Below are 57,671 nucleotides of genomic sequence, written 5' to 3'. Positions count from 1 at the left end.
GCTTTGTATGCGCCAACGCGCGTGCATTACGAGCGTATCGAACCGATCGCTGAGCTGTTCTCCGACCTCGATGGCAGCATTGATGCGCGTGAAGATGACTTCGAGAAGAAAAACGAAGATCCGAAATTCACCGGTTTCCACCGTCTGGAAAAAATCCTGTTCGCCGATAACACCACCAAAGGTGCTGAAGAGTTTGCCACTAAGCTGAATCAGGATGTGCTGGATCTGCAAACCCGCATCAGCGAACTGGCGTTCCCACCGGCGAAAGTGGTCGGCGGCGCGGCCGGTCTGATTGAAGAAGTGGCCTCCAGCAAAATCTCCGGTGAAGAAGACCGTTACAGCCGTACCGATCTCTCTGACTTCCAGGCCAACATCGATGGCGCGCAGAAAATTGTTGATCTGCTGCGTCCGTTGCTGCAGAAAAACAATCCGCAGCTGCTGGCGAAAGTGGATGCCAACTTCAAAAAAGTGGACGGTATTCTCAGCAAATATCGCACCAAAGACGGCTTTGAGTCGTACGAAAAACTGACCGCCGCTGACCGTAATGCGCTGAAAGGCCCGATTACTACGTTGGCGGAAGATCTCTCCCTGCTGCGTGGAACCTTGGGTCTCGACTGATCATGAGTGATAAAAATGACGCGGCGCAGCCGTCGCGTCGTCGATTATTGCAGGGATTAGGCATGTTGGGCGGCGCGGCCGCCCTCGGCGGCGGTTGTCCGTTCCACACGGCCGCCGCCGATAGCTTCTCTCCCGGCACGGTTGCACCCAACTCGCGCCAGCAGGCGCAACCTTTTTACGGCGATCATCAGGCCGGTATCGTTACGCCGCAGCAGGCATCGATGATGCTGGTGGCGTTTGACGTGCTGGCCAGCGATAAAGCCGAGCTTGAACGTCTGTTTCGCTTGCTGACCGAGCGCTTCGCGTTTCTCACGCAAGGTGGACCAGCGCCTGCAGTCACCAATCCGCAGCTGCCGCCAATGGATTCAGGGATTCTCGGTGCCGATATCGCGCCTGATAATCTCACCATGACCTTGTCGGTGGGCACCTCGCTGTTTGATGAGCGCTTCGGCCTAAGTAAGCACAAGCCGGCGCAGCTGCAAACCATGACACGTTTTCCCAATGATTCGCTGGATGCTGAACAGTGCCACGGCGACCTGCTGCTACAGATCTGCGCCAACACACAGGACACGGTGATTCACGCGCTGCGTGACATCATCAAACGTACGCCGGATCTGCTGGCGGTGCGCTGGCGTCGTGACGGCTTTATTGCCGACCATGCGGCGCGCAGCAACGGTAAAGAAACGCCGATCAACCTGCTGGGGTTCAAAGATGGCACCGCCAATCCTGATACCCACAATCCAGCATTGATGAACCAGCTGTTGTGGGTCACCGACGAGCAGCAGGAACCGGCGTGGACGCGCGGCGGCAGCTATCAGGCGGTGCGTATCATCCGTTTTCATGTCGAAATGTGGGACCGCACGCCGCTCGGCGAGCAGCAAACCATCTTTGGCCGTGAGAAGTTATCAGGCGCGCCGCTTGGCATGAAAAACGAGCATGACGTACCGGATTACAGCAAAGATCCCGATGGTGATTTAATTGCGCTGGATGCGCATATTCGTCTCGCCAACCCACGTACGCCGGAAACCGACAGCAGCTTGATGTTGCGGCGCGGTTACAGCTATTCCAGCGGTATTACCGGATCGGGTCAGCTGGATATGGGGTTATTGTTTGTTTGTTACCAGCATGATTTAGCCAAAGGCTTTATTACCGTGCAGCAGCGCCTTAATGGTGAAGCGCTGGAAGAATATATTCGCCCGATTGGTGGCGGATACTTTTTCGCGCTGCCGGGTGTGGCGGATAAAAACCATTATCTCGGGCAATCTTTACTGCAGGCCTGATTAATAAATGTGCAGCGCCTGCGTTGGCTAGCGTTACGCAGGCGCGTTTGTTAAGCATTCCTTAAACTTTACGCTGGACGTAGTCACTTCCGAATGTTCCTAAAAAGTTCTACCACCCGCCAATAAACCATCCATTTGATAAATATACAAAATTTAATTTAAGGTAAAAGGCCTCAGGCTTCGCTTATCTTTTTTTCTTTATCGGGACGTAAAATTAATGTTGCAAACCACCGCAAATATGATGCACTTTATTCATAAGCGTTGTCAGTTGTGTGGCTAAGCCACTGGAGTTCGCGCATGATTCGTCTCTCTGTGGGACAGTTAAATAGTTTCAACACACGCAGTACACTGCGGGGGATTTCTTCCCTGCTAAACAACCTCTCAACTTTTCAAACATCGTTCTCGTTCAATCTCATTTTCTTTACCGGTGCGCGCCTGCGTCTCGGCGCTGATGCGTACCATTCTCACTGGCTCGACACGGCTTACAAGGAAGCCAACTAAACCTCTAAAGCGTTCAAGTCATCGCCGCGGGTGATCCGCCGCGATAAATGAAACCAACTGTAAGGTGCCACTATGGGAAGACAGAAAGCAGTGATCAAAGCACGTCGTGAAGCAAGACGCGTTATTCGTAGCGACTCTCGCAGTCACCGTCAGCGTGAAGAAGAATCGGTCACTTCGCTGGTGCAAATGGGTGGGTTGGATTCGATTGGTATGGCGCGTGATGCACGTGACCGCGGGCCGATTGAAGCCAGAAATGAAGCTCAGGCACACTATCTCCATGCCATAGAAACGAAACAGCTTATTTTCGCCACCGGTGAAGCCGGCTGCGGAAAAACCTGGATTAGCGCAGCCAAAGCGGCTGAGGCCCTGATCAATAAGGATATCGAAAGGATTATCGTGACGCGCCCGGTTCTGCAGGCGGATGAAGATCTCGGTTTCCTCCCCGGAGACATTTCCGAGAAATTCGCGCCTTATTTCCGACCGGTATATGACGTTCTGGTTAAACGTCTCGGCGCTTCCTTTATGCAATACTGCCTGCGGCCCGAAATTGCCAAGGTAGAGATCGCGCCCTTCGCCTACATGCGTGGACGTACCTTTGAAAATGCTGTGGTGATCCTTGATGAGGCACAAAACGTCACCGCCGCACAGATGAAGATGTTCCTGACTCGCCTGGGGGAAAACGTGACGGTTATCGTCAACGGCGATATCACCCAGTGCGACCTGCCATCCCATGCTAAATCTGGTCTCGCCGATGCGTTAGCGCGCTTCGAAGAGGATGAGATGATTGGCGTGGTGCGTTTCGGCAAAGAGGATTGCGTCCGTTCAGCGCTGTGCCAACGCACGCTGCACGCTTACAGTTAACCGTTTGATTGAGAATGTAGCCTAAGCAAAACCCGGCGTGAGCCGGGTTTTTTATGTGCGGGATGATGGCATACAATTAGGCGGTTTTTTCTCAATATCGCTTGCCCCAACCCCCGAATTTTCACGTTACGCCAACGATTAATATCGCTTTATTATTTATCTTTGAAAAAGTGTCGCCTGCAAAAGTATCTCAACAATCCAAAAAATAATTTTGGGAATAATCCTGGATGCTTTTTCAGTGCTCATCAATGCCTTAACTCAAATCTTAAGAAATTTCCTATATAAATCAGATCACAAAGATCGTCTCGCTTTATTGCCTTCTAAAATTTCCAGTTATATATTCGCGCGGTAACACACAGGGAAAGTGTGCCTACGCGTGCTTTCCGCGCCATTTTTACAAGGAGTAAACATGAGCAACTCTTACCAGAACGAAATCCCCAAAGCCCGTATCAATTTAAAACTCGACCTGCACACAGGTGGAGCGGCAAAGAAGACCGAGCTTCCTCTCAAACTGCTGGTGACCGGCGATTTCAGTAACGGTGCGGAAGACCGCCCGCTGTCTGAACGCGAAAAAATCAACGTCAACAAAAACAACTTCAACAGCGTGATGGCCGATATCGCGCCTGCGGTGTCGTTTGCTGTGCCAAACACACTCGCTGGCGACGGCAGCGAAGAGAACGTGGCACTGAACTTCCGCGACATGAAGGACTTCGAGCCGGAGCAGGTTGCCCGCCAAATCCCTCAGCTGCGCGCCATGCTGGCGATGCGCAACCTGCTGCGCGACCTCAAATCTAACCTGCTGGATAACGTCACCTTCCGCAAAGAGCTGGAAGCCATCCTGAAAGACCCGGCACTTAGCGACGAACTGCGTAGCGAGCTGTCTGCGTTAGCCACCGATCAAGCCTGATCATCCCCGTAACGGACTATAGAGAGAGAATGCTGATGTCAGTTCAGAATGAAACCCATGCCAATGGTGCAACCACCGTGCTGGATCGCCCGGCAGCGGCCGGCGTCTACGCGTCGCTGTTTGAAAAAATCAACCTCAATCCGGTATCAGAGCTGAGTGACCTCAACGTCTGGCAGGACAATCAGGCGATGTCTGATGCCACCGCCGACGAGCGCGTGACGGCGGCGATGCAGGTGTTCCTGACGCGTCTGAAAATTAGCGGCGCGAAAGTGGAAAAGCTGGACAAAAACCTGCTGGATCACCATATCGCTGAGCTGGACCGCCAGATCAGCCGCCAGCTCGACGCGGTGATGCATCACGACGAGTTCCAGAAAGTGGAATCGGCGTGGCGCGGCCTGAAGTCGCTGGTGGATAAAACCGACTTCCGCCAGAACGTGAAAATCGAAGTGCTGGACGTGTCGAAGGATGACCTGCGTCAGGACTTTGAAGATGCACCGGAAATCATCCAGAGCGGGCTCTATCTGCAAACCTACGTTGCTGAATACGACACGCCGGGCGGCGAGCCGATTGGCGCAGTGATTTCAGCTTACGAGTTTGATGCCTCGGCGCAGGACGTGGCGCTGCTGCGTAACCTGTCGAAAGTGGCGGCCTCTGCGCACATGCCGTTTATCGGTTCGGTCGGCCCGCAGTTTTTCCTCAAGGATTCCATGGAAGAAGTGGCGGCAATCAAAGACATCGGCAACTACTTTGACCGCGCTGAATACATCAAATGGAAGTCGTTCCGTGACACCGATGATTCACGCTATATCGGCCTGACCATGCCGCGTGTGCTCGGTCGCTTGCCGTACGGCCCGGACACCGTGCCAGTGCGCAGCTTCAACTACATCGAAGAAGTGAAAGGCCCGGATCACGATAAATACCTGTGGACCAACGCTTCGTTCGCCTTCGCCGCCAACATGGTGCAGAGCTTCATCAGCAACGGCTGGTGCGTGCAGATTCGTGGCCCGCAGGCTGGCGGTGCGGTGCAGGATCTGCCGATCCACCTGTACGATTTGGGCACCGGCAACCAAGTGAAAATCCCGTCTGAAGTGATGATCCCGGAAACCCGCGAGTTCGAGTTCGCCAACCTCGGCTTCATCCCGCTTTCGTACTACAAGAACCGCGATTACGCCTGCTTCTTCTCGGCTAACTCGACGCAGAAACCGGCAATCTACGACACCGCCGATGCCACCGCTAACAGCCGCATCAACGCGCGTCTGCCGTACATCTTCCTGCTGTCGCGTATCGCGCACTACCTGAAGCTTATTCAGCGCGAAAACATCGGCACCACCAAAGATCGCCGCCTGCTGGAGCTGGAACTGAACACTTGGGTGCGCACGCTGGTGACCGAGATGACCGATCCGGGTGACGAGCTGCAGTCTTCACATCCGCTGCGCGATGCGAAGGTGCTGGTTGAAGATATCGAGGACAACCCGGGCTTCTTCCGCGTCAAGCTGTTCGCCATCCCGCACTTCCAGGTGGAAGGCATGGACGTGAACCTGTCGCTGGTTTCTCAGATGCCGAAAGCTAAAGCGTAAGGCGGAACTCAGGGATGAAAACAGAACAACCACTCTGGGGCCGGGGCACCATGATCTCGCCCCAGCACTTTCAGCAGCAGTCCGCCTGGCAGGCGTGGCAAAGCGAGTGCATCGCGCGCATGGGGCTTAATCAACCGTGGGGCATGTTGCAGGCGGAATTTGAGCCGGAAGCGTTAAAGCGCGGACGTTTGCAACCGCGTCATCTCCATCTGCGCTTCAGTGACGGCACGCTGGTGGATACAAACAACGCCGATCCGCTGCCACCGACGCTGACGCTTGAGGCGGAGCAGAAGGAAGTGACGGTTGTTCTGGCGCTGCCGCAGCTCTATGCCAGCGGCGGCAACTGCCTGCAGGAGAGTGACGTGGCGGAGCGCCCAGTGCGATTCCGCCAGCGCTGGCACGATATCCGCAACCTGTTCGGGGACGACACACGGCAGATTGCGGTATTGCAACCTGAGCTGACGCTGCGTTATGCACATCAGGACAACAGCGACTGGCTGACCTGTCCGGTGGCGCGTCTGCAGCAGGATGCGCAGGGCGGCTGGACGCTGGACAGCACGTTCCTGCCGCCGCTGCTGACCCTGCAATCCAGCCCGTGGCTGATGACCGCGCTGGAAATGCTGGTCACACAATTACGTGCACGTCTGGTGCGGTTAATGTCCATGCGCCGCGAAAGTAACCAGCGCATGGCCGATTTTGCCGTTGCCGACGTATCGCTGTTCTGGCTGCTCAACGCACTCAACAGCGCCGAGCCGCTGCTGGCCGATTTTCAGCGTCATCCGCAAAGCCCGCCGGAACGGCTGTATCCCGAACTGGCGCGACTCGCCGGTAGCCTGTTGACGTTCTCGCTCGAACATCAGGTCAGCGCTATCCCGGTGTATCGCCATGAAAATTTGAATGAGGTGTTCCCACCGCTGTTCAGCCTGCTCGGCACGCTGCTGGAAGCCAGCCTGCCGTCGCGTATGGTGGCAATCGACATGACGCACGACAGCCGTCTGCGTCAGTGGCAGGCGCGCCTCAACGATCCACGCCTGCGCGAGGAAGCCGATTTCTATCTCTCGGTGCGCTCGCCGCTGCCGGTGGCGCAGCTGCAAGAGCAGTTCCCGCGCCAGTGCAAAGTCGGCAGCCCCGATGACGTCATGGCGCTGGTGAACAGCTCGCAACTGGGCATTCCGCTTAAGCCGCTGAGCCACGTGCCAGCCGCTATTCCATTGCGCCTGGAGAACCAGTATTTCTCGCTGGATCTGTCCCATCCGGCGGCACGCGCCATGCTCGAGAGCGGCAGCTGCATATTTTACGTACCCGGCACGCTGGGTGACCCGGAGCTGGAACTGTTTGCGGTGCTGAGATCATGAGTACTGAAGCAAAAAATATCGATATTGATGCGCTGCTGCAGAACACTTGGCTGCAGGTAATCAGCCTGCGCCACGGCCCGCAATTTGCCGATGGCGAAGGGCTGGCGCTGTGGCAGCGCTGCGTCAGTGACGCCGAACGCGTGCAACTGGCGCTGCGTGGCGCGGGCGTCAGCCGCGAGAGCCGCCATGACATTCTGCTGGCGCAGTGCGCGCTGCTGGATGAGGCGGTTAAAGGGCGCGGCGTGCAGGATGATGCCTGCGTGCAGTGGTATCACATGCCGCTGCAGGGCCATTTTTTACAGACCATGGATGCGGGCGAAACGTTGTGCGACCGCATGCAGCAGGTGCTGGCGCAGCCGGAAGCCGATGGCATGGTGTTGACCTGTTTTCACCGCGTGATGATGCTGGGCTTTCTCGGCGGATATACCGCTATTGATGCACCCGCGCGCCAGCAGCTGGTGAGCGCGCTAACTAAGCGCGTACCACCTTTCACGCGTGCGGCGGATGCGCCGTTGTTATCGCTGGCAAGTGGTGGGCTGCGAGCGGGTTGGTTAAGCAGCTGGCCTGCACGTCTTGGCCTGACCGCGCTGCTGCTGGCCGCGCTGTGGTGGGGGCTGAATCATTGGCTCGATCACCTCATCACCACGCTGCTGCCCGGAGTCAAAGGATGACTTCGCTGCTACCGCGCCTGCTGGTGCTCTGGATCTGGCTGCTTGCGGCGGTGTTGTGCACGCAGTTTCTGACCTTTACGCGCAGCAGCGATTTCCTCGTGTTGCTGGCGATACTGCTGCTTGCTGGCACGATAACGTTCAGAGTGCTGCGCCGCCGCAAGCATGTGACGAGTCAGGAATGGACTGATTTGCCCGATGTAGCTTATCGGCAGCCGGTGGTGCTTTGCTGCAATGCAAGTGGTCTGTTGGACGTGGAACCGGTACGCGTGTTGCCGCACGGCTGCTTTATTCACGTTGCCGATAGCAGCGAACTGCAGCACAACGTGCGTGAGTTGTTGCTGCAACGTCCCGACTGGGGCCGCCAGATTTCAATCTGCCTCAATATCAATCCACAGCAACAGCAGGACAGCGCAGCGCTGGAAAATGCGCTGTTCGCTCTGCGCTGGCAAATTGCGTTACTGCGCCGTGAAACCCGTCAGTCGCTGGCGCTGCTGCTTAACATCGGCGTTGCCGGCGAGATGACACAGTGCGCTGAACCGTTTTGGCAGGTTCAGCTGGCGGGAAATAGCCCACAAATCTGGCAGAATGACACCTCGCCGCGTGGCACCAGTGAATGGCTGCAGTCGGGTGGCAGCGTAGCGATGCAGCAGCAGGTCCTGCTCAATTCGCTGGATGCGTGGGCGCGTCAGCATGTGCTGCGCGTGCTGACGGAGGCGCACAGTGATGTCGGCGCCGTGATACCCGCCGCATATGTGTTGCAGCTGCAACCCGTTACGCCAGTTGCGGGCTATGACTCTCTGTGGTGCGCCTGGTTATGGCAGCACACCACCATCCGCAGCGCCGGTGCTGCAGCAAATACGCCTGTCATCCTTCCCGACTTTATTCTTCCGCAGCTTCCAGCGGGCCGTGGCCTGACGCCGGGCATCCGCGCGTTGCGCACGGCGATCACGGCCTTCGCCGTTGCCGCAGTCATCGCACTCTGTGCGGTGGCCTGGAACAACCAGTCGCTAATCCATCGCATCGTATTCGACCTCGAACACTACAACCGCATTGCCATGACCGACTACGCGCCGAAGCTCGCTGCTGTGCAGGTGCTGCGCGAGGACGCGAGCCAGCTTGATAACTATGCGCGTCAGGGCGCGCCGCTGCGCCTGAGTCTGGGGCTTTATCAGGGCGGGCATCTGCATCTGCCGGTGCTGCACGCCATTAGTAGCTGGATACCGGAGCCGAAACCCAAACCTGCGCCGAAGCCGAAACCGCAGCCGACGCTGGTGCGGCTGGACGCGATGTCGCTGTTTGATTCAGGCAAATCCGATCTGAACACCGGCTCGACCAAAGTGCTGGTGAACGCGCTGGTCAACATAAAAGCGCGTGCGGGCTGGCTGATTGTGGTCGCGGGTTATACCGACGATACCGGCAATCCGGCGCTGAACCAGCGCCTGTCGCTGAAGCGGGCAGAATCCGTGCGCGACTGGATGCGTGACACCGGCGACGTAGACGAAAGCTGCTTCGCGGTGCAGGGCTTCGGTCAGAGTCGCCCGATGGCGAGCAACGACACCGCCGAAGGCCGCGCGGCCAACCGGCGGGTAGAAATCAGTCTGGTGCCGCAGGCCGACGCCTGCCAGGCAGCGGACGCAATCCCTCCGTCATCACAGGATGGTGACGGCAATCATGAAGAAAAGGAGTAACAACATGGCAATTCCGGTTTATCTGTGGCTGAAGGACGACGGCGGTGCGGACATCAAGGGATCGGTGGACGTGCAGGACCGCGAAGGCAGCATCGAAATCGTTGCACAGGAACACAACCTGTACATCCCGACCGACAACAACACCGGCAAGCTGACCGGCACGCGCATTCACACGCCGTTCCTGTTCACCAAGGAAATCGACTCGTCCAGCCCGTACCTCTACAAGGCGGTCACCACCGGCCAGACGCTGAAGTCGGCGGAGTTCAAATGGTACCGCATCAGCGACGCCGGCCAGGAAGTGGAGTACTTCAACACCAAGCTGGAAAACGTGAAGGTGGTGAAGGTCAATCCGGTGATGCACGACGTTAAGGACCCGTCGAAAGAGAAGCACAACCATCTGGAGCAGATTGAGCTGCGCTACGAAAAAATCACCTGGACCTACAAAGACGGCAACATCATTCATTCCGATTCGTGGAATGAGAGAGCGACAGCATAGCGGCTGTAGGGGCGGTCCCAGCGTCCGCCCGCATTCGTAGGGTCGCCATTCATGGCGACCTTAATACCCACCACGCCAGATGCCTGGTGATTTCATCTTCGATGGGTGAAACCACAAGTCATTTCCACATCAGACCTGCTGACCTTATGCGCTTCGGTACACGGCGACGGGCGGTAGCGTGCCCCCAATCAGGAGATTTTGCTATGGACAGTCAGTCAGCCGCGCTTCTGCGCCGCCTCAACCCGTTCTGCGCACAGGCGCTGGAAGCCGCCGCGTCGCTGTGCCAGACCCGTGCCCACGCTGAAATCCAGCCGGAGCACTGGCTGCTCAAGCTGCTGGAGCAGGGCGAGGGCGACATCACCGTCATCGCGCGCCGCTACGAGTGGGACATGGATGCCATCTGGCAGGATTTGCTGGCGTTTCTCGACCGTCAGCCGCGCGCGGTGCGCGGGCGTCCGCAGCTTTCGTCCTCATTAGAAGCGCTACTGAAGCAGTCGTGGCTGATGGCCTCCGCATCTGATAACAACCCGCAAATCCGCAGCATCCATCTGCTGATGGCGCTGTCCGAGCAGCCAAAGCTTGCACAGTGCGAAGGCCTGTGGCCGCTGCTCAGCCTGCGCATGAGCCAGCTTGAGCGCCTGCAGCCGATGCTGGACGCACAGTCCGACGAGCGTGCGGAAGCGGAGCAACCGGAGATGCCGGTCAGCACTATCGAACAGACCGCCCCTGGCGAAACCAGAACTTCCTCCACCGAAGCGCTTGCCCGTTTCACCCGCGACGTCACCGCCGACGCGCGCAGCGGCAAAATCGACCCGGTCTTTGGCCGCGACAACGAAATCCGCCAGATGGTCGATATCCTGTCGCGTCGCCGCAAGAACAACCCGATTCTGGTCGGCGAGCCGGGCGTGGGCAAAACCGCGCTGGTGGAAGGGCTGGCGCTGCTCATCGCTGAAGGCAACGTGCCGGACAGCCTGAAGCCGGTCAATGTGCACACGCTGGACCTCGGCATGCTGCAGGCGGGGGCGGGCGTGAAGGGCGAGTTCGAGCAGCGCCTGAAAAACATCATCACCGAAGTGCAGGCCGCGCCCAATCCGGTGCTGCTGTTTATCGACGAAGCGCACACCATCATCGGCGCGGGCAACGTAGCGGGCGGCGCGGACGCGGCTAATCTGCTGAAACCGGCGTTGGCGCGCGGCGAGCTGCGTACCATCGCGGCCACCACGTGGAGCGAATACAAACAGTATTTTGAGAAGGACGCCGCGCTGGAGCGCCGCTTCCAGATGGTCAAAGTGGACGAGCCGGACGACGACGCCGCGTGCCTGATGCTGCGCGGCCTAAAGTCGCGCTACGCCGACCATCATGGCGTACACATCACCGACGCGGCGGTGCGCGCCGCCGTCACGCTGTCGCGCCGCTATCTCACCGGCCGCCAGCTGCCGGACAAGGCGGTTGACCTGCTCGACACCGCCGCCGCGCGCGTGCGCATGAGCCAGGACACGGTGCCGGAAGCGATTACCCGCCTGCGCGCAAAGCTAGACGCGCTGAACATTGAGCAGCGCGCCATCCTCGATGACGAAGCGCTCGGCGGCGCCATCCCGCAGGAACGTCTGGCAGAAATCGCCGGTGTGATTGAGGTAACCGATGAAGAGCTGGAGGCGCTGGAGCAGCGCTACGGCATCGTGCAGTCGCTGATGCAGCAGCTGCTGGAAGGCCGCAAAGATGCCAGCCAGCGTAGCGCTATCGCACAGCTCCAGACCGACCTAGACGCGCTGCAACCCGGCGAGCCGCTGCTCACCGCCGACGTCGACACGCGCATCGTGGCGGGCGTGATTGCCGACTGGACCGGCGTACCGCTGTCATCGCTGATGAAAGACGAGCAGGCCGAACTGCTGACGCTGGAAACCCAGCTCGCCACCCGCGTGGTCGGGCAGGATGCAGCGCTCAATGCCATCGCCCAGCGCCTGCGCGCCTCGAAAACTGGACTGACTTCGGAAAACGGTCCGCAGGGCGTGTTCCTGCTGGTCGGCACCAGCGGCACCGGCAAAACCGAAACCGCGCTGGCGCTGGCTGATTTGCTGTACGGCGGCGAGAAGTCGTTAATCACCATCAACCTCAGCGAATACCAGGAAGCGCACACCGTTTCCCAGCTCAAAGGCTCACCGCCGGGTTACGTCGGCTACGGCCAGGGCGGCATCCTCACCGAAGCGGTGCGCAAGCGACCGTACAGCGTGGTGCTGCTCGACGAGGTGGAAAAGGCGCACCGCGACGTCATCAATTTGTTCTATCAGGTGTTCGACCGTGGATTTATGCGCGACGGCGAAGGGCGCGAAATTGACTTCCGCAACACCGTGATTCTGATGACCTCCAACCTCGGCAGCGACGCACTGATGCAGCTGCTGGACGAAACCCCGGACGCCGCCGAATCCGACCTTCAGGAATGTCTGCGCCCGATCCTGCGCAACCACTTCCAGCCCGCGTTGCTGGCGCGCTTCCAGACGGTGATTTACCGCCCGCTGGCGCGCGACGCCATGCGCATCATCGTGGAAATGAAGCTCAGCCAGGTCAGCAAACGTCTTCAGCGTCATTACGGCATCCGCACCACTATCGGCGAAGGCCTGTACGGCATGCTCACAGACGCCTGCCTGCTGCCGGACACCGGCGCGCGCAACGTCGACAGCCTGCTCAACCAGCAGATTTTGCCGGTGCTGAGTCAGATGATTTTGCAGCACCGCGCCAGCGGCACCTTAGGCAACAGCCTGACGCTGGACACCAATGACGAAGGCGAAGTGAGCTTTATCTTCTGAACATGTGACGTTCTTTTTTAATAACAAGGAGTGTGTATGAAAACCCAGAATATCCCCGTTTCACCCGCTTTTATCGCAATTTCATGGATTGCCATGCTCGGTGGCACGCTGGTTTATCTGGCGGGCCTATGGCGCGCGGAGATGGAGCTGAATGAAAAAGGCTACTACTTCGCGGTGCTGATCCTCGGACTGTTCGCGGCGGTTTCGCTGCAGAAAACCGTGCGCGACCGGCTGGAAGGTATTCCGACTACGCACCTTTATCACATGGTTTGCCTGCTGGCCTTCACTATTGCCGTGGTGTTGCTGGTTGCTGGGCTGTGGAATGCAACGCTGATGCCGAGCGAAAAAGGCTTTTACGGCGTGTCGTTTTTCATGGCGTTATTCGGTGCTGTAGCGGTACAGAAAAACACCCGTGACGGTATGCACAGCGTGACTGAAAACGCTACTGAGGAAAGCCAGGAACCTCAGTCCTGACACTCACCAATACTCACGCGGCCGCCTTAGGTGCGGGAGAAAGGTAAAGTCAGAACAGCGAATTAAAAGGATTTAATCATGACAGATACGGCTATGACTCTGTTCAGCCACAGCCATCACCGGCTGAAGGTCGCCGACAGCGCCTCCCCGCTGGACGTGCTCAGCTTCGAAGGCACAGAGGCGCTGAGCGCGCCCTTTAGCTGGAAAATCATCTTCACCAGCATTGACAAGCACATCAGCCGCGAAGCCATGCTGATGAAAACCGCCTCGCTGACGCTGCAGCCATCACCGCAGAGCCTCGCCGACCTGCTGCGCAAGGCTAAACCGCTGCGCGTGGTGCAGGGCGTGGTCACCGGCTTTGATATGCTCGGCGTGTCGGCCGACGAAGCGCGCTACGCCATCACGCTGCAGCCGCGGCTGGCGCTGCTGGCGCGCACCCGGCAGAACGCCATCTGGCAGGATGCGTCGGTGCCGCAGATTGTCGAATCCATTTTGCGCGACCGTCACGGCATGCGCGGTCAGGACTTCGTGTTCAGCCTCAGCCGCGACTATCCGAAGCGCGAGCAGGTGATGCAGTTTGACGAAGACGACCTGCGTTTCGTCTCGCGCCTGCTGGCGGAAGTGGGCATCTGGTTCCGCTTCACCACCGACACGCGCCTCAACATCGACGTGGTGGAATTTTACGACGGCCCGCAGGGGTACCAGACCGGCCTGACGCTGCCCGCCGTGCCGCCGTCCGGCCTGCACGATAACGGCGTGGAGTCGGTGTGGGCGATGGAAAGCCGCTTCCGGGTGGTGGAGAAAACCGTCAGCACCCGCGACTACAACTACCGCGACGCCACCGCCGACATGAACGCGCAGGCCGACGTCACCGGCGGCGACGACACCACCTACGGTGAAGCCTACCACTGGGCGGATAACTACCTGCAGGCGGGCGAGGCGTACAGCGCGACTCCCGCCACCGAAAGCGGCGCGTTCTACGCCCGGCTGCGCCACGAGCGCTACCTCAACGGCCAGACGCAGCTCAGCGCCAAATCCAGCTGCGCCTCGCTGATGCCCGGCGTGGTGGTGCGCGCCAGCGGCAGCAACGCGGCGGAGGTGTTCCGCAGCGGCGTGGTCATCACCTCGCTGGTCTGCCGCGCGGCGCGCGACAGCAGCATGGAAACCGCGTTCCACGGCATTCCGGCGGAAGGCCGCTACGGCTATCGCCCGGAACCGGCACCGCGTCCGGTGATGGCGGGCACCTTACCGGCGCGCGTCACCAGCACCACCACCAACGACACCTACGGCCACATTGACCGCGACGGACACTATCGCGTCAGCATGCTGTTTGACCGCGCGGGCTGGGAAAGCGGGCATGAAAGCCTGTGGGTGCGCCAGTCGCGCCCGTTTGCCGGCGACACCTACGGTCTGCATTTACCTCTGCTGGCGGGCACCGAGGTGGCGATTGGTTTCGAGCACGGCAACCCGGATCGTCCGTACATTGCCGGCGTGCTGCACGATTCGTCCCGCGCCGACCACGTCACCATTCGCAACTACAAGCGCAACGTGCTGCGCACGCCCGTGAACAACAAGCTGCGCCTCGACGACACGCGCGGCCAGGAGCACATCAAGCTCAGCACCGAATACGGCGGCAAGAGCCAGCTGAATCTCGGTCATCTGGTTGACGGTGAACGCCAGCCACGCGGCGAAGGCTTCGAGCTACGCACCGACAGCTGGGGCGCCATCCGCGCCAGCAAAGGGCTGTTTATCAGCGCGGACGGGCAGGCGGCGGCACAGGGTAAGCAGAAAGACATGCAGGCGGCGCTGGGCAACCTGAACCAGGCGCGCGAGCAGATGGCGGAGATATCCGGCGACGCGCAAAAGGCCACGGCAAACCCGGCAGACCTGCGCGCGCAGATAGCATTACTGGAGCAGCAGGTGCAGGCGCTGAAAAAGTCGGTGCTGCTGCTGAGCGCGCCGGACGGCATGGCGCTGACCAGCGGCGGGCATCTGCAGCTCTCCGCGGCTCAGAATCTGGTGGCGACGGCGGGCAAAAATGCCGACGTCAGCGTGATGAAAAACCTGTTCATCGGGGTAGGCAACGCGCTGAGCGTGTTCGTGCGCAGGCTGGGCATCAAGCTGATTGCCAATCAGGGACCGGTGCAACTGCAGGCACAAAACGATTTGATGGAGCTAATGGCGAGAAAAGAAATCAGCATCGTCAGCACCGAAGATGAAATCAAAATCATCGCGAAAAAGAAGATCACGCTGAACGGCGGCGGGAGTTATATCTCATTGGACAGTAATGCTATTGAGTCCGCGACTATTGGGGATTTTAGAACCCAAGCTGGTCATTATGATCGCCTTAAAAGCGCAGAGCATAAAATCAATATGATGTCATTATCAGGTGTTATTGATGATAAAAGTCATAATTTACGTTATTTATGCATTGATGATAATGGCATGCCATTAAGCAATAGAAAATACAATGCATATTTAGCTGATGGAACCTTATTGCATGGCATCACTGACGATAAGGGTTTTACTGCATTGTTTACTTCGGGTCAGCAGCAAGACATTGTGCTACATGTCAATAATGGGTTAGCTAATGCCTAAATACAAAATATATACAAAGATAGAATCTAATGTCCCAGCTTCGAATTTATTTTATGACTTAACAGTTTATCGAATGAAAAATGGAAAGGAAAGGTATGAGCTATTATCAGTCGATAAAGAGCCATTGGGAGACAATTATCTAACGCAACAACACGAAACCAATGATACTGATGATGATTTATCCGTTATTTATCTTATGGATATAATGTTATATCGTTTGCATGGTGGAGAATTACATCAGGCTCTCGCTGCTCCTTCAACTAAAATGTTCACGTTAGGTGAGATGGTTTCAGGTAAAACTTACTCTAATAATAAACGAGAGAATGTTTGCTACTTTGAGACACAGGCAAAAACTAAGTCTGTAAAAAACGGAGAAGGCGAAAATGTCTTTAGCGTTAATATAACTTGTCTTGAAAGAGCGTTTATAGCTCAAGAGTATTCTGTTGGAGACCCTGAAGATCCTTTTGAAAAAGGAAAGATAAAGAATAAAATTTCATCAAGAATTAATCATTCTAGTTATCCTAATCAAGGAGCCACTAGTCTGTGTGGGCCGGCTTCATTTTTTTATTGTTTGCAAATGGATAGGCCTGATATTTACCAAAAAGCCGCTAATGATTTATGGGCGTTCGGGAAAACTAAAATTAATAATTTAGTGATAGAGCCAGGTAAAGGATGTAGGCACCCCAAAGGGAAGTTTTATTTTAATGGCCGGGAAAGAGTATCAGGATTAGACTGGATCACTTTAGCTAGCTTGCGAGATTCTGAAAACTCTATTATGAGTTATGATGAAATTGATGATCAAGTTGCAGGAATAACCATGTGGGGAAAGCTTTCTGAGTGGTTTGAGAAAGCTGGTTATGTAAAAGTATTTAGCAATGTTGGATTGTCTAATAGTAATGTGCAGGATCTTGCGAAGCTAAATGAATATGCCAATGACGGATTTAAAGTGGTAACTCTGATTTCTGCTGGAATGCTATTTGATTTCGGCCCAGATGATACATCCTCTAAAAATCACTGGATAGTTTGGGATGGAGCAATAAAAAACGAAAAAGGCCAATATGTGTCAGAGAGTTCCAAAATGGATGAGATCGTTAATTTGAAGTTATTTTCATGGGGCGAGGTTAAAAATCAAATTAAATTAGATAAAAGCCTTGGTTACGTATGTAGTCATATTTTCGGAGGGATGGTTTTTAAGCCATTAAAATAAATGAGAATTATGATTTTATGTTTTTTACTATTAACTTCTGGTTGCAGCGCTCCTAATCCTGATGTTTTTCCTGATGTTGCGGTTCTCCCCAGTGGCGCAGTGGGTAAAGAGTATAGGAGTCAAATTAAGATAAATGGAGGTCCTGTTAATAAATCTAGTGTATCAGTGATTATTGTCCCAGAAGGTTCAGGGCTAATGTGGGAACCTGAAGCAATAAAATATAAAATTGGAAATGAAGATGGAGTGAATGTTGATTATCATAAACTAATAATACTTGGAGTTACTAAAAAGCCCGGAGATTATGATATTATTGTGTCCGGTTACACTCTGGGAACGATGAAACCAGGAAGGGGTTTTTATAAAAAATATAGTCTAACCATTAAATAGGAATGTGTGATTTTTTCTAAATAAAAAAATATTAATTATAACTTTAACGAGTTTTGAAAAGGCGTGAATAATTTAACTTTCTTTTTTATTTGTGTGTTGTTTATTTCAGGTTGTGTAAAGAAAGTTTCATTTCAACCAAATGAACTGCCAGATGGGCGAGTTGGGGAAATGTATTATGTTCCCGTGAATGTATCTGGTGGCTCTGGTCCTATTGTCGACTTCCATTATGAGGTTCACCCTTACAATTCAGGGTTGAAATTGAAGTTTGATACTGAGAAATTTTACACAAAATACTTATATAATAAGTTTGTTATTGAAGGGAAACCTCAATTCCCTGGGGAATTTTGCTTAAAAATGAAAGGTGGATTGGTAGGTGGTGCAGGCCAAGGTTTTGAAAAAATATATAAAATTAAGGTGGCGAATTAGTTTAATTAAGATCAGGTTTCGATTCCCTCTTAATAAATGCTGATAGGTCAAGGGAGTAATTGTTAATCGAGATTATACTTTTTTTAAACATTAAATTTAGGTTAGTTGCTTTAGTAAAAGGCGTCATAACCTTTACCATTCTGAGCGAATGGACGCCCCGCTTACGTGGCATTTTAAAAGGATTTAACCATGAGCAAAACGGCCATCCCCTTCTTCAGTCACAGCCATCACCGGCTGAAGGTCACCGACAGCGCCTCACCGCTGGACGTGCTCAGCTTCGAAGGCACAGAGGCGCTGAGCGCGCCCTTTAGCTGGAAAATCATCTTCACCAGCATTGACAAGCACATCAGCCGCGAAGCCATGCTGCTGAAAACCGCCTCGCTGACGCTGCAGCCGTCGCCGCAGAGCCTCGCCGACCTGCTGCGCAAGGCTAAACCGCTGCGCGTGGTGCAGGGCGTGGTCACCGGCTTTGATATGCTCGGCGTGTCGGCCGACGAAGCGCGCTACGCCATCACGCTGCAGCCGCGGCTGGCGCTGCTGGCGCGCACCCGGCAGAACGCCATCTGGCAGGATGCGTCGGTGCCGCAGATTGTCGAATCCATCCTGCGCGACCGCCACGGTATGCGCGGGCAGGACTTCGTGTTCAGCCTCAGCCGCGACTACCCGAAGCGCGAGCAGGTAATGCAGTTCGATGAAGATGACCTGCGATTCGTCTCGCGTCTGCTGGCTGAGGTGGGCATCTGGTTCCGCTTCACTACCGACACGCGCCTTAACATCGACGTGGTGGAGTTTTACGATGGCCCGCAGGGCTATGAAACCGGCCTGACGCTGCCCGCCGTGCCGCCGTCGGGCCTGCACGACAGCGGCGTGGAGTCGGTATGGGCGATGGAAAGCCGCTTCCGCGTGGTGGAGAAAACCGTCAGCACCCGCGACTACAACTACCGCGACGCCACCGCCGACATGAACGCGCAGGCCGACGTCACCGGCGGCGACGACACCACCTACGGCGAAGCCTATCACTGGGCGGATAACTACCTGCAGGCGGGCGAGGCTTACAGCGCAACGCCGGCAACTGAAAGCGGCGCGTTCTACGCCCGGCTGCGTCACGAGCGTTACCTCAACCGCCAGACGCAGCTCAGCGCCAAATCCAGCAGCGCGACGCTAATGCCCGGAGTGGTGGTGCGCGCCAGCGGCGGCGACAACGTTGCTGAAGTATTTCGCAGCGGCGTGGTCATCACCTCGCTGGTCTGCCGCGCGGCGCGCGACAGCAGCATGGAAACGCTGTTTCAGGGCATTCCGGCGGAAGGCCGCTACGGCTATCGCCCGGAACCGGCACCGCGTCCGGTGATGGCGGGCACCTTACCGGCGCGCGTCACCAGCACCACCACCAACGACACCTACGGCCACATTGACCGCGACGGGCGCTATCGCGTCAACATGCTGTTTGACCGCGCGGGCTGGGAGAGCGGGCATGAAAGCCTGTGGGTACGCCAGGCGCGACCGTTCGCCGGCGACACCTACGGCCTGCATTTGCCGCTGCTGGCGGGCACCGAGGTGGCGATTGGCTTCGAGCACGGCAATCCGGACCGTCCTTACATTGTCGGCGTGCTGCACGACTCATCGCGCGCCGACCACGTCACCATTCGCAACTACAGGCGCAACGTGCTGCGCACGCCCGCGAACAACAAGCTGCGCCTCGACGACACGCGCGGCCAGGAACACATCAAGCTCAGCACCGAATATGGCGGCAAGAGCCAGCTGAATCTCGGTCATCTGGTCGACGGTGAACGCCAGCCGCGCGGCGAAGGCTTCGAGCTGCGCACCGACAGCTGGGGCGCCATCCGGGCTGGCAAAGGGCTGTTTATCAGCGCGGACGGGCAGGCGGCGGCGCAGGGTAAGCAGAAAGACATGCAGGCGGCGCTGGGCAACCTGAACCAGGCGCGCGAGCAGATGGCGGAGATATCCGGCGACGCGCAAAAGGCCACGGCAAACCCGGCAGACCTGCGCGCGCAGATAGCGTTACTGGAGCAGCAGGTGCAGGCGCTGAAAAAGTCGGTGCTGCTGCTGAGCGCGCCGGACGGCATGGCGCTGACCAGCGGCGGGCATCTGCAGCTCTCCGCAGCTCAGAATCTGGTGGCGACGGCGGGCAACAATGCCGACGTCAGCGTAGTGAAGAACCTGTTCATCGGGGTGGGCAACGCGCTGAGCGTGTTCGTGCGAAAGCTGGGCATCAGGCTGATTGCGAATCAGGGACCGGTGCAGCTGCAGGCGCAAAACGATCTGCTGGAGCTGTTGGCCAGGAAAGAAATCAGCATCGTCAGCACCGAAGATGAAATCAAAATTATTGCGAAAAAGAAGATCACGCTGAACGGCGGCGGGAGTTATATCACGCTGGATGCTAATGCAATTGAGTCAGCTACAGCGGGGGATTACCGCACTCGAGCAGGTCAATATGTAAGGGTTGAACAAACATCGAAAATGTGTGAACTCCCTGAACTTCCTGTCTTTTCACCTGGCTCTAACCAGATGTTCACTAGAATAAAAGGAATGGACGGCACGCTTGCAGATGAAATAATTTTCAAACCTTTTCAGGGAGATGAAATGAAATGAAATGAAGCCACTATTTGAAAAACCTGTTGATGAGCCAACGGAATTCAACGGACTCCTAGGCTGGTCTACACACTGGCGCTGTCTAACAGATTCAATTGAAAAGCCCATACCTTTAGATGATATAGAATCACTCAACCCCAAAGACGAAACAATAAAAGTGAAAAAAGGAGACTCATTGGGTTTTATAGCAAAGGAATATGGGGTGCATGTCAAGGATTTAGCTGAGTATAATAATATTAAAGACCCATCAAGAATATACGTTGGGCAATTATTAAAAGTTCCTGGGTATAGAACTAATGATTCCGATGATATCCAACTTCAGTTAGCAGATGAGAAATGTACTATGTCATTTTCCTTTATTGATTTAATTGAAAAGCCAATAAGGGATATGAAAGTTAAAATAGTTTCCGCAAGTGGATTTATATTTGATGGAATAACGGATGAGTTAGGGAGGATTAGTGACTTAATTATTCCTAAGCTTGAGGAGGTCCAAGTTTTTGTTGTGTCAGGGATTAATAAAAAGAAGGAAGTGGCAACAATCCTCCCATCTGGTAATAATAACAATATTCAACTTACTAGCCCAAAAGTAAGGATTAATGGCACATCGGTTGCACTTAAAGGTGAACCTGGTCATATAGATAAAAAAAACAACGTCATAAATTCAATAGTTACGGGAAGGGACGTAGACGGCAATCCTGTGGTACAAGTAAATCATGCATGTCCTAATGAATATGACCTTAACTTAGGGGGGAATATGATTTACTGGGATGATATCATTAGCGCATCTGAACAAAGTGGTATTATTCCGCAAAGCATTGCCGCAGTGATTAATGCTGAGTCAGCTAAAGATAGCGAATTAGTTTGGAAAAAAGAGTCTGTAAGTATAGATTTTGAAAAAATCAAGCAGCGAAAGTTAAGTCGTATAAATGAAGGGTTGAAAGAGGATGATGTTATACTATACCGAAGTTCAGCTGCCGGAATGACTCAGTTTCTAAATAAAACTTGGATGGGTGAAACCTTTAGGAAAGGTACATACTTAAATACCAATGCAAGAAATATACGGCTTATAGAAGATCGTGAAAGAAAGGACAGTAAAGGTAAAGTTGTAATAGGGAAGGACAAGAAGCCGATAATGGAACAAGTGATCAATATCTCACCAGATGAATGGAAAACCGAGAGTGAGCTTATGAATGGAGGGTATCTTTCAGGCAAGTCACCTTATCCACCAAAAGCAACTAAATTAATTCAAAATTGGCTAAATAAAAGATTCGAATCTATCTATGCTATAATGGCAGCAGTTGATTATGGATTGTCTAATCTGAGTTTATTGGAAAAATTTGGTTTTAATATTCAGGAGTTAAATGATGCTGAAAAGGCAAAAATAATTTATCTTACTCATCACCTTGGGATAGGTGATGCAGTGAAATTTATAAAGAACACCATTACAGAACCGAGTGCGAAAGTCTTACTTACTGCACAAGTTGGCTCTAGGAAAGCAGAATTAAGAGCAAAAGATAATAACGAAAGCTATGTCTTGGCACATCGTGAATGGTTGAATGGCTACATAAATTCGAATATAAAGTTGCTGAATTTCTATTGTCCCAAAGTTACAGGAAAGCAAGTTAAGGATGTTGAATTACTTAACGTAATAAAAAAAATGAGAGGTCTATAATGAAGTTGTTTATTTCTTTTCTGTTTTCAATGATGATTTTCCCAAATTTAGTTTCAGCGGAACTAAGCTGCAAGATCGGATTAGATAAATGTATCACATCTTTAGGTGACTTAAGGTCAAAACATATTTCTGAAAATGAAGTAGGGATTTATTTAAACGACATGAAAATTAGCAGTATCATTACGAGCGATGTAAATAAATCATTTGTTTATTATGACCTTCCTTATCACAAAAATAAAAATAAACTAATAGATAAGTTAATTATATCTTATGATGCAAGTGATTGCATTTATGGTGAGCAGGAATCAAATTGCCAAAAATATAAAATATTAGATCTAACAAATGGAGTTGAATTATCAAGTTCTTTTTACCCGCCAGTGATAAATGCGAACTTAATGACAGTGACTTGGGGCGAAGATGTAACTACTATGACATTTGAAGATAAGTCTATATTTTTATATAAAAATCACAAAGTTACATTAAATAATGGTGGGGTTAAATCTTCTAATGCTTCTTTTAATAAAGATATTTATATTACAAATTGAGCTGATAATAAGGTGAGGGTGCCGGTTTTATCGAGAAATCATTGTGGTGATTTATAACTTAACAATCAATTTTAATGGGTGCTTTTTAAATAAAAAATCGCATGTACGATAAAGTTATTATTAGAGATAGAATGATGAATAAGATGATTTTGTCAATACTGTTAATCCCATGGCTTTCTTACGCCGGATCACCGGGTGGCATATCTCTTTTTGTACAACCAACAACAAATGCTAAAAACATAAAGTATGTTTTTGATGGTTACTTTAGGAATTATTATGGTGTTGATAATCCTAAAACCCCATCATGTACACCTAATGACTATGTGCCTTACATTGATATTGTATATTTGAATACGATTCCAAAAAATATTGATAATGAACTTATAGATGGTGCTATAAGTTCTGATTTGTCCAGGACAGAATTGGCGAAGAAACTCAGCAATTTTAAAGATGACCGAGTGTCAGGTTTCAATGGTGCAATGATTTACGATTTGAAAGATGAGAGTGTAATAATTTATACTTTCGATCTTTCATCACCAAATGAAATTCGTAAAACTATTATAAAAAAAGAAAGAATAATTTCATCCGATGATATGGGGGAATGCCATTTGTAAGTCTATCGAAGGTAAAATCCTTCCATCTGAACCCTGAATAATATCTTTTCATAGGTCAATTAATGGATAATACATAGAGGATTATTAACGAAGTGTTTTTATTAAGTAAGTTTATGAGGTGTTAATGAAAAAAACTGCAGTTGTAATTTTATTAGTTTCATCTGCTTTTAACTCTGCTGCAGAGGAAAGAACTTTTAAAGCCGCCTGGACTGACAGCAATGGCAACAACGTGGTAAATCTTAATGTCAGAAATGGTCTAAAAGGAGAGGATGCTGGTTCCATTTATCTTTCTGGTGAAGGGATCATAAATGATGTGCAAAGCTGGAAAGTACGCGATGCAGTAGAAGCCTGTCCAGTTGACTACGATATCACCATTTATCCCGAGACCTTTGAGTTTATTGATTTACAAGATCATGGAGGGAATTATTTATTGTTTGCATATCGATTACTTTGTGTAGGTGGAGTAGATCCCGGCGAGATTAAATATTTGGCTTATCAGGATGGAAAGAAGTACGCATTACGAGGTGAGGAAAAAATAATTACACCAAATGAGAATACTTACGGAGGTGAAGATCCTCCAAAAGCTGACTATAACCTCAGAAATAACAAATCACTCCTGAATTACATGCTTAATAAATGGCCATCTTTTTCTATTCGACGTTACTAGCGATTATAGAGAACCAGCTGGCCGAGCGTTCATATGCAAAATAAAAAATACTCATTAAAAAAACTGCCACCCATATCACCTCGGCCTCAACCCATAAAATTCGCGCGCTGGTTGTTCCTGCTGGCTATTCTGCTGATTTTTAGTGCAGTGGTCACCCGGTTATTAGGACAGTCAATCGAAAGTCGTATATTGTGGTGGCTGGCTATCGGCGGTGGCATAGCGCTTTGAATAAAAATATTTGGCAGCTATCTGCTTGTCTGGCTGGACCCCCAATATAAGAAAAAAAATCTAACAGGAATGAAAAAACGACCTCCTGTAATTGATTCGCCTCATTTAGTTACCGAAAACTCTTATAATTGTATAGATACTGGAACATTTTATATAGCATGTTTTAAAAGTACAGTGTTAAAGGTTATGGATTCAGATGGAATAAATTCATCAGATAGTGATGTCATTATAGAAAAAGTTACTAAAGCGATTAATGGCGGAATTCTTGGGCTAAATGAGAGAAAAAAATGACTAAGTATGCTAAAGGAGAAATTAATGATGATATCTAAATTGTTATCTTTTTTCAGTTTTTTTTTACTCCCTTTAATATCGCACGCTAGCGCTATAAAATACGAAGGTTATGATATTAAACTTAATGAAAAAGATTTATCAATAGTACTTATAAACAGTGGGGATCAAGTGCGGGAGTGTAAAATAATTAATTGGGAGGTTCAGTACAATCATGGAATGGGCGACATTTCATTGACAAGTGACAATAAGGGAGTGCTGGTATACTTAACTAATAAATATCTTAATTCAAATGAAATTATTTCCTGTAAGAATGGTGAGGTAGAGTTGCATGAAATAAATGACCCAAGTAGCCCTGGAGACATAATTATTGATATCAATTTCAAACATAAAATATACCTTTCTGTATCCCTAGAGGATGCTAAAAGTTTAAGCTATACGGCAACAGTTGCGCGTCTTGGCAGTGATAAAAATCTACTCTCTGGTCCTGGCTTTTTTGATATAAACGACAAACCTGATCCATTCTACATTGGTGATAATATATACAAAGGAAATATTTCTTTAGATGGTAATTATGTTCATCCATCTACGCTTGATTGTTCAAAAGAGTCATTCCCAGGGGTTTGGGATATCAAATCTAATAAGAAAGTTATTTTTCCATCAACTATGAGTGACGAAAAAATTAAAAATGGATGCAAAAAATTATTCGATGGGAAAGAAACTCTTGAAAAGCTTGGGGGTAAATTGATTACACCCGAGGAATATGATTAAAACGCGCAATTATACTGTCTGTAGATCATTTAATTTTTTAAAATGGAGAGGTTATAAATAAAATTGTGTTCGGTATGATATACAACCTTTGGTGAAAAAATATCGGATAAGAAAGCACAGGATCTTTTTATGCATATATTGATGCAAATGCATTTATGTCATTTTTATTTTAATGACCACATTGAGAGTACTGTTCAGGAAAAAATTTACAGATGATAACTTTGTAACTGAGCGGGTAAGCAATGCACCCAATGGTGACTTGAAAGGTATAAGCTAAGAAATATAAATTTAGCTAAAAAAAAGGAACCAAATGATGCCTTATTGTTTGTCTAAGTTTTTTTGGTTGTGTATTTTTATTCCTATAATCCCATATGCATATGTTTCTAATGTTGTTGTTTACAATGGTTATCAAATTAATTTTGATAAACAAAATCCTTCTTTGATAAAAGTCGTTAATGAGTTAAATGACAATGTTAGTTATTGCAAGATAAATAACCGAAATGCAAGCTACAATACTGGTATGGGTGTTATATCTTTGACAAATGATGATTTAGCGATTCTTGTGTATTCAACAAATAAATATCTTATCCCTGATGAGGTTGTCAGTTGTAATGATGAAGGGGTTAAATTACATGAAATTCCAAACCCACCAAACCCTGGCTTTACTATTGTTGATATTAATTTCAAAAAACGGTTGTTTTTGTCATTATCATTAGAGGATGCAAGTGAACGAAGCTATACAGCAATCATTTCACTTTTTGGTAGTGATAAGAATTTAATAACTGGACCTGGCTTCTATAATGCTAATAGTTCCAATTACCCATTCAATACTGGGACTAATCGTTATGTTGGAAAAATATCACGTAACGGTAAGTATGTATCACCTTATGATCTTGATTGTTCTGTTGATGCATTTCCTGGAGTATGGGATATAAAGAATAATAAAAAAGTGGTTTTCACATCCAAATATTCTGATGATGAAATAAATAATAAATGCCAACAACTATTCATTGGGGAAAAGACTCTTGAAGAACTTGATGGCAAATTGATTACCCCAAAAAATGACCCACAATGAAAAGTTAAACATTAGTTAACCTATCAAATAGAATGAATTAAACCCCTTTTTGATGCGATATTGGAGGCTTCTCACGTATTATTACGCTGATTTGCACTTTATATCCCTGCCGAAACCCCGTATATCGTGAAATTCCGACGGGCAGGAGCCTGGATCCATAACGAACGACTCATGGTGATCTGCATGTCTCAATCCCCATTATTAAGGGAAGTTGCCTGATGACGACACGCGCGCAGAATGTTATCGGCCCGCTGATATTCACTGAGGTGGATGAAACTCTGATAGACGCTGATGATGCTGAATATGAATAAAATCTTTATAAAAATGCCTTGAAACTTTATCTTGTCAGCCCAGGTGCTAGCTTTAAATTAGTCCGTTTTGAGCGCGTGATTAATACAAAAATAAAAACGGTTTCTCCTGCAGACGCCCCGTTATAGCGAACAGAAAATATCCCGCAAGAAAAAGGGATAATTAACCTCGCAGCTAGGCTTCGACAGTACGCGCGGCCAGGAACACATCAGGCTCATCACAGGATACCGCGGTAAAAACCAGCTTAAACTCGGGCATCTGGTCGATGGCCAACGCAAGGCGAAGGCCTCAAACTGCGCACCGACAGCTGAAGTACCACTCATTTTATACAACCGATAGTACAGGGTTTTATTGGGTGTCTAAACATCACAGTAAAAAAATAAATATAAACAGAATCTCAGATCAAGGTATAACATCCGAAAGTATTGGCAGGTGTTCTGTTTTAATAAATGGTGGTGGTTACGGTTATTTTGAAAGGCAAGCTTACACGAGGTTTTGTTATTATTTCCTTAATGATTAAGTTAAGAGGTACGTTGTGGAGGCTATCACGATAGCTAAAGGATGTAACAATATAAATGTTACTGTTGATTATACAAATCAATACGAGTGAAAATCATATGAAATCAATATTTTTTTTCTTGATGTTGTTGGTTTCAATAAGTTCTATAGCTGGAAAAACCCAAGCTGATAATAAATATGATGTTATATCTTCAATTGAAAGATATGTATATAGAAATGGGGTGCCATATAATTTATCTCAGGTATATGGTGTAAAAGCTCATGAGAAAGGTTTTAAAAGTTACTATATTTACAACGATAAACACTCCAATGTTTTTCCTTTCGTCTTTAATCGTGAAGGTATAAAAGGTATAAAGGAACCTTATTCTCGGTGTAATTTAGCCTATGTTATGGGTGGGGAAGTTTTAATTCCAAACCGAAAATACAAATCTGAATATGCTGAGGATTCTGAGCAATGCTTAGGTTTTGATGATGTAGTCAGAACTTATGATGAAAATGGTGTGGCTTGGTTTATTACGAAGTCTATCTATCATATAAACACTGATGAACCTGATGTAAGTTATGAGGTGTATTTTTATTTAGATGGAAAATTGTGCTTCTCCCAAGTAAAAAGTCAGTTGATATCAATTAAAGGAGTGGATCTTTCTGATCTGAAATACTTTAATTTAAATAAAAAGGACTTTTTAGAATGCTCTCAATAAGAATTAAATTTGATGATTTTATAATGTGCTTTGATTTATGTACGCACTTTTATTTAATTAAACAAATTCTTTTTTATTTGTGGTGTCATATCTTGAAGGAGTGGGTTTTCTAACCATTAAATAAATGAGAGTCATGATTTTATGTTTGTTATTATTAACTTCTGGTTGCCGCGCTCCTAATCCTGATGTTTTTCCTGAAGTTGCGGTACCTCCCAGTGGCGCAATGAGTAAAGAGTATGGGAGTCAAATTAAGATTAATGGAGGTCCTGTTAATAAATCTAGTGTGTCAGTGATTATTGTCCCTGAAGGTTCAGGGCTAATGTGGGAACCTGAAGCAATGAAATATAAGTTGGGAATGAAGATGACGTGAATGTTGATTATCATAAACTAACAATAGTTGGACTTCCTAAAAAGCCCGGAGATTATGATATTATTGTGTCCGGTTACACTTTGGGAACGATGAAATCATGAAGAGATTTTTATAAGAAATATAGGCTAACCATTAAATAGGAATGTGTGGTTTTTTTAAATAAAATATATTAATTAATTATTTACAATTTGAAAGAAGAAAATGTCATAATATATACTTTCGATCGTTCATCACCAAATGAAATTCGTAAAACTATTATAAAAAAAGAAAGAATAATTTCATCCGATGATATGGGGAATGCCATTTGTAAGTCTATCGAAGGTAAAATCCTTCCATCTGAACCCTGAATAATATCTTTTTATAAGTCAATTAATGGATGATACATAGAGGATTATTAACGAAGTGCTTTTATTAAGTAAGTTTATGAAGTGTTAATTAAAAAAATTGCAGCTGTAATCTTGTTAATATTACCTGTGTTTAACTCTGCTGCAGAGGAAAGCACTTTCAAAGCCGCCTGGACTGACAGCAATGGCAACAACGTGGTAAATCTTAATGTCAGAAATGGTCCAAAAGGAGAGGATATTGGTTCCATTTATCTTTCTGGTGAAGGGATCATAAATGATGTGCAAAGCTGGAAAGTACGCGATGCGGTAGAAGCCTGTCCGCTTGACTACGATATCACCATTTATCCCGAGACCTTTGAGTTTATTGATTTACAAGATCATGGAGGGAATTATTTATTGTTTGCATATCGATTACTTTGTGTTGGTGGAGTAGATCCCGGCGAGATTAAATATTTGGCCTATCAGGATGGAAAGAAGTACGCATTACGAAGTGAGGAAGAAATAATTACACCAGATGAGAATACTTACGGAGGTGAAGATCCTCCAAAACCTGACTACAACCTCAGAACTAACAAACCACTCCTGAATTACATGCTTAATAAATGGCCATCGTTTTCTGTTCGACGTTACTAGCGATTACAGAGAAGCAGCTGGCCGAGCGTTCATATGCAAAATAAAAAATACTCATTAAAAAAACTGCCACCCATATCACCTCGGCCTCAACCCATAAAATTCGCTCGCTGGCTGATCCTGCTGGCTATTCTGCTGATTTTTAGTGCAGTGATCACACGGTTATTCGGGCAGTCAATTGAAAGCCGTATTTTGTGGTGGCTGGCTATCGGCGGTGGAATAGCGCTTTGGATAATAATATTTGGCAGCTATCTACTTGTTTGGTTGGCAGGGAATATTATTGCTAATGGTAAGGATAATCAGCGTGAGCGGTGGCTGCTTTATGAGACACAAAAGAGTCGTCGAGCGCTGCAAATTCTGGCAGCGGAATATCTGACCTGTCATTCACCGGATATTTATTATCCCACGCCGCTGGAGGCTCTTATGGAAAATTCCGGTGCAAAGCGAGCGCAAAGTGACAGAAAGGGAAATGGCGGCGTGAATCACAGTCAGATTGCCTCGCAGGCGTTTGATAAGCCTCATGCAGTGATGTGCCATACCATGAATTACCTGCTGTCTTCCATTATTCCGCAACTTGAAAAGCTGGATACCAAGAAGACAATAAAAATAGCGCTGAATATTTCCTCTTCTGTCAGCATCCGAGAAGTAAAAAACGAAATCACTCATGCCTTTCACGAAGCCGAATTATCTCATCCAGTTGAATTTATTACCGGAGAGGGTGTTTCAGTAATTAACCAGTGGCTGAATGAAAGATTTACCGATGATGCACTCCTTCTTATTATCGCGTTGCAGATTGATCCGCCAGTGGTAAAAGACAGCGCGGAAGCTGGCGTGGCACTGTTGCTCGGCAACCGAATGACGCAACACACGATCAACCCGGCGGCTCTGCTGCACCGCCCAGACCTCAATAAGGATAACGATCTCGCCGCATGTATAAAACAGGCGGCAGACAACGTGCCACTGGAAGAAGGTCTCGTGCAGCATCTGTGGATCGCTGGTGTGACGGAAGAGCAATACCTTTCCACTTTCAGCGTTTTGAAGGCGTTTTCGGTTGAAGCCGTGGAAACGGAAAACGTGATTACCCCAGATATATCAATCGGCCATGCTGGAGCCGCTGCGCCGTGGCTGGCGATAGCGGCTGCATTCCAGGCCGCAACACTGACCCATCGTCCCCAGATGATTATTACCGGGGACACTTCAACGGATGACATGTGGAGCATGGCGGTTTCGCCAGTTACGCCGCCGCACGAGAGGGATACTTGAAACGCTTCTTATCAAAATTAATGCCCAAATCAGCCGAGTTCTGGTTCGGGCTGATCATGCTGCTGCTCTCTGCATTGGCTTTGCTGGCGTGGTTTATCTGCTGGAAACATCCTGAAAGCGTCAGCCTTGTTAACGAAAGCACATTGCAACAACGCTGGATGGCGGCTTCTCTGACTCTCGCCGTGACTTTCTTTCTGATTGCGGCTGTCGGTATTCTGCTGATGCGTCAGGCCGGAAAATCAGCCTTTGATGCGCAGTTGAAAGGTGTCAATGGTGATGATGTTCCCGTACCGAAGAAAGACGCGACCTCGACGTCTCCTGCGCAAGCCATGCTGAAGGAGCTTAAACAGTATCTGCGTAGCCGCTATCAGTTTTTCTGGCGCGGCAAGGTTCGTGTGCTACTGGTGACCGGTGAAGAGGCGGCCGTTGAGGCGCTGGTTCCCGGCTTATCGAACCAGCAATGGCTGGAAGGTAATCGCACCGTACTGATTTACGGCGGCAGCCTGAGCAGCGAGCCAGATGCCGAAATACTTGCAGCATTACGCAAATTGCGCCGCAGCCGCCCACTTGATGGCATTGTTCATCTGCTAGAGCCGGATGAAACGCTATCGCCAAAGCAGAGTGATGTATATCGCCGTTCGCTGGAAAAAATCAGTGCTGCATTGCGCTGGCAGGCGCCCATCTGGCTGTGGCAACTCAGCCAAAGTGCGTGGTCGCAGGACGAACGTGAACAAAACGCGCCGGGGCTGACTTTCAGCGCCCGCGCAGTTCCCGAAGACGTAAGCACACAGATAGAAAACCTCATCCCGCTGCTGCGCGAGCAGGGCATGACGCAGATTTCGCAACAGCGCAGCCATGACTGGTTGCTGCGCCTGTCTCAGCAACTCGCCGATCAAAACCAGCAATGGCAGCAGCGTCTGGCGCCGTGGTTTGCATCTCAGCGCAAAATGCCGTTGCGCGGGCTTGTATTCAGTCTGCCGGAGCGAGCGCATGCTTCAGCGAGCGTGCATCCACATGCGCTAAACGATAGCGCATTGTGGCAGGGCATCAGCCAGGACAAAATGCGTGGCAGGCGCACCGGCTTGCCCTGGGAACAGACGCTGGCGTGGACGCTGATGGGGGTAATGCTGCTGTGGGGCACTGGCATGATGGTGTCGTTTGGCATCAACCGTTATCAGATTGTCAGTGCTGCGGAAAAAGCGCAGACGCTGGTGACGAATCCCGCCGTTAATGATCAGCAGCTGATTGCGCTGCATAGCCTGCGTAACGATCTTGGCCTACAGCAATATTGGCTTGCGCACCGCTCGCCGTGGTATCAGCGATTTGGGCTTAGCCACACGCAGGAACTGCATGCCGCGTTGTTACCGTGGTATGCCGTGGCGGGAAACCGCTTAATTCACGATTCGGCCCGCGCGTCACTGGAAACGAAACTAACGCGGCTGGCCGATCTACCGCCCGCCAGCCCGCTGCGCGCCACGCTGGCACAACCAAGTTATGACCAGCTCAAAGCCTGGCTGATGATGTCGCGCCCGAACCGTTCCGAGCCCGATTTCTTTGTGCAGACCATGAAGGCCGTGCAGCCGGAGCGTAACGGCATTTCTACGGCGTTATGGCAGAGTCTGTCGCCGGATTTGTGGTTCTTTTACGCCGCGAATCTTCCTCAGCAACCAACGTGGGGTATCAAGCCCGATGCGGCTTTACTGGCGCAGGTGCGTCAGGTGTTGCTACAGCAGATTGGTCAGCGCAATGCCGAAAGCACGCTTTATCAGAACGTGCTGCAGGCCGTGCGCCGCAACTATGCTGATGTTTCACTGGAAGATATGGCACCCGGCACCGATCCGCGTCGCCTGTTTACCAGCGATGAAACGGTGCCGGGCATGTTCACCCGCCAGGCGTGGGAAGGCGGCGTACGTCAGGAAATTGAGAAGGCGGCGAGTGCGCGGCGTGATCAGATTGACTGGGTTCTCAGCGACAGCCGTAGTGCGGTTTCTCAGGATGTTTCCCCGGAAGCACTACAGGCGCGTCTGACGCAACGCTACTTCACCGATTTCGCTGCCAGCTGGCTGAATTTCCTCAATAGCCTGCGCCTCAATCAGGCGAACAATATCGCAGACGTTACCGATCAGCTGACGCTGCTCAGCGATGTGCGTCAGTCGCCACTGATTGCTCTGATGAACACGGTGGCTTGGCAGGGACAGACCGGACAGAAGCGCGCCGCGCTGTCGGATACGCTGATTAACTCGGCCAAAGATCTCATTAGCCAGAAAGAGAAACCGGCAATTGATCAGCAGGTCAGCGGACCGGAAGGCCCGCTGGATGCCACTTTTGGCCCACTGCTGGCACTTATGGGTAAAAGCAGCGGCGCACAGTTGATGGCTGCCGATAGCACGCTAAGCCTGCAAACCTTCCTTACCCGAATAACTCGCGTGCGCCTGCGTTTACAGCAGGTTGCGGCTGCGCCAGACCCGCAGGAGATGCTTCAAACGCTGGCGCAAACGGTATTCCAGGGCAAAAGCGTCGATCTCACCGATACGCAGCAGTACGGCAGCCTGATGGCGGCGAGTCTGGGCGAAGAGTGGAGTGGATTTGGTCAGACATTTTTTGTCCAGCCGCTGAACCAGGCGTGGGAAACCATCCTGGAGCCTTCTGCTGTCAGCCTCAATGCACAATGGAAACGTTCCATCGTGGAAAACTGGCGCACCGCATTTGACGGACGCTATCCGTTTGCAGCCAGCAACAGTGATGCATCACTACCCATGTTGGCCGAGTTCATTCGTAAAGATGCTGGACGTATCGACAGCTTCCTTAGCGGTCGCCTCGGTGGTGTGCTGCAGAAAGAGGGCAGTCGCTGGGTGCCGGACAGCGCGCACAGCCAGGGATTAACCTTTAACCCAGCCTTCCTTAAAGCGGTGAATCAGCTGCGTGAACTGGCGGATATCCTGTTCACCGACGGCACGCAGGGGATTAGCTTTGAACTTCAGGGACGTCCGACACCTGATGTGGTGAAAACCGAGTTGAAAATCGACGGGCAGACGCTGAGCTATTTCAACCAGATGGCGGAATGGCAGGCGATGCGCTGGCCGGGCGAGAACTTAAAGCCCGGCACGCTGCTCACCTGGACTGGCGTGGGCAACGGTGGCCAGATTTACGGTGATTACAGCGGAACCTGGGGCTTTATCCGCTGGTTAGAGCAAGGTAAGCGTCAGCGGCTGGATCGCAGCCAGTGGATGCTGAACTTTGCCACTCCGGATAAACGCAACCTGCAATGGGTGCTGCGCACGCAGATTAGCGACGGCCCGCTGGCGCTGTTGCGGCTGCGTGGATTTACGCTGCCGGACGAGATATTCAGTGTTGATGCGGTTTCCGCTTCGCAATCGATGGCACCGCGCGAAGCGGCAATGGATGAAATACCCACAGACATGGATGGAACGGAATAATGGCGGACATTAATGTATTAATCAGCGCGTGTGGAGCCGAAGTTTCTACGCTGCGGGCTGATGCTCAGCAGCGTCTGAATCACTGGTCAAACTGGTTACAACCTATCGCAGCAGAAACGCCATGCGGTGCAGATCCCGCCTATGACGACCAGTTTTTGTTGATCCGTGAAGAGGTCAACAAACTCTCCGGCATTGATACTGCACTAATTACTTCACTGACGGAGCCGCTGCTTAATTCCGTCAGCAAAGATATTCGCATCATTACCTTTTATCTCTGGGCGCGGCTGCATCAGGATGGCGAAACCGGATTGGCTGATGGCGTTGAATTACTGGCGGCGGCGTTACAGCACTACGGCAATGAACTTCATCCGCAGCGTCCGCGTAGCAGACAAGCCGCACTCGCCTGGCTAGGTAGTGCGCGCATGCTGGACAGTTTATCGCTGTGGCCGGAAGCCGATTTAGATTGTACCCGACGTATTTGCGGTGGCTTGCTGCTGGTAAGCGAAGCATTGCAGGAGGACGAGCGTGCGGCAATTCAGCCTCTGATTAACGCGCTGGAGATCAGGCTGGCCCAGAACGGGGGCGCTGACGCGATGGTCCCACAGCACAGTGCTGAGGAATTTAATACCGGACGTGATATTGATGCGTCATCACTCAAGCCAGTTAATTCAGGTGAAAATCTCAAAGCGCAGGCAAAAGTGTTGGCGACTTATCTTCGCGAGCAACCGGGCGGATGGTTAGCCGCGCATCATCTGATGAAGAGTGTGCGCTGGGACACTATGACGCAACTTCCTGCGTTAGGTGCTGGCGGCAATACGCGCCTGCTGACACCGAAACCCGAGCACCGCGCACATTTAAAACGTCTTTATCTGCAACAAAGCTGGCTTGAACTGATTGAGCTGACGGACTCGCTGTTCAGCCAGGCAACTAATCATCTGTGGCTCGATTTGCAATGGTATGCGTGGGAGGCTCTGACCCGCAGTAATAAAGAAAGAAGTCTGGCGACCATTATCGAGCAGGATCTCAATGCGCTGTTGCTACGTTTACCAGGGCTGGAAACGCTGACCTTCGCCGACGGCACACCCTTTGCGGATGACGTCACACTCAACTGGATCGCTCAGCGTGTCACTAGCGGCGGAGCGTATCATGAGCCAGAAACGATGGTTAACGGCAGTCAGCCGGAAAGCGATGTGCTGTCACTTGAAGCTGAAGCACTGGAAAAAGCGGATGCGGAAGGTGTGGATGCGGCGTTGTATTGGCTGCAATTGCGGCCGGGTGTCAGTAGCGTGCGCGATCAATGGTTGTTGCGCCTGTTAATGGCTCGGGTATGCGAACAGTTTGGCCGCAACGATATGGCGCTGCATTTGCTGGGCGAATTGAATACCCAGGCAGATGGACTGACATTACCGCAGTGGTCACCTGACTTAATGTTCGAAGTGCGTGCGCGTAGGCTCAAACTGCTGCGAGTGAAAGCCGCCCGAGGCGAGAGCGACAGAGTTCGGTTGCAACCAGAAATGGACGCGCTGCTCTCGGGATTGATCACTATCGATCCTGCCCGTGCCGCCGTGTTGTGCGGTTAAGCCACAACAACTATTCAGGGAGTGAAACATGGCAAAAGGTTTTTATTTAGTTCAGGGGGATAAAACCACCTGCGGCGGACGAATCATTGAGGGCGCAACTGACCATACAATATTTGGCAAGGCGGCTGCGCGTGAAAAAGATCGGGTTCTTTGCGGCAAACATTCCGGCACCTTTCTTATTGCCGGTGGCATCGTCAACGATACCATCCATGGCCGCCGTATGGCCGGCACGTTAGACAGCGAAAGCACTTGCCCCTGTAAGGCGAAGTTTATTCCGTCGATGCTGCAGGATACTTATGAGAAAGCGAGTGGCGGCTCTGCAACGACCAGTGAATCATCTGCTTCAAATCCTGTAGCGCGACCATTGCCCGCTTATTTAACGGGCGAAAAAGTACCTTCTGGGTTTGTGCCTGATTATCCTGTGTTGAGAAACACGTATGATCTGCCAGATATGGCGCTAAGGTCGATGCTGAAAAATAATAATCAAGACGTAATGCTGCTTACGCTTGAAGAAGCATTTGAGGTGTTGGCTTCCTGGGGATCGTGGAAATCTGGCTGGGTTAACTTAACGCAAAGTGGGCCAGCTCAAATAATTATCAACTATGGTACTAATATTAAGGATGTTGTTACAGCCTCAATGTTAGTGAGTGATTTGGGCCGTTTTGGTATTAAGGCAATTTCATATGTCGGTAAAAGTGGGAATGACCTAATTAAAATAACTGGATATCCAGGCATAAGGAAAATTCTAAATGCACCTGTGTTTTCTGCGAAAAACCCTAGATTAATCGATTTAGGGTTGGGTAAATATGCATCTCAAGGTGTAGCTAAAAATATTTTGAAGGGTGCCAGGGCAACTTTTATTGTTGCTGCTGCTTATAGAACTTTAGATTATATTTTTAACGATGAAGTTGAATTGGCGAAATTTATCGGCTCTTTGGCAACTGATGTTGTTAAGATAGGCATCGCATCTGTTATATCTGGTGGTGCGGGGCTTATTGCTGGAGTCATGTTTTCATTCGTGATTGCTCCTACAGTGGCTATTGTTGGAGTTGGTTTTAGTGCTGCTCTCATACTAAACTATCTGGACGATAAGTTCGGCATAACAGATCGAGTTATAAATTATATTGAATCAGCCCAACAAGAAGTAATGCTCACTGCAAGAAATATAGAAGCAGGAGTTTGGGATCTTGGCTCTATGTTTGCTGACGAAATGCTGCGAAAAGGAAGGCAAGTTATATTAGAAGAGATTGTGAAATATTTAAAATCCAGTATTAATGAAATCATTCCTGAGGAACTATAATGCATAAATTTCCATTATCGACAAGAGTTGTGCTTTTGACGTGGAGCATCATTATATGGGTTTTATCGTTGCTTGCATCTTATATTGGTTATGTTTCAACAAAAGAGTATTTGGCATTTCCTGATGCGATGACATACTCAACAGGATTGGTATCTCTAACTTTATCAGCATTCATAATGCTACCATTTTGCTTATCTGGTATTTATGGCTCTATTAAAGGGCAGCGTATGAATGATAAACATCAGAAAGTTGCAATGATGATAATACTCTCTGGGTTTTTTTTGTCACTTATTTATGGTTTCTCTTTTAAAGTTTTTTTCATTAGTAGTATGAATAACAAGGGTTATTATAGTTGCTCAGGCATACCAACAGGATGGATGCCAGGAATGGCCACGAAATATGTAATTAATAAAGACTTGTGCAATAAAAATAAATGATTGTTAATGATGTCTGATATGATAAATGCAAAGTGTAAATTTTTAGTCTCAGTAATCTTCTGGTTAATATTGTCTTTCGGTTCTTGCTGGGGGGCTTTAGTATCATTTAATAACTATTTTTCATTTGCAGTACGTATTGTCTTCTCTCCCTATGCTTTATCATTGCCGCTGGCACCAATAATTTTATTCTTCCCTTGCATTTATTGGTTTATGGTTATTCGTTATGGGGAGAAATTAGCTATAAAAAAATGCAAAGTAATTAATAAGCTATTTATATATTTATTGGTTGGTTATGTTTTTTTTGCTGTTGTATTTATTGTTTTTTACAAGAATTACCTCATTAGTCAAGGCTATTTTATTTGCTCAGGGAATCCCAGAGGATGGACTATTGGTATGGCTACTGAATATGTAAGATCACTCTCGAATTGTGTTAAGTAGAAATATCAACATACATCTTTTAGTTACTATCGACTAATTCCAATTATTGGGTGTATGAGAGCTAAAAGTGAATGACTGATTGAAAAAAGTAAGTTGGTTATCGAGCATAAAATTCGAATTTATTTAAGAAATACGATTAATGATATTATCCAAGGGAGTTATTAAAATGAAAGAAAAAGCAAGGGCGATATTCTCAATTTTAATTTTTATGTCAATGTCTTTTTTATCTCTCTATTTTTGGATTGATGAACTATCAGGGTATCTTAAGTTTAAGGATGTCATTCTTTTTTCATGGATGTCAGTTAGCTTATTTTTCATCCCGCTGACGTTGCCATTTCCTACATATTGGTTTTATTCATTTTTGGTTTTTGGACATGATGTGGCATTGGTTAAAGTGAATCGTGTCATACCATATTTCAAGTGGGTGTGTATATTTTCTATTATTACATCAATCTTGATGTCTTTTTTCTATGTTTCTACATTGAAGTATAAAGGTTATACCACTTGCAAGGGTATTCCTTCTGGATGGATGCCTGGAACGGCTACTGAGTATGTTAAGAATACGGATCTTTGTTATAAGAAAAAATGTCAAAAAACAAATGAGTTATTATATGTTTATTTTATGCTTTAGTTGGGATTTAAAAAAACTAACATAGCTAAACTTCTTTTAATAATTTTAATAAAATTTATTTTTAAAATATAACAAAACCTAAGCCTAAAGTGACTGTCTACAACCAAATAGATGATGTCATTAATATTTTCAAGGGTAGAATGAGGGCGGCGTAAACCGAAGATTGAAGAAGGTATTTAAATTAGGAATGTTGAATTCATATGGTATGTAACAGCGTGTAGGGGGTTATGAAACGAAAAGATACTCAAAAAGCCTTAAGGTAAATTACACGGGTTGAATATTAATTATGTTTTCATTGCAGCAACGATCTTTTGCTTTATTAGGTTTTTTGTTTTTTTTATTAATGTCCATAGGATTGTCCTTCATAGGTTTAAGTCAGTTTAAAATGTATTTGACATATCCGGATTCTCTTACATTTTCAAGCTGGACCGTATTTGCAATTTGTTTTGTATTCTTCTTCTCACCATTGTTGATGATGTTGATTCCTGTTGTTTTCTTTGGAAAACAGGTGAGTGTTTATTATGCTAAGAAGCTATTTACTATCATGATAGTTATTTTGAGTATAACCGTTTATTTAATGATTACTTTCTCATTGTGGTATAAGGATTCATTAAGTGAAAAAGGTTATTCAGAATGTATTAATTCATCATCCGGCTGGATGCCTGGTACAGGGACGAAGTATGCTAAACATGAGGTGTTCTGTTATAAAAAAGCAGGTTGAATTTAAATTTTTTTTTGCCCCTTCCTGAGGAGATGTCATTAATTTGTAATAATATTTTAAGGTTAGAACGTCGATGAATTCTGTGAGGCTAAAGGCTATGTGTGCATTTTTATTTTTTTTCATAATGGCTATTGCAGATTTCTACTTTTCATTTCAATCTGTCACTGATTATTTAATGCTTCCGCCAACGGTGGTTTATTCTTGGATGGGAGGTTTTCTTTACTGTTTTCTATTACTTTATTAAGTGTTTCTATAGCTCCTGGTTACGTTGCTATCTACGGTGTCGGCATGCCAGACATTGCTATGAAATATCTAGGCAGAGTGATTGTTATTACATTCGTTTTTGCTTTGATTGGCGCATATATTTTTTCTGTATGGTATAAATCTGAGCTTGAAGATAAAAGCTATAAAAAATGTGTTGAGGTCCCCAGTGGATGGATGCCAGGGACTGCTACGAGATATGTAATGAGTGAAAATCTATGCAATATAAATACTCATACCAAAGATATGAAATTTTTGAAAAGCCATGATCACCGTGCTCATTATTAGTTTCTTTTTTCTGATCATTATTTTATTGGCTTTAAAATTAATACCCTGAAAGGGAATCAGTAGGTGAAGAAAGTGAAAAGTTTTTCTACAACCCAATTTGCGTACATTACTATCTGAAAAAAGTTAATATTTCTATTTCTATTTCTATTTCTATTTCTATTTCTATTTCTATTTCTATTTCTATTTCTATTTCTATTTCTATTGCCAGTTGTTCTATGTAGTAAACGTCAACAATTATTCAGGGAGGAAATGGAATATGTCTATAGGTTTTTATCTGGTTCAGGGGGATAAAACCACCTGCGGCGGACGAATCATTGAGGGCGCAACTGACCATACAATATTTGGCAAGGCGGCTGCGCGTGAAAAAGATCGGGTTCTTTGCGGTAAACATCCCGGTACGTTTCTTATTGCCGGTGGCATCGTTAACGACACCATCCATGGGCGCCGTATGGCCGGCACGTTGGACAGCGAAAGCACTTGCCCCTGTAAGGCGAAGTTTATTCCGTCGATGCTGCAGGATACTTATGAGAAAGGTGGGGAAGCTTCAGAGTCATCATCTTCTCTCGATGGACTCATGATAGGACTACAGAAACCGTATGAAGCACTCCATCAGGAAGATAATGTTGAGCATAATTGCTTTCATACTGATGGTGCCATACAGGTTGCAAAATATTTACTTAATGAAATAAAAGTAAACGCTAAAAGTGAGATAGCAGATAGAATCCGTTATTTCATTGACGACGAAATGCTCAGACAACGATTCGCTGAGTGGAATAATCTCCCTTTTTATGCCAAGTTATCATCGCCTCCCCAACCGAATTTAATTGCTGCGATGGGTATTTGGTATCAGACTGTGAAAACAAAATCGACCTGGGATCATAAACCAAAAATTCGAGATAAGTTTGGTTCTGTAGCTGTTGCCCGTCCTCTCCCTGCACCAAGTAATGCTTATTCTGAATCATACTTTCATAAATATAAAGGATATGACTATTTTTATGATGTTTGGTCAAATATCCATTATGGATACATTGGGTTAAGTGTTGGTTTTTCTGAGTCCTTATTGTTAAAAGGTTCTACCTGGGAGCAAAATATGACTCTGGGTGCAATGGGGAATGATACTTTAGATGATGTTACGAGCATGAAATTAGGATTTGAACTATTTCATAAGTACGGTAAATATGCGGAAAATCTCACGGCCGAACATATACTTGATGCTTTACACAACACTCCCAATAAATTAATTCAAGTTTCAAAGCAGAAGCACTGGTGCTGGAATAGTAAAAATCCTGAACATATAGATGAGCCGAAATGAAGAAGACCATATCTGTCATTTTTGTGTTAATGATTTTAGCATTTATTTACATGATGAGTGCAAAGCCTCATGTGATCGTTAAAAATAATACTGTAAAGCCAATTTATGTTCTTTCAGGTGAAAGCCGATATGGAGTTGAATCCGATCCTGCTAAAATAGATGAAATTATTAAGGAAAGGCCTAGTGTTATTATGCCTGGAGAGGTAATGAAGATCTCCCCTTCGTTTAGTTCATTAATGAAAGATGATTCAGTAATTGATCTTGGTTGGAACATAGGTGCTCGATATGAACATGCGGCTTCAGGTGGTGGTGGATGGAATTTTCTTCTATCAGATGAAGAGGGGGCCTGCTCCATATCGGTTGTAGTTAATGAAGGTTACAATAATGATTCATTTGATGAAGAAAACGATGGTTTTTGTTATAAAAAAATGAAGCCATTCAGGTATAAATATCAGAAAAATTGAGATTAACTTCAATGCTCACTATCGTGTGGCTTTAGTTAATTCCTATAATTAATTTCCCGCTTATAGGGAATTAAATACATTGTTTGATACTTAATTAAGATAATTATGGACGATTTAACCCTGCGTTATTACGACGCTGAAATGCGCTACCTGCAAGAAGCGGGCGAAGAGTTTGCCCGCGCCCATCCTGAACAGGCAGCGATGCTCAATCTCGACAAAGCTGGCGCGCGCGATCCCTACGTTGAACGACTGTTCGAAGGCTTTGCTTTTATGGTCGGTCGCCTGCGTGAAAAGCTCGACGACGACCTGCCAGAACTGACCGAAGGTCTGGTCAGCCTGTTGTGGCCGCACTATCTGCGCACCATTCCGTCCATGTCGGTGGTGGAATTCACGCCCGACTGGCGCGAGATGAAGGAGCCGATGCGGCTGGCACGCGGCTTTGAAGTAATCTCACGTCCGGTGGGTGAAAAAGGCACGCGCTGTCGCTACACCACCACACGCGACGTGCAGGTGCTGCCGCTGGCGCTGGAGTCGGCAAAATTAACCACCGATGCCGCCGGACGTTCAGTTGTTCGCCTGCGCTTTAACGGCGGCGCGCTGGCCGACTGGAGCCGCACCGATCTCAGCCGCATTCCGCTCTATCTCAATGCCGATACGCCGCTGGCCTGTGCGTTGCACGAAGCATTAACGCTCAACGTCGCCAGCATCGCACTGCGTTTGCCGGGCGAAACCGACAGCCGCCGCTTTGACGGGCACTTCAGCGCGCAGGGCTTCAGTCAGGAAGATCGGCTGTGGCCGGGCGATGAGGGCAGCTTCAGCGGCTATCAGCTGCTGCTGGAATATTTCACCTTCCGCGAGAAGTTTATGGCGGTGAACCTGCGCGGGCTGGAACAGATTGCGCTGCCCGCGTCGCTGCCGTGGTTTGAACTCGACGTGGTGCTGGCGCAGCGCTGGGAGCATGATTTTCAGTTCAGCGAAAAACATCTGCGCCTCAACGCCGTGCCGGTGATTAACCTGTTCGCGATGGAATCCGATCCATTGATGATCAACGGCTTGCAAACCGAGTATATGCTGCGGCCAATGCGTGTGCAGGACGGACATACCGAAATCTACTCGGTGGATTCGGTAATTTCCTCGAAAGGTCTGCCGTACGTGCCGTTCAGCAGCTTCCGCCACAAAGGCGGCATGCTGCGTCACGAAGCGCCGGAACATTACTATCACACGCGCGTGCGGCGCGGGCCGTCCGGGCTGCACGAAACCTGGATGATCCTCGGCGGCGAAGCCTTTGATAATCACAGCCTGCCGGAGAACGAAAGCCTGTCGGTGAGCGTCACCGGCACCAACGGCCAGCTGCCGCGCCGCGCGCTGCAGAGCACGCTGCTGGATACCGCCGTGAGCAGCACCGACGTGGCGATGCAGGTGCGCAACCTGTGCGCGCCGACGCTGCCGTGTTATCCGCCGAATCGTGACCGCTTCCACTGGCGCGTGCTGAGCCATCTCGGTTCGAGTTTTCTGTGGATGATGGACAACGCCGAGGTGCTGCGCGGCACGCTGGCGCTGTACGACTGGACGCACAGCGAAATGAATCGCCGCCGTCTGGAAGCCATCCTGCACGTCTGCCACAAAGAGACCGAACGCTTTGAGCAGGGTTATCTGCTGCGCGGCGTGCAGATTGAAATCACCCTCGACAGCAGCGGCTTTGCCGGCAGCGGCGATATCTGCCTGTTTGGCGAAATGCTCAGCCGCTTCTTCGCGTTGTATACCGATATCCACCTTTTTAACCGTCTGATTTTAATCCTGCAGCCAACCGGAGAGCGCCTCGAATGGGAAGAGAAGCACAATCGCCGCATCTCCGGCTGACGCCGCGGCTGGAGCAGGAGCTGACGCGGCTGAACTTTTACCGTTTCTGCCAGTTGATTGAACATCAGCATCGCGATAAGCCGCCGCTCGGCAGCACCAGCAAACCGCAGAACGATGCGGTGCGGCTACAGCCGCATCCCGGCATGGGATTTCCAGCAGGCGAGCTGAAAGCGGTTGAATACCCTGAAAGCGATGCCGCTGCGCCGCCGGTGGTGCGTACCACGTTTTTAGGTTTATACGGCGTGGATTCGCCGCTGCCCGGCAGCTACATCGATGACATCACCCAGCGCGACGAAGGGCATGAAGCGCTGCAGGGCTTTCTGGATATTTTTAACCACCGCATCCTGACGCAGTTTTATCGCATCTGGCGCAAATACTCGTATCCGGCAACTTTTGAGGCAGGCGGCGGCGACAGCACGTCGCAATCGCTGCTCGGGCTGGTGGGATTGGGCATTCCGGGCACCTGCAAGCATATCGCCACGCCGGTTTCACGCTTTCTGGCGCTACTCGGCGTCATGCGCCAGCCGGGCAGAACGGAAGAGGGCATTCGCGCGCTGGTGCGTTTGCTTGCGCCGAACACCTCGGTGACCGTGCAGCCGCACTGTCTGCGTCCGGTGCCGGTTAGCCATCCGCTGGAATGCGAGTTCGTACTGGATGGCAACGCGCCGCTCGGCGATGAGGCGATGGATGCCAACAGCCAGCTACTGATCGAACTGCAAACCGCTTGCCCGAACGAAGCCACACGCTGGCTGCCGGACGGCCAGTTGTATCAGGATTTTCTGGTGATGCTGCGCGTCTATCTCGGCTGGCGCTACCGGGCGCGTATTCGATTGTGTCTGGAGACGCAGCTGCTGGCACCGCGGGAACTCGGCGATGCGCCGTTCTGGCTCGGCATGACCGGCGTGCTCGGCGCGGACGAGGCGTGCAGCGACATCCCCCAAACCTTTACTACTGAACTGGGCTGCTATGCAGGCATGAGCCCGGTCAAACCCTGCGAGGAGCAGCGACGTGTCAGTTACCACTTTGATTAAAATTTTGATGTGCAGCGCACTGTTGCTGCTTGGCGGCTGCGGTTTGCAGCAGAAAGTCACCGATGGATCGGTCGCGGCGTTTGACGCGATTTTCTACAAGCAGATCAAAACTCTGCATCTGGATTTCAGCGCGCGTGAAAGCCTCAACAGCGACAGCCGCGAGCATAATCCGCTGTCGCAGCCGGTGATGGTGCGCGTGTTCCAGCTCAGCGAGCGCAAAGCGTTTGACGGCGCGGTGTATCAGCAACTGACCGGCGATGCGGCGGACGTGCTCAAAGCCGAACTCCTCGCCGATCGCGATGTGGTGCTGACGCCGGGCGGCGACGTGTCGCTGAATATGCCGATGGAAAAAGAAGCCAGATTTGTCGCGGTAGTCGCGCTGTTCCAGCAGCCGGATATGGCGAAAAACAGCTGGCGGCTGGTGCTGGAGCGCAACGATTTGGATCCGGATAAAGCGCGCGTGATTGAGTTAAGCAGCAACAGCCTGCGCCTGATCAGCGAGGCAAAACCATGAGTGGTGGCAACCATCAACCTTCTTTGTATGAGCTGCTGAAAGGCAGCTTCGCGGGTGGGCTGGAGCTGGACCGTGTGAAGGAACAGGATCAGGTGATCCTCTCGGTGCTCGATAACATGCAGCGCATCCTCAATACTCGCGCCGGATCGCTGTCGCATATCCCTGATTATGGTCTGCCCGATATGACGCGCATCCTTCAGGGCATGCCCGGCACCGCGCATCAGCTGCTGTATACGCTCTCTGAGGTGCTGCTGAAATATGAGCCGCGCCTGAAGCGCATTGATGTGGTGTTACTGGAGCAGAGCATGCCCGGCGAATTGCGCTATGCCATTGATGCCGAACTCAAAGAGGGCGGACTGGTGCGCTTCGGCACCGAATTTATGCCGGAAGGACGTGTGATGATCCGCCATATGAAACAGCAGCAATATCTGGATGCCAGGGCATCTGTTTAACTTTTTTGCCTGATTAAGGCTTTTCGGAATACAGCAATGACTTCATCTCAACCTCGGTTTGTTAAAACCGGCGGCGATCCGCGTGCGTTTGCGGAATATGCTGCGCTGCGTCAGGAAATGCAGAAACTCACGCACCCGGCGTGTCCGGATTTGGATTGGCCGCATGTATCCGTGCTCTGTTTAACGCTGTTCGAAAAAAACGGCGTCGAGCTGCAAAGCGCCGTTTGGTACACGCTATCGCGTGCGAACACGGCAGGAACGGTAGGTATGACAGAAGGCTTGGCGGTGCTGGTGGCGTTGATTACCCGCGATTGGCCGACCCTGTGGCCGCAGCCAGCGCACTCGCGCATCGAATTGCTGGCGGGACTGAGCCGTCGGTTGCAGCAGTTCCTGCGTACTCAAACGATAACCGAATCTGACTTAACGGCTCTCAGCCAGGCAGCGCGTTTGCTTAGCGAAGCTGGCGATCACCTGCAACGTCTTGAACTGCGTCAGCTTAGTCAGATTGATCCGCTACTGGATCGCATTCGCAATGCCGTGGTGATGCTGGAGCGCTGCGATATTTCAACGTCGAACGCCGTGATTACGCGGCCTGAAATCGCGCCGATTGAGAAGCCCGCACTGGCGTTAGCAGATGCAGAAGTCAGTGGCTGGGTTTATGTTCCGTCTACGGGAGCGCCTGCACCCGATTTGCGGCGGCTGCGCCAACGGGCGTTTATTAGTGGTGTGGGCGCAACGCTGCTGAGCGTGTCACTGATGTTCGTCGCTTACTATTTCGTTGAGCAAAACACCAAGCATGAATCTCCGTTGCAGCAGGAATTACTGGCTTCGGTATCGCCAATCCCAGCACCGCTTGAGCCTGAAATGGTTGCAAAACTCCAGGCTAATCCCCCCGAATGGCTAAACGACGGCGCATGGCTGGAGCAAACGCAGCAGCAACTAAACTGGCTGCAGGGCGCAGCACCGGACTGGAATCTGCAGCACGGCAATGCACTGGTGATGCAGGCCAGCCTGTTATTGCCTGATTCGGACGCTGTTAAAACGATGAGCGCACGCTGGAACAAGCAACTTAAGGCGGCAGCGCTGCCTGCTGAGAAAATGCAGGGATGGCAGCAGGGCATGGAGCAGCTAAACATGTTGTCGCAGCGCCTGAACGGACTGGATGAGAAGCGCGGCAAATATCTGACGGTGAGCGAACTGAAAACGGCAGTCTATGATATGACGCAGGCGTTCAACGGAACGGTGCCACTGGAAGAAGAACTGCGCGTGTTGCAGCAATCAGGTGGTGACGTTCCACAACATCAATTAGCACAAGCGGAAATGCACTTGAAGCAGCTTATCGCCAGTTATCAACAGGTGGTCACATCTTCAAGAGAGTAATATTGAGCAAAATCCGCGGGCTAATTTGCTTTTGCCAGCTGTTAAATTAGGCGGGGGTTCGAATCCCCCTTCTCTGTAGAACAGGCAAAAAAAAGCCTGAACTTTCGTTCAGGCTCTTCTTTAGAATGTGGCGGTGAGAGGGGGATTCGAACCCCCGATACGTTGCCGTATACACACTTTCCAGGCGTGCTCCTTCAGCCACTCGGACACCTCACCACATTTTTTTGTCAACCGCGCTGGGTCAACGGGGCGCTACTATAGGGAGATCGCTGAAAAGGGTCAAGTGCTATTTTCTCCTTTTGTTCTATTCGCTTAAGCTCTGAGCGTATTGCCGTTAGCCTGCTCAGAATGGCGATTCTGTCATCAAATCATTCCCTTTCTGTCACAAAAATGTCACCGCACTGTCGCAGACTTGTCCGCGGAAACATTTGGTTATATCTATGGATAAGGATGCTTATAAATGAAACAGATACCTCTCTTTACGGTTACGCTGCTGGCTTCGCTGATCGCGACATCAGCAGTGGCAGAAGATGCACAATATTCCCGCGCCGCTACCGGCGATGTCACCGAACACGGTGGCGCACGACGTCTCACTGGCGACCAGACCGAAGCGCTGAAAGCTTCACTAATCAATAGCACGGCGAAAAACGTGATTCTGCTGATTGGTGACGGCATGGGTGATTCGGAAATCACCGCCGCGCGTAATCAGGCGCGTGGTGCAGGCGGCTTTTTCCCCGGTATTGATGCGTTGCCGCTAACCGGTCAATACACGCACTATTCATTAGATAAGAAAACCCACAAGCCAAATTACGTGACGGATTCCGCCGCCTCAGCCACCGCGTGGGCCACCGGCACCAAATCCTATAACGGCGCAATTGGCGTCGACGTGAACGGCAAAGATCAAGTGACGATTCTTGAGCTGGCGAAAGCCGCCGGTAAAGCCACCGGCAACGTCTCCACTGCTGAATTGCAGGACGCCACGCCAGCGGCATTGATTGCCCACGTCACCTCGCGCAAATGCTACGGCCCGGAGAAAACCACTGAGCTGTGTCCAACTAATGCTCTAGAACAGGGCGGTAAAGGATCGATTACCGAGCAGATGCTGAAAACCCGTGCGGACGTTACGTTAGGCGGCGGCGCGAAATCTTTCGGTGAAACCGCCAAAGCTGGCGAGTATCAGGGCAAAACCCTGCGCGAACAGGCTCAGGCGCTAGGCTATCAGTGGATTGATAATCTGGATGGCATGAACGCTATTCAACAGGCCGACCAGAGCAAACCGGTGCTTGGCCTGTTCGCCGACGGCAATATGCCGGTGCGCTGGCAGGGACCGAAAGCCAGCTATCACGGCAACATTGATAAGCCGGTGGTGACCTGTGAAGTGAATAAAGAGCGTCCAGCTTCGGTACCGACGCTGGCGCAGATGACCAAAAAAGCTATCGATCTGTTGAGCACCAATGAAAAAGGCTTCTTCCTGCAGGTGGAAGGCGCGTCGATTGATAAGCAGGACCATGCAGCTAATCCATGCGGTCAGATTGGTGAAACAGTTGATCTGGATGAAGCGGTGCAGCAGGCGCTGGCATTTGCGCGCGAGCACGGCGACACGTTGGTGGTGGTGACCGCCGATCACGCGCACAGCAGCCAGATCGTGGAAAACGGCACCAAAGCACCGGGCCTGACGCAGGCGGTGAACACCAAAGATGGTGCAGTGATGACCATCAGCTACGGCAATTCAGAAGAGCATTCGCAGGAACACACCGGCACGCAGGTGCGTATTGCAGCTTATGGCCCGCATGCGGCCAACGTGGTCGGTTTGACCGATCAGACCGATCTGTTCTTTACTCTGAAGGATGCGATGGGATTGAAGTAACGGGGTTATTGTTGAGAAGGTCGCCATAAATGGCGACCCTACAGTAGTTAGTGAGGTTTTCGTAGGGTGCGCATTCATGCGCACCTTCTTACATAGGCAATTTATTGCTTAGGTGAGCGGCATTACGCCATTAATGGCGACCCTACCTTACAAGCCGCGTTTTGCCATCAACCGTGCTAAATCCACCAGACGATTAGAGAAGCCCCATTCGTTATCATACCAGGCAAGGATCTTAACCAGATTGCCGCCAATCACCAGCGTAGAAAGCCCATCAATAATCGATGAACGGGCATCGCCCTGATAATCGCTCGATACCAGCGGCTCATCGCTGTATCCGAGAATCCCCTTCAGCGGACCTTCTGCCGCCGCCGCTTTAAAGGCGTCGTTCACCTCTTCTGCTGTCACATCACGTTTCAGCGTCACGGTTAAATCCACAATCGAAACCACCGGCACCGGCACGCGCAGGGAATAGCCGGTCAATCGACCATCCAGCTCCGGAATCACCCGACCGAGCGCCTTCGCCGCACCGCTTGAGTAAGGCACAATCGACAGCGCCGCCGCCCGCGCACCGCGCAGATCTTTCTCTGGCTGGTCGTGTAGCACCTGGCTGTTGGTATAAGCATGCGTGGTGTTCATTAAACCGTGCTCGATTCCAAACGCCTGATGCAGCACCGCCGCCGCTGGCGCTAAGCCGTTGGTGGTGCAGCTGCCGTTACTCACTACAAAGTGCTGCTGCGGATCGTAACGCTGATCGTTGACGCCCAACACAATTGTCAGGTCATCGTTTTTGCCCGGCGCGGAGATAATCACGCGCTTCGCACCGCCGCTAGTGATATGCACAGCGGCTTTGTCGCGTTCGGTGAAGAAGCCGGTGGCTTCAATCACGATATCCACGCCGACATCGCGCCAGCGAATATTCGCCGGATCGCGCTCGCTGAACACGCGCACCGCTTTGCCATCAATGCGCAATTCGCCTTCGCCGGCTTCCACTTCCGCCGGTAATCTGCCGAGCAGGGAATCGTGTTTCAACAGATGCGCGAGAGTTTTACTGTCGGTGAGGTCGTTGATGGCGACGATTTCAATATCGTCGCTGCCCAGCGCTGCACGAAAAACGTTACGTCCGATACGGCCAAAGCCGTTAATGCCGATCTTAGTCATGGTTGACTCCTTTTCCGAAGATGCTGGAGTCACTCTAGGCCGACGACGCAGTGGCGTAAACGCCAAAAAAGGATCACTTTACGCCAATTTTCTGCAGTGAAAGCGTTGGCGGTATTCGCCCGGCGTGAGATGCAGCTGGCGCTCAAAACTGCGACGTAAATTGATGCTGCTGCCAAAGCCGGTATGTTGCGCGATGCGATCCAGCGTGTCGTTGCTTTGCTCCAGCTGTTCACGCGCGGCGGCAAGGCGCGCTTCGGCCACATAACGTGCGGGTGGCGCACCGGTTTCTCGGGTGAACACGCGGGTGAAGTTGCGCGGGCTCATGGCAACGCGCTCCGCCAACTTCTCCACCGACAGATCGTCGGCGAGGTTGGCGCGGATCCAGTGTTGCAGTTCACCGATCGGGCCGATGCCGCTTGGCGTTTGCAGATGAAAACGGCTGAACTGCATCTGCCCGCCGGGACGGCGCAGATACATCACCATATCCTGCGCAATATCGCGCGCCACGCTAAAGCCGAAATCCTCTTCCACCAGCGCCAATGTCAGGTCAAAGCCCGAGCTGACGCCGCCGGAGGTCCAGATCGGTCCGTCCTGAATAAATAGCGGGCCGCTTTCCACCTGAATGTTTGGATAACGCGACTGCAAAGTATCGAGCAAGCGCCAGTGCGTGGTGGCACGGCGACCATCCAGCAAGCCGGATTCCGCCAGCAGCATCGCGCCGCCACACACCGAAACCACGCGTCGCGCCTGCGGGGCCGCCAGCTTAATGAAATCAACCACCATGTTCCCTTCTTCCGCGCTGTCGCCGCGTCCGGTGATCATGATGGTGTCCCACGCAGTGCGCGGATCGACATCGGCCAGTTTGAGGTCGGCTAACAGATTGAGGCCCGATTGGCCATGGATCACCTGATGTGATTGAGTGGTGGCGAGGCTAACGCGATAGCGTTGCTGATCAACGCCAACCGGCAGATGCTGATTGGCGTGCATCAGGATATCGGCGATACCCGCCGCTTCGAACAGCATGCCGCCGTCGGGCACAATAATCAGAAAGGTTTTCATGGCGTGAAATGGATTTATTGACGGAATAAGCCAGAGTGTCTCATGAGGCAGGGATTAACGCCATGCATACCAGGTCGCCATGAATGGCGACCTTACGCTACGCCGATGCGCCACTGCTCGGGCGGCAACGTGCCGTTCACGGCGAAATCGCCGACGATGCGATCCTTATAGATGCGCGGATTGTGAGAAGAAAGGGTGCGCACGTTGCGCCAGAAGCGGTCAAGCGCCAGCGGTTTCAACGTGGCCGACGCGCCCAGCGCATCAAACAGCGTCGAGCTGGCGTTGAGTAACAAATCGCTCACCACATTCAGCGACTGCGACACTTCCAGTTCGGCAATCGCCACCGCGTGGTTCTCGTGCTCCTGATCGCCGCTGAAGTGGGCGTCATAGGCACGTTGCAGCGCGCTGGCGGCGTGCAGCACAATCGCGCCACTGCTGTAGGCCGCGCCACGCAGGCGTCCAACCACCTGCAAAATCTGCGCATCCTGCGCGGCACGCGGCGCATTACCGTTGCTGTATGTGCGCGTGCGTGAAGCCACCTGCTGCGCCACTTCGCCGCTCTGCGCGCGGCCTATGCCTGCCAGCGTCGCCAGATGAATCAGCTGATAAAACGCCGGTGAATACCTGAAATGAATCTCTTCGTTGATGTCATCGGCGGCGATCGCCACGTTAGCGAAAATAGCCGTGCCGCTGGCGGTCAGGGTTTGGCCGAAGCCGTTCCAGTCGTCGAGCAACGTCACGCCCTCGGCGGTGCGGGAAACCGTCACCGATACGCCTTTGCCGTTTTCATCGGTGATACCGATATCAATCCAGTCGGAATAGAGCGAGCCGGTGGTGTAAAACTTGCGGCCATTAAGCCGCCAGGATTCGCCGCTGCGCGCAATGTGCGTGGAGAATTCTGACTGGCGTGCTTCGCCGGTTTCGCTCCATGCGGGCCCGACGATTTCGCCGCGTCCGACCCGCGTCAGCCACTTGTCACGAAACTGGCTGCTGCCGCTGTTCAGCACGTTTTCCACAAAGCCGAGATGACCGCGAATCGATTGCACCAGATTGGAATCCGCCTCGCCGAGCTCAATCAGCAGTGCGAACAGCTCAGGCAGCGTCGCGCCCAACCCGCCATGGCTCTCCGGCACGCGCAGTGCGGTGAAACCGCCTTGTTTCAGCCACGCAATTTGCTCCAGCGGCAGTTGACGCTGCAGCTCACGCTCAATCGCGCCCGCGCGTATTTTCTGGAACACCGGACGGAAACGCTCCGCCAGCTGTTCATAACGGGATGACGGGCCAGCTCCCCAACCTGATTCGATGTGCGACATGACGCTTCCCTCCAGCGTAGAAATTTTCATTACTATGTCATCGCCATCGGGCGCAAATTAATGCTTTTTCTGCGTAAGCTATTTCACCAAATAACTAATCGCTGCTTATTTCACTATATGGAACAAATAATTCAATTCTGCATATTCACTGCCACTATTGTTATTTGCCGCGTTTTATATCTGTGCTCTATTCAAACGCTACTCCGTGAGTTACCCATTAATTTCCAAAAAACATAATTTCAAGCGGAATAGATCCATGCGAAATCTGTTATTTGTCTTTAACCGGGAAATGTAGCGAAATGAAATATCTGTCTCTTCAGCGGTTATTCATGCCGATATTGGCGACAATAAGTGGTGCGTTGCCCTTAAGCGTCAGCGCGCAGAGCGATTCGCCCCGTTATAGCAACGGCACGCTGGTTTATCTGCATGAGCAGGAGCCACCTTGCTTGTGGGGCGGCTGGGTGCAGCAAGCTTATTTATCGCGTCAGGTTTTTGATTATCTGGTGAGTTATGACAACGGACAAATTCGTCCGTGGCTGGCTGCCAGCTGGAGTGAATCCGCCGATCGTAAAACCATTACGTTTCATTTACGCCACGACGTTAAATTTACCGATGGCGATGTATTTAATGCCGATGCAGTTATTGCGAATTATCCAGCGTGGCAAAAAGGAATAGGCTGGCACGGTTTTACCTATATGACCGGATTTACCAAGGTCGATGATTATACCGTGGCGCTGCATTTATCTGAGCCGAATCCCGAAATCTATAATGTGCTGGCAAATGGTCATTACGGATTTCAATCGCCCGATTCGCTGGCGCATAACAGCAGCGAGCAGAAGTGCTTACGACCGGTCGGCACCGGACCGTGGAAAGTGGCGCGCTGGGTGCGCGGCGATGGCATCAGCTTTGTGCGCAATGACGACTATCGCTGGGCACCGCCAAACGCGCACCACAACGGCCCGGCGTATATCAAGCATCTGGAGTGGAAGTTTGTACCGGATGCCACCACGCGCTGGGGCGCACTGGTGAGCGGCGGCGCGGAGGTGATTTATCAGCCGCCATCCGCGCAGTGGCAGGCGCTGCAACGTCACTATCAAACGCTCTCTTATGTCGCCACGGGACGGCCGCAGGCGTTCTCCTTTAATGTGCAGCGCGGTCCGTTTACCGATCAGCGGGTGCGCCAGGCATTTGCTTACGCGCTGGACCGCAAGCAGATCGTCAAAACCGTGTTTAAAGGCGCAGTGCCGTATGAGGGCAATGGCTCGCTGAGTAAAAGCACACCGCTCTATCTGAATGTCGACGATCGCTATTCGCTCAATATCGCCAAAGCCAATCAGCTGCTGGATGACGCGGGCTGGACCGGACGCGATGCCGCCGGCTATCGCACCCAAGACGGTAAAACGCTGGATGCGCGCTTACCGTTTATTCAGGCGATTATCGACCAGGAAGGCGCGCTGATGCTGCAGGCGGTGCAGGACCAGGTCAAACGCGTCGGCATCAAGCTGGATCTGATCCCGCTGACGCAAACCGAAGGCTTTGCCGGTGCACGTTCGCGTCCGGGAGATAAGGAAATCAGCTTTGGTTACTGGGTTTGGCCGTCGCCCAACATCCTCGACATCGTCTACAACCATGCGCTCAACGGTGCGTTCAACGGCAATAACACCAGCTTTTACAATAATCCTGAAGTTGAAGCGCAAATCCTTGATGCGCAGCGCGAGCCCGATGCGCAACGCCGGCGGCAAAAGTTTGACCTGTTGCAAAAGTGGTTTGACGATCAGGCGATTGCCATCGGCGGCTACAACTTCACCTACAACGTTGCCATCGCCAACAACCTACGCGGGCTTTGGCAGGATCAGGGCAACGGATTGCTGAACTTTAACGATGCTTACTTCGTGCAGGAGCAGCCATGAGTGAATTAACGTCATCGCCGCCGCAAAACAGCGCCGCCCATCTGGCAAACGTGGCCACGCCACGCAGCCGCACGGCGTCGTTGCTGCGGCGGATTTCACTGCGTATCGCCTCCGCACTTTTCGTGCTGTGGGGCACCATCACCGTGACATTTTTGGTGCTGTCGGTGCTGCCAGGCGATCGCGCCACTATCCTGCTAAATATTACTTCCGGGCAGGTGATTGAACGCACGCCGGCTGAGCTGGCACCGATCAACGCGCAATACGGTTTTGATAAGCCGATTGTCGAGCAGTATCTGCACTATTTCTGGCGGCTGCTACACGCCGATTTTGGTTTCTCATTTGAGCTGCAGCGGCCGGTGGTGCACATCATCGCCGAGCAATTGCTGCCGACCTTTACGCTGGCGATTGCCGCGCTGCTGCTGGCGTGGATTATCGCCATTCCGTGGACGCTGCTCACCGCCGGTCGCAACCGTCGGCTGGCGGCGTTTGGTTCGGCGGTGGAAACCATCATGGCCGGATTGCCACAGTACTGGATTGGTATTCTGCTGCTGATCGTTTTCGCCATCGGCCTGCGCTGGTTCCCGGTGGTCGGCGGCACCAGCCTGCTCGGCACCGTGCTGCCCGCCATCACGCTGGCGATTCCGCTGGCGGGCTTTATTGGTCACGCCATTCGCGGCGAATTTGAACGCAGCATGCAGCAGCCGTTTGTGCTGTCGGCGCGGGCGCGCGGCATGAGTCTGGCAGGCGTGCGGCTGCGCCATGTGTTACGTCACGCGCTGATTCCGGCCATCACGCTGAGCGGCTGGGCGATTGGCAATTTGCTCTCTGGCGCGGTGCTGGTGGAAGCGGTGTTTGCCCGACCGGGACTTGGCAACGTGCTGGTCAATGCGGTGAGCAACAAGGATTTTGCGCTGGTCTCCGGCATCGTGATTCTTATCAGTTTCCTCTACATCGTCATTAACCTGGCGGTTGACCTGATTTACCTGATCATCGATCCCCGTCTGCGAGGTCGCGCATGACAAATCATCTCACGGATTACGCCGCACCGCGCACCACGCGCATCAGCTGGCAGTTGCCGCTTTCGGTGCTGCTCTCCGCTCTCGTGGCGCTGTTCTTTATTGTCGCGGCCATCGCGCCCGGCGTGCTGGCGACGCACGATCCCTTCAGCACCGATCTCTATCGCGCGCTGCAAGCGCCTTCGTGGAACAACTGGCTCGGCACAGATGACATTGGCCGTGACCTCTATAGCCGCATTATCTGGGGCACGCGTCAGTCGCTGCTGATTGGCATCGGCGCGATGGTGATCGCGCTATTTGGTGCGGTGGTGCTCGGCTTTAGCGCCGCGCTCGGCCCGCGCTGGCTGGCGGAGCCGGTCAATCGTCTGCTGGAAATCCTGCTGGCGTTTCCCACCTTGCTGCTGGCGCTGCTGTTTGTCGCGCTTTTGGGTCCCTCCGCCAGCAGTTTGCTGATCTCGGTCGGCATTGGCACCGCGCCGGGTTACGCGCGATTGGTGCGTGCGCAGGCATTGCAGGTCAAACAATCCGGTTATGTCGAAGCGGCGCGTGCGCTCGGTCATCCCTGGCCGCGGCTGTTTATCCAGCACATCGCGCCCAACGTGTTCCGGCCGTTGTTCTCGCTGGTGGCGTTAGGCATCGGGCAATCGGTGGTGTGGGCATCTGGGTTGTCGTTTCTTGGATTAGGCGTAGTGCCACCGTCGCCGGAGTGGGGCGCGCTACTCGAAGCCGGAAAAATTAACGTCACCGTCGCCTGGTGGCTGGAAGTGCTGCCGGGCATTGCGATTGTGCTGGTGGCGCTGTCGTTCACGCAGATTGGCCGCTACATCCAGCAGCGAGCGGAAGGGGAGAAGCGCTAATGAGCAACAATGTGATTGATGTGCGCGGCCTGAATATCTGGGCCAGCAGCGAAAGCGGGCAACCGCGCCATATTGTGAAGAACGTCAGCTTCGCACTGCAACGCGGGCAATGTCTGGCGCTGGTGGGCGAATCGGGCTCGGGAAAAAGCGTCACCGCTCGTTCGCTGGTGGGATTAGCTGGTGACGGATTGCAGGTGCAGGCTGCAACGCTGAGCCTGCACGGCGAGACGCTGCAGCAGCGTAGCGACAGTTGGTGGCGGCAGGTGCGCGGCAGCAAAGTGGGTTTCATTTTACAGGACGCGCTGGTGTCGCTGGATCCGCTGCGTCCGGTGGGTAAAGAGATCGCCGAAGCGCTGGCGCTGCATGGCTGGGGCAACGCCGCCAGCCGTCAGCAGAAAGTGCAGACCTTGCTGGAAGAAGTCGGCGTGCCGCAGGCGGCTTATCGCGTCAGCCAGCGGCCGGGAGAGTTATCGGGAGGCTTGCGCCAGCGCGCGTTGATCGCTTCGGCGATTGCGCTGCATCCGGATGTGCTGATCGCCGATGAGCCCACCACCGCGCTGGATGTCACGGTGCAGGCGCAGGTGCTGGAGGTCTTACGGCAGATGCTGGATCGCGGCACCAGCGTAATTCTGATTAGCCACGATCTGGCGGTGGTAGCGAAAATCGCCGATCAGATTCTGGTGATGCAGGGCGGATCGATTGTTGAGGCGGGTACGGCGTAGCAGGTGCTGCAACAGCCGCAGCATGCGTATACCCAAGGTTTGATTAACGCGATTCCCAGCGAGCACACTAAAGGGCAACGCCTTTCGGGCAGCGCGGCAAGTGTGTTAATCCGATCCGTGACGCCATCAGCGGAAGTGCTGCTGGAAGCGCGACATATCGTGAAGCGTTTTCGCGGGCACAGCGCCGTCGATGACGTCTCCTTTAGCTTGAAACGCGGCGAGACATTGGGGATTGTTGGCGAGTCGGGTTCAGGCAAAACCACCTTGTCACGCATTGCGCTGGCGCTGGAAACACCGGACAGCGGCGAGGTGCTGTTTGCCGGTCAGCCGTGGAGCCACGCGTCCGCCGCCGATCAACGTGCCATTCGCCGCCAGATCGCCGTGGTGTATCAGGATCCGCTCTCCTCGTTCGATCCGCGCTGGCGCGTGGCTGACATCCTGCTGGATGCGATTGCGCTCGATCGGCATGCGCCAACGCAAACACCGCGCGAGCGAGCGATTAGCCTGCTGCAATCGGTTGGGCTCGGCGCAGAGCATCTCACGCAGTGGCCAGCGCGCATGTCGGGCGGCCAGCGCCAGCGTGTGGCGATAGCCCGCGCGATTGCGACCCATCCAAAAGTGATTGTGCTCGACGAAGCAGTGTCGGCGCTGGATGTCACCATTCAGGCGCAGATTCTCGATCTGCTCAGCGATCTACAGGCGCAGCTCGGCGTCAGCTATCTGTTTATCTCGCACGATCTCGGCGTGATCCATCACATGAGCGATCGCGTGTTGGTGATGCAAAACGGCCAGGCGGTCGAGCAGGGCGCCGCCGATGAGGTGTTCTACCGCCCGCGCCATCCTTACACCCAGACGTTACTTGCCTCGCTGCCACGTCTGGCCGCGCCGGAAACTGCCTAACTTTGCTACAGGAGCGAACATGTCACGCGAACTGATTTATAACGGATTTTTGCATCTCACGCCGAACCACCATAGCCACGGTTACTGGCGCACGCCGGAAGGCCAGGTTCAGTACAACTACAACCAGCTTGATGCCTATGTAAAGACGGTGAAAACCCTGGAGAAAGGGCTGTTTGATACCTTGTTCATCGCCGATGTGGTGGGCGTGTATGACATCGACTATGGCGATGGTAAAACCACGATTAGTGCCGGTACTCAGTTCCCCGAGCCCGATCCGATCACCATTCTTTCGGCACTGGGTTTAGCC

52 protein-coding genes, 1 tRNA gene and 1 pseudogene (2 of these 54 cut by a window edge) are annotated in these 57,671 nt (G+C 51.2%); 50 read left to right on the top strand and 4 right to left on the bottom strand.

Features of this window, described 5'->3' with window-relative positions; all coding sequences use genetic code 11:
- The 44 genes from efeO to VIJ98_RS11515 form a co-directional block, all read left to right on the top strand.
- On the top strand, positions 1 to 618 hold the 3' portion of the coding sequence (efeO, locus tag VIJ98_RS11730; protein ID WP_323274123.1) for an iron uptake system protein EfeO. The gene continues 501 nt to the left of window position 1, outside the view; 618 of the gene's 1,119 nt are visible here — the last part of the coding sequence; the start codon falls outside the window, past its left edge; its stop codon occupies positions 616 to 618.
- Positions 619 to 620: 2 nt separating this feature from the next.
- Positions 621 to 1,898: an iron uptake transporter deferrochelatase/peroxidase subunit gene (gene efeB, locus VIJ98_RS11725; RefSeq protein WP_312663272.1), complete on the top strand. Its 1,278-nt coding sequence runs from the start codon at positions 621 to 623 to the stop codon at positions 1,896 to 1,898.
- 297 nt (positions 1,899 to 2,195) lie between these two features.
- Positions 2,196 to 2,399 carry a hypothetical protein gene (locus VIJ98_RS11720; protein ID WP_008105320.1) on the top strand — a complete coding sequence of 68 codons (204 nt, stop codon included), beginning with the start codon at positions 2,196 to 2,198 and terminating at the stop codon, positions 2,397 to 2,399.
- Between the two features lie 72 nt (positions 2,400 to 2,471).
- Positions 2,472 to 3,260, top strand: coding sequence for a phosphate starvation-inducible protein PhoH (gene phoH, locus VIJ98_RS11715; RefSeq protein WP_008105319.1), 789 nt, complete (start codon positions 2,472 to 2,474; stop codon positions 3,258 to 3,260).
- Between the two features lie 409 nt (positions 3,261 to 3,669).
- Complete coding sequence (gene tssB, locus VIJ98_RS11710) at positions 3,670 to 4,167, top strand: type VI secretion system contractile sheath small subunit (protein ID WP_323274118.1); 498 nt, start codon at positions 3,670 to 3,672, stop codon at positions 4,165 to 4,167.
- Between the two features lie 29 nt (positions 4,168 to 4,196).
- Positions 4,197 to 5,744, top strand: coding sequence for a type VI secretion system contractile sheath large subunit (gene tssC / locus VIJ98_RS11705; protein WP_323274115.1), 1,548 nt, complete (start codon positions 4,197 to 4,199; stop codon positions 5,742 to 5,744).
- 14 nt (positions 5,745 to 5,758) lie between these two features.
- Complete coding sequence (gene tssK / locus VIJ98_RS11700) at positions 5,759 to 7,099, top strand: type VI secretion system baseplate subunit TssK (RefSeq protein WP_323274113.1); 1,341 nt, start codon at positions 5,759 to 5,761, stop codon at positions 7,097 to 7,099.
- Complete coding sequence (gene tssL, locus VIJ98_RS11695; protein ID WP_323274111.1) at positions 7,096 to 7,770, top strand: type VI secretion system protein TssL, short form; 675 nt, start codon at positions 7,096 to 7,098, stop codon at positions 7,768 to 7,770. The genes tssK and tssL overlap by 4 nt, the downstream gene beginning before the upstream one ends.
- Positions 7,767 to 9,458 (top strand): OmpA family protein, encoded by a 1,692-nt coding sequence (locus VIJ98_RS11690; RefSeq protein WP_323274109.1) that lies wholly within the window; start codon positions 7,767 to 7,769, stop codon positions 9,456 to 9,458. The genes tssL and VIJ98_RS11690 overlap by 4 nt, the downstream gene beginning before the upstream one ends.
- A gap of 4 nt (positions 9,459 to 9,462) precedes the next feature.
- A complete protein-coding gene (gene hcp / locus VIJ98_RS11685) occupies positions 9,463 to 9,954 on the top strand; it encodes a type VI secretion system effector Hcp (RefSeq protein ID WP_154157409.1) in 492 nt (163 codons plus the stop codon).
- A 203-nt stretch (positions 9,955 to 10,157) separates the two neighbouring features.
- Positions 10,158 to 12,758, top strand: coding sequence for a type VI secretion system ATPase TssH (gene tssH / locus VIJ98_RS11680; RefSeq protein ID WP_323274106.1), 2,601 nt, complete (start codon positions 10,158 to 10,160; stop codon positions 12,756 to 12,758).
- 36 nt (positions 12,759 to 12,794) lie between these two features.
- Positions 12,795 to 13,232, top strand: coding sequence for an inner membrane protein YiaA (gene yiaA / locus VIJ98_RS11675; RefSeq protein ID WP_323274104.1), 438 nt, complete (start codon positions 12,795 to 12,797; stop codon positions 13,230 to 13,232).
- A gap of 78 nt (positions 13,233 to 13,310) precedes the next feature.
- Entirely contained in the window at positions 13,311 to 15,830 is a 2,520-nt protein-coding gene (locus VIJ98_RS11670) for a type VI secretion system tip protein VgrG (RefSeq protein WP_323274103.1), read from the top strand.
- Complete coding sequence (locus VIJ98_RS11665; RefSeq protein WP_323274101.1) at positions 15,823 to 17,037, top strand: hypothetical protein; 1,215 nt, start codon at positions 15,823 to 15,825, stop codon at positions 17,035 to 17,037. Before VIJ98_RS11670 ends, VIJ98_RS11665 begins: the two co-directional genes overlap by 8 nt.
- A 9-nt stretch (positions 17,038 to 17,046) precedes the next feature.
- Positions 17,047 to 17,424 (top strand): hypothetical protein, encoded by a 378-nt coding sequence (locus tag VIJ98_RS11660; protein ID WP_323274099.1) that lies wholly within the window; start codon positions 17,047 to 17,049, stop codon positions 17,422 to 17,424.
- Between the two features lie 63 nt (positions 17,425 to 17,487).
- Positions 17,488 to 17,850, top strand: coding sequence for a hypothetical protein (locus tag VIJ98_RS11655; RefSeq protein ID WP_323274098.1), 363 nt, complete (start codon positions 17,488 to 17,490; stop codon positions 17,848 to 17,850).
- Positions 17,851 to 18,039: 189 nt separating this feature from the next.
- Positions 18,040 to 20,460, top strand: a complete 2,421-nt coding sequence (locus tag VIJ98_RS11650; protein WP_323274096.1) for a type VI secretion system tip protein VgrG — start codon at positions 18,040 to 18,042, stop codon at positions 20,458 to 20,460.
- A 1-nt stretch (position 20,461) separates the two neighbouring features.
- Positions 20,462 to 22,132, top strand: coding sequence for a LysM peptidoglycan-binding domain-containing protein (locus VIJ98_RS11645; protein WP_323274094.1), 1,671 nt, complete (start codon positions 20,462 to 20,464; stop codon positions 22,130 to 22,132).
- Positions 22,132 to 22,677, top strand: a complete 546-nt coding sequence (locus VIJ98_RS11640; RefSeq protein WP_323274092.1) for a hypothetical protein — start codon at positions 22,132 to 22,134, stop codon at positions 22,675 to 22,677. Before VIJ98_RS11645 ends, VIJ98_RS11640 begins: the two co-directional genes overlap by 1 nt.
- Before the next feature lie 101 nt (positions 22,678 to 22,778).
- On the top strand, positions 22,779 to 23,291 hold the full coding sequence (locus tag VIJ98_RS11635) for a hypothetical protein (protein WP_323274090.1): 513 nt from the start codon (positions 22,779 to 22,781) through the stop codon (positions 23,289 to 23,291).
- Positions 23,292 to 23,415: 124 nt separating this feature from the next.
- Positions 23,416 to 23,958, top strand: coding sequence for a M949_RS01915 family surface polysaccharide biosynthesis protein (locus VIJ98_RS11630; protein ID WP_323274088.1), 543 nt, complete (start codon positions 23,416 to 23,418; stop codon positions 23,956 to 23,958).
- A gap of 297 nt (positions 23,959 to 24,255) precedes the next feature.
- Positions 24,256 to 24,477, top strand: a complete 222-nt coding sequence (locus VIJ98_RS11625) for a hypothetical protein (RefSeq protein WP_323274086.1) — start codon at positions 24,256 to 24,258, stop codon at positions 24,475 to 24,477.
- 24 nt (positions 24,478 to 24,501) lie between these two features.
- Complete coding sequence (locus VIJ98_RS11620) at positions 24,502 to 25,245, top strand: hypothetical protein (RefSeq protein WP_323274084.1); 744 nt, start codon at positions 24,502 to 24,504, stop codon at positions 25,243 to 25,245.
- A 310-nt stretch (positions 25,246 to 25,555) separates the two neighbouring features.
- The gene (locus VIJ98_RS11615) at positions 25,556 to 26,320 is read left to right on the top strand and encodes a hypothetical protein (RefSeq protein WP_323274082.1); all 765 of its coding nucleotides are present in this window, start codon (positions 25,556 to 25,558) and stop codon (positions 26,318 to 26,320) included.
- Between the two features lie 516 nt (positions 26,321 to 26,836).
- Positions 26,837 to 26,968 carry a hypothetical protein gene (locus tag VIJ98_RS11610; RefSeq protein WP_407330303.1) on the top strand — a complete coding sequence of 44 codons (132 nt, stop codon included), beginning with the start codon at positions 26,837 to 26,839 and terminating at the stop codon, positions 26,966 to 26,968.
- 236 nt (positions 26,969 to 27,204) lie between these two features.
- Positions 27,205 to 27,849 (top strand): hypothetical protein, encoded by a 645-nt coding sequence (locus VIJ98_RS11605; RefSeq protein WP_323274080.1) that lies wholly within the window; start codon positions 27,205 to 27,207, stop codon positions 27,847 to 27,849.
- A gap of 145 nt (positions 27,850 to 27,994) precedes the next feature.
- On the top strand, positions 27,995 to 28,219 hold the full coding sequence (locus VIJ98_RS11600; protein WP_323274078.1) for a hypothetical protein: 225 nt from the start codon (positions 27,995 to 27,997) through the stop codon (positions 28,217 to 28,219).
- A gap of 428 nt (positions 28,220 to 28,647) precedes the next feature.
- Positions 28,648 to 29,196, top strand: a complete 549-nt coding sequence (locus tag VIJ98_RS11595) for a M949_RS01915 family surface polysaccharide biosynthesis protein (protein ID WP_323274076.1) — start codon at positions 28,648 to 28,650, stop codon at positions 29,194 to 29,196.
- Between the two features lie 33 nt (positions 29,197 to 29,229).
- Positions 29,230 to 30,456, top strand: coding sequence for a hypothetical protein (locus VIJ98_RS11590; RefSeq protein ID WP_323274074.1), 1,227 nt, complete (start codon positions 29,230 to 29,232; stop codon positions 30,454 to 30,456).
- Between the two features lie 20 nt (positions 30,457 to 30,476).
- Complete coding sequence (locus VIJ98_RS11585; RefSeq protein WP_323274073.1) at positions 30,477 to 33,893, top strand: ImcF-related family protein; 3,417 nt, start codon at positions 30,477 to 30,479, stop codon at positions 33,891 to 33,893.
- The gene (gene tssA / locus VIJ98_RS11580) at positions 33,893 to 35,473 is read left to right on the top strand and encodes a type VI secretion system protein TssA (RefSeq protein ID WP_323274071.1); all 1,581 of its coding nucleotides are present in this window, start codon (positions 33,893 to 33,895) and stop codon (positions 35,471 to 35,473) included. The genes VIJ98_RS11585 and tssA overlap by 1 nt, the downstream gene beginning before the upstream one ends.
- A 28-nt stretch (positions 35,474 to 35,501) precedes the next feature.
- Entirely contained in the window at positions 35,502 to 36,773 is a 1,272-nt protein-coding gene (locus VIJ98_RS11575) for a PAAR domain-containing protein (protein ID WP_323274068.1), read from the top strand.
- Positions 36,773 to 37,210 carry a DUF1240 domain-containing protein gene (locus tag VIJ98_RS11570; RefSeq protein ID WP_323274066.1) on the top strand — a complete coding sequence of 146 codons (438 nt, stop codon included), beginning with the start codon at positions 36,773 to 36,775 and terminating at the stop codon, positions 37,208 to 37,210. Before VIJ98_RS11575 ends, VIJ98_RS11570 begins: the two co-directional genes overlap by 1 nt.
- Before the next feature lie 6 nt (positions 37,211 to 37,216).
- The gene (locus VIJ98_RS11565) at positions 37,217 to 37,648 is read left to right on the top strand and encodes a hypothetical protein (protein WP_407330279.1); all 432 of its coding nucleotides are present in this window, start codon (positions 37,217 to 37,219) and stop codon (positions 37,646 to 37,648) included.
- A gap of 166 nt (positions 37,649 to 37,814) precedes the next feature.
- Positions 37,815 to 38,279 carry a DUF1240 domain-containing protein gene (locus VIJ98_RS11560; RefSeq protein ID WP_323274064.1) on the top strand — a complete coding sequence of 155 codons (465 nt, stop codon included), beginning with the start codon at positions 37,815 to 37,817 and terminating at the stop codon, positions 38,277 to 38,279.
- A gap of 286 nt (positions 38,280 to 38,565) precedes the next feature.
- The gene (locus tag VIJ98_RS11555; protein ID WP_323274062.1) at positions 38,566 to 39,000 is read left to right on the top strand and encodes a hypothetical protein; all 435 of its coding nucleotides are present in this window, start codon (positions 38,566 to 38,568) and stop codon (positions 38,998 to 39,000) included.
- A 288-nt stretch (positions 39,001 to 39,288) separates the two neighbouring features.
- A complete protein-coding gene (locus VIJ98_RS11550) occupies positions 39,289 to 39,549 on the top strand; it encodes a hypothetical protein (protein WP_323274061.1) in 261 nt (86 codons plus the stop codon).
- 256 nt (positions 39,550 to 39,805) lie between these two features.
- Complete coding sequence (locus VIJ98_RS11545) at positions 39,806 to 40,861, top strand: polymorphic toxin type 44 domain-containing protein (RefSeq protein WP_323274059.1); 1,056 nt, start codon at positions 39,806 to 39,808, stop codon at positions 40,859 to 40,861.
- The gene (locus tag VIJ98_RS11540; protein ID WP_323274057.1) at positions 40,858 to 41,325 is read left to right on the top strand and encodes a hypothetical protein; all 468 of its coding nucleotides are present in this window, start codon (positions 40,858 to 40,860) and stop codon (positions 41,323 to 41,325) included. The genes VIJ98_RS11545 and VIJ98_RS11540 overlap by 4 nt, the downstream gene beginning before the upstream one ends.
- Positions 41,326 to 41,430: 105 nt before the next feature.
- Complete coding sequence (gene tssF, locus VIJ98_RS11535; RefSeq protein WP_323274055.1) at positions 41,431 to 43,185, top strand: type VI secretion system baseplate subunit TssF; 1,755 nt, start codon at positions 41,431 to 41,433, stop codon at positions 43,183 to 43,185.
- Positions 43,149 to 44,216: a type VI secretion system baseplate subunit TssG gene (gene tssG, locus VIJ98_RS11530; RefSeq protein ID WP_154156512.1), complete on the top strand. Its 1,068-nt coding sequence runs from the start codon at positions 43,149 to 43,151 to the stop codon at positions 44,214 to 44,216. The genes tssF and tssG overlap by 37 nt, the downstream gene beginning before the upstream one ends.
- Complete coding sequence (gene tssJ / locus VIJ98_RS11525) at positions 44,194 to 44,730, top strand: type VI secretion system lipoprotein TssJ (protein WP_323274053.1); 537 nt, start codon at positions 44,194 to 44,196, stop codon at positions 44,728 to 44,730. Before tssG ends, tssJ begins: the two co-directional genes overlap by 23 nt.
- Positions 44,727 to 45,182 carry a type VI secretion system baseplate subunit TssE gene (tssE, locus tag VIJ98_RS11520; protein WP_137386000.1) on the top strand — a complete coding sequence of 152 codons (456 nt, stop codon included), beginning with the start codon at positions 44,727 to 44,729 and terminating at the stop codon, positions 45,180 to 45,182. Before tssJ ends, tssE begins: the two co-directional genes overlap by 4 nt.
- Before the next feature lie 36 nt (positions 45,183 to 45,218).
- The gene (locus VIJ98_RS11515) at positions 45,219 to 46,562 is read left to right on the top strand and encodes a VasL domain-containing protein (protein WP_323274050.1); all 1,344 of its coding nucleotides are present in this window, start codon (positions 45,219 to 45,221) and stop codon (positions 46,560 to 46,562) included.
- Positions 46,563 to 46,690: 128 nt separating this feature from the next.
- Here VIJ98_RS11515 and VIJ98_RS11510 read toward each other — a convergent pair.
- Positions 46,691 to 46,778, bottom strand: a tRNA-Ser gene (locus VIJ98_RS11510).
- A gap of 244 nt (positions 46,779 to 47,022) precedes the next feature.
- Here VIJ98_RS11510 and phoA point away from each other — a divergent pair.
- The gene (gene phoA / locus VIJ98_RS11505) at positions 47,023 to 48,429 is read left to right on the top strand and encodes an alkaline phosphatase (protein ID WP_323274048.1); all 1,407 of its coding nucleotides are present in this window, start codon (positions 47,023 to 47,025) and stop codon (positions 48,427 to 48,429) included.
- A gap of 147 nt (positions 48,430 to 48,576) precedes the next feature.
- On the opposite strand, the gene gap is transcribed toward phoA, so the two are convergent.
- The 3 genes from gap to VIJ98_RS11490 all read right to left on the bottom strand — a co-directional run bounded on the left by gap (position 48,577) and on the right by VIJ98_RS11490 (position 51,959).
- A complete protein-coding gene (gene gap / locus VIJ98_RS11500) occupies positions 48,577 to 49,587 on the bottom strand; it encodes a type I glyceraldehyde-3-phosphate dehydrogenase (protein ID WP_265297692.1) in 1,011 nt (336 codons plus the stop codon).
- 78 nt (positions 49,588 to 49,665) lie between these two features.
- Positions 49,666 to 50,646: a helix-turn-helix domain-containing protein gene (locus tag VIJ98_RS11495; RefSeq protein WP_323274045.1), complete on the bottom strand. Its 981-nt coding sequence runs from the start codon at positions 50,644 to 50,646 to the stop codon at positions 49,666 to 49,668.
- A 92-nt stretch (positions 50,647 to 50,738) separates the two neighbouring features.
- Entirely contained in the window at positions 50,739 to 51,959 is a 1,221-nt protein-coding gene (locus VIJ98_RS11490; protein ID WP_323274043.1) for an acyl-CoA dehydrogenase family protein, read from the bottom strand.
- Positions 51,960 to 52,258: 299 nt separating this feature from the next.
- On the opposite strand from VIJ98_RS11490, the gene VIJ98_RS11485 reads away from it, so the two are divergent.
- The 5 genes and pseudogenes from VIJ98_RS11485 to VIJ98_RS11465 form a co-directional block, all read left to right on the top strand.
- Complete coding sequence (locus VIJ98_RS11485; RefSeq protein ID WP_323274039.1) at positions 52,259 to 53,869, top strand: ABC transporter substrate-binding protein; 1,611 nt, start codon at positions 52,259 to 52,261, stop codon at positions 53,867 to 53,869.
- The gene (locus VIJ98_RS11480; RefSeq protein WP_323274037.1) at positions 53,866 to 54,888 is read left to right on the top strand and encodes an ABC transporter permease; all 1,023 of its coding nucleotides are present in this window, start codon (positions 53,866 to 53,868) and stop codon (positions 54,886 to 54,888) included. The genes VIJ98_RS11485 and VIJ98_RS11480 overlap by 4 nt, the downstream gene beginning before the upstream one ends.
- Entirely contained in the window at positions 54,885 to 55,742 is an 858-nt protein-coding gene (locus tag VIJ98_RS11475; protein ID WP_154193840.1) for an ABC transporter permease, read from the top strand. The genes VIJ98_RS11480 and VIJ98_RS11475 overlap by 4 nt, the downstream gene beginning before the upstream one ends.
- A pseudogene (locus VIJ98_RS11470) lies at positions 55,742 to 57,364 on the top strand (dipeptide ABC transporter ATP-binding protein). The gene VIJ98_RS11475 and the pseudogene VIJ98_RS11470 overlap by 1 nt, the downstream one beginning before the upstream one ends.
- A 19-nt stretch (positions 57,365 to 57,383) precedes the next feature.
- Positions 57,384 to 57,671, top strand: the 5' end (the start) of a protein-coding gene (locus VIJ98_RS11465; protein WP_323274031.1) for an NtaA/DmoA family FMN-dependent monooxygenase. The gene runs 1,092 nt beyond the window's last position; only the first 288 of its 1,380 coding nucleotides appear in the window; it begins with the start codon at positions 57,384 to 57,386; its stop codon lies off the right edge, out of view.

Origin of the sequence: Pantoea sp. S18 (genome assembly GCF_045689705.1) — a bacterium.
GTDB lineage: Bacteria > Pseudomonadota > Gammaproteobacteria > Enterobacterales > Enterobacteriaceae > Pantoea > Pantoea symbiotica.
Note: the sequence above shows the minus strand (reverse complement) of the source record. Positions and strands in the feature narration are given on the sequence as shown.

Coding starts and splice junctions, on each gene's coding strand:
- VIJ98_RS11720 (WP_008105320.1), top strand. CDS start 2,196: ATGATTCGTCTCTCTGTGGGACAGTTAAATAGTTTCAACACACGCAGT.
- VIJ98_RS11660 (WP_323274099.1), top strand. CDS start 17,047: ATGATTTTATGTTTTTTACTATTAACTTCTGGTTGCAGCGCTCCTAAT.
- VIJ98_RS11585 (WP_323274073.1), top strand. CDS start 30,477: ATGCCCAAATCAGCCGAGTTCTGGTTCGGGCTGATCATGCTGCTGCTC.
- VIJ98_RS11545 (WP_323274059.1), top strand. CDS start 39,806: ATGTCTATAGGTTTTTATCTGGTTCAGGGGGATAAAACCACCTGCGGC.
- VIJ98_RS11665 (WP_323274101.1), top strand. CDS start 15,823: ATGCCTAAATACAAAATATATACAAAGATAGAATCTAATGTCCCAGCT.
- VIJ98_RS11565 (WP_407330279.1), top strand. CDS start 37,217: ATGATGTCTGATATGATAAATGCAAAGTGTAAATTTTTAGTCTCAGTA.
- VIJ98_RS11615 (WP_323274082.1), top strand. CDS start 25,556: ATGATGCCTTATTGTTTGTCTAAGTTTTTTTGGTTGTGTATTTTTATT.
- VIJ98_RS11690 (WP_323274109.1), top strand. CDS start 7,767: ATGACTTCGCTGCTACCGCGCCTGCTGGTGCTCTGGATCTGGCTGCTT.
- tssE (WP_137386000.1), top strand. CDS start 44,727: ATGAGTGGTGGCAACCATCAACCTTCTTTGTATGAGCTGCTGAAAGGC.
- tssK (WP_323274113.1), top strand. CDS start 5,759: ATGAAAACAGAACAACCACTCTGGGGCCGGGGCACCATGATCTCGCCC.
- VIJ98_RS11570 (WP_323274066.1), top strand. CDS start 36,773: ATGCATAAATTTCCATTATCGACAAGAGTTGTGCTTTTGACGTGGAGC.
- VIJ98_RS11540 (WP_323274057.1), top strand. CDS start 40,858: ATGAAGAAGACCATATCTGTCATTTTTGTGTTAATGATTTTAGCATTT.
- VIJ98_RS11550 (WP_323274061.1), top strand. CDS start 39,289: ATGCCAGACATTGCTATGAAATATCTAGGCAGAGTGATTGTTATTACA.
- VIJ98_RS11575 (WP_323274068.1), top strand. CDS start 35,502: ATGGCAAAAGGTTTTTATTTAGTTCAGGGGGATAAAACCACCTGCGGC.
- gap (WP_265297692.1), bottom strand. CDS start 49,587: ATGACTAAGATCGGCATTAACGGCTTTGGCCGTATCGGACGTAACGTT.
- tssL (WP_323274111.1), top strand. CDS start 7,096: ATGAGTACTGAAGCAAAAAATATCGATATTGATGCGCTGCTGCAGAAC.
- VIJ98_RS11560 (WP_323274064.1), top strand. CDS start 37,815: ATGAAAGAAAAAGCAAGGGCGATATTCTCAATTTTAATTTTTATGTCA.
- yiaA (WP_323274104.1), top strand. CDS start 12,795: ATGAAAACCCAGAATATCCCCGTTTCACCCGCTTTTATCGCAATTTCA.
- VIJ98_RS11670 (WP_323274103.1), top strand. CDS start 13,311: ATGACAGATACGGCTATGACTCTGTTCAGCCACAGCCATCACCGGCTG.
- VIJ98_RS11490 (WP_323274043.1), bottom strand. CDS start 51,959: ATGTCGCACATCGAATCAGGTTGGGGAGCTGGCCCGTCATCCCGTTAT.
- VIJ98_RS11555 (WP_323274062.1), top strand. CDS start 38,566: ATGTTTTCATTGCAGCAACGATCTTTTGCTTTATTAGGTTTTTTGTTT.
- hcp (WP_154157409.1), top strand. CDS start 9,463: ATGGCAATTCCGGTTTATCTGTGGCTGAAGGACGACGGCGGTGCGGAC.
- VIJ98_RS11620 (WP_323274084.1), top strand. CDS start 24,502: ATGATGATATCTAAATTGTTATCTTTTTTCAGTTTTTTTTTACTCCCT.
- VIJ98_RS11515 (WP_323274050.1), top strand. CDS start 45,219: ATGACTTCATCTCAACCTCGGTTTGTTAAAACCGGCGGCGATCCGCGT.
- VIJ98_RS11625 (WP_323274086.1), top strand. CDS start 24,256: ATGAAAAAACGACCTCCTGTAATTGATTCGCCTCATTTAGTTACCGAA.
- VIJ98_RS11480 (WP_323274037.1), top strand. CDS start 53,866: ATGAGTGAATTAACGTCATCGCCGCCGCAAAACAGCGCCGCCCATCTG.
- VIJ98_RS11475 (WP_154193840.1), top strand. CDS start 54,885: ATGACAAATCATCTCACGGATTACGCCGCACCGCGCACCACGCGCATC.
- VIJ98_RS11630 (WP_323274088.1), top strand. CDS start 23,416: ATGAAAAAAACTGCAGTTGTAATTTTATTAGTTTCATCTGCTTTTAAC.
- VIJ98_RS11650 (WP_323274096.1), top strand. CDS start 18,040: ATGAGCAAAACGGCCATCCCCTTCTTCAGTCACAGCCATCACCGGCTG.
- tssF (WP_323274055.1), top strand. CDS start 41,431: ATGGACGATTTAACCCTGCGTTATTACGACGCTGAAATGCGCTACCTG.
- tssC (WP_323274115.1), top strand. CDS start 4,197: ATGCTGATGTCAGTTCAGAATGAAACCCATGCCAATGGTGCAACCACC.
- VIJ98_RS11645 (WP_323274094.1), top strand. CDS start 20,462: ATGAAGCCACTATTTGAAAAACCTGTTGATGAGCCAACGGAATTCAAC.
- VIJ98_RS11605 (WP_323274080.1), top strand. CDS start 27,205: ATGTTACTGTTGATTATACAAATCAATACGAGTGAAAATCATATGAAA.
- phoA (WP_323274048.1), top strand. CDS start 47,023: ATGAAACAGATACCTCTCTTTACGGTTACGCTGCTGGCTTCGCTGATC.
- tssB (WP_323274118.1), top strand. CDS start 3,670: ATGAGCAACTCTTACCAGAACGAAATCCCCAAAGCCCGTATCAATTTA.
- efeB (WP_312663272.1), top strand. CDS start 621: ATGAGTGATAAAAATGACGCGGCGCAGCCGTCGCGTCGTCGATTATTG.
- VIJ98_RS11640 (WP_323274092.1), top strand. CDS start 22,132: ATGAAGTTGTTTATTTCTTTTCTGTTTTCAATGATGATTTTCCCAAAT.
- phoH (WP_008105319.1), top strand. CDS start 2,472: ATGGGAAGACAGAAAGCAGTGATCAAAGCACGTCGTGAAGCAAGACGC.
- VIJ98_RS11485 (WP_323274039.1), top strand. CDS start 52,259: ATGAAATATCTGTCTCTTCAGCGGTTATTCATGCCGATATTGGCGACA.
- VIJ98_RS11590 (WP_323274074.1), top strand. CDS start 29,230: ATGCAAAATAAAAAATACTCATTAAAAAAACTGCCACCCATATCACCT.
- tssH (WP_323274106.1), top strand. CDS start 10,158: ATGGACAGTCAGTCAGCCGCGCTTCTGCGCCGCCTCAACCCGTTCTGC.
- VIJ98_RS11635 (WP_323274090.1), top strand. CDS start 22,779: ATGTACGATAAAGTTATTATTAGAGATAGAATGATGAATAAGATGATT.
- tssG (WP_154156512.1), top strand. CDS start 43,149: ATGGGAAGAGAAGCACAATCGCCGCATCTCCGGCTGACGCCGCGGCTG.
- tssA (WP_323274071.1), top strand. CDS start 33,893: ATGGCGGACATTAATGTATTAATCAGCGCGTGTGGAGCCGAAGTTTCT.
- VIJ98_RS11495 (WP_323274045.1), bottom strand. CDS start 50,646: ATGAAAACCTTTCTGATTATTGTGCCCGACGGCGGCATGCTGTTCGAA.